Source organism: Aurantimonas endophytica (assembly GCF_014196845.1).
In the GTDB taxonomy this organism is placed as follows: Bacteria; Pseudomonadota; Alphaproteobacteria; order Rhizobiales; family Rhizobiaceae; genus Aurantimonas; species Aurantimonas endophytica.
Window position 1 is genome coordinate 455204 of sequence record NZ_JACIEM010000002.1, and the last position, 57671, is coordinate 512874.

Genomic DNA, 57671 nt, shown 5'->3' on the forward strand with positions numbered 1-57671 from the left:
CCGCGTTGAGTACGGCAGAACCGGCCGCCGTCAGGCGCATGCCGTCATTGGTCCGGGTGAAGAGTGGCAGACCGACATCGTCCTCGAGCTGCTTTATCTGTAGTGTCACGGCGGGCGCGGTGAGGCCGAGCTGGCGGGCGGCGGCGGCAATCGTCCGGTGTCGGACGATGGCTTGGACGGAGCGCAGCTGGCGAAGTGTGAGGTTTCGCATGCCCACCCGTTAGACAAATTTACCGATGCGGTAAAGATATTAAATTTTACTTATGGCTCAGTGCTGTCCAGAGTCCACGTGGATGAACGGGGACGGAGAGCCTCGACATCCCAGGAGGAAACCCATGACATCGTCTCTCGACGCCTATCTCGGATCGCAATGCGATGCCGACCCGACGCGACGGCAGGTCGCAGAGACGATCCGGCAATTGTGCGCCGCTTCCGTCAAGGTCCGCAACACGATTACCAACGGCTCCGCCAGCGAGCATCTCGGCGCGTCCCGCGACGCGATGAATGCCGGCGGTGACGTTCAGAAGGAGCTCGACGTCGTTGCCGACCGGCTGTTCCTGGACGCGGCAAAAGCCGCCGGGATCGCCTATTTCGGCTCGGAAGAGCAGGACGAGGCGATCGTCATCGACAAGCAGGGCGCGCTTGCCCTCGCCATCGACCCGCTCGACGGCTCGTCCAATATCGAAACGAATGTTTCGATCGGAACCATCTTCTCGATCCTGCCGGTCACCGACGCGCATCGCGCCGACCCCAAGTCGGCGTTTCTCCAGCCGGGCTCGCGCCAGCTCGCGGCCGGCTTCTTCATCTATGGGCCGCAGCTGCTGCTGGTCCTGTCGGTGGGCAACGGCACGCACGTCTTCATCTTCTCGTCGAGCTTCGGCGGCTTCGTCGAGCTCATCGCCTCGGTCACGATCCCCGAGCGCGCCAGCGAGTTCGCCATCAACGCTTCCAACTACCGGCACTGGGAGCCGCAGATCCGCTCCTATATCGACGACTGCCTGGCCGGTGCCGAAGGGCCGCGCGAGCGCGACTTCAACATGCGCTGGATCGGCTCGATGGTCGCCGACTGCTATCGCATCCTGGTGCGCGGCGGCGTCTTCCTCTACCCGGGCGACGCGCGCAAGGGCTATGCAAAGGGCCGCCTCCGCCATGTCTACGAGGCGAGCCCGGTGGCCTTCTGCGTCGAGCATGCCGGCGGCGCCGCCACCGATGGCCTGCATCGCATTCTCGATATCGTCCCGGACAGCCTGCATGCGCGCACGCCGCTGGTGTTCGGCGGCAAGCGCGAGGTCGCCCGGGTCGCCCGCTACATGGCCGATCCCGCCGAACTCAGCGAGCGCTCGCCGCTCTTCGGCAAGAGAAGCCTGTTCAGGGCCTGAGACGAACAACATACGCCGGAGCGAAGGGGCGCTCCGGCGCGGGGAGGAACGAAAGAATGTCGGCACGCCATCCGATCATCGCCATCACCGGGTCTTCGGGCGCCGGCACGACGTCCGTGAAGAACATCTTCGACCAGATCTTCCGGCGTGAGCAGGTGCGGGCGGTGTTCATCGAGGGCGACGCCTTCCACCGCTTCGACCGCCAGGCGATGAAGCAGCGGATGGCCGACGAGGAAGCGGGCGGCAACCGCAACTTCTCCCACTTCTCCCCCGAGGCCAACATACTGGAGCGGCTGCAGGAGGTCTTCGAGGAGTATGGGCGCCGCGGCCGGGGCCAGACCCGCCACTACGTGCATGACGACGCCGAGTCCAAGCTCTACGGCACGCCGCCCGGAACATTCTCCGAATGGGCCGCCTTCGAGGACGACAGCGACCTCCTGTTCTACGAGGGGCTGCATGGCTGCGTGAAGACCGATACGGTCGATCTTGCACCGATGGCCGACCTCAAGATCGGCGTCGTGCCGGTCATCAACCTCGAATGGATCCAGAAGATCCATCGCGACAAGGCAACCCGCGGCTACTCGACCGAAGCCGTCATGGACACCATCCTGCGGCGCATGCCGGACTACGTGAAATATATCTGCCCGCAATTTGCGCGCACCAACATCAACTTCCAGCGCGTGCCGATCGTTGATACGTCGGATCCGTTCATCGCGCGCTGGATCCCCACCGCGGACGAATCGATGATCGTCATCCGCTTCGCCAATCCCCGGGGGATCGACTTCCCCTATCTGCTGTCGATGATCAACGGCAGCTTCATGTCTCGCGCCAACTCCATCGTGGCACCGGGCAACAAGCTCGACATTGCCATGCAGCTGATATTGACCCCGTTGATACTGCAGCTGATGGAAAAGAAGCGCCGCGCTTCGTAGCGCGATCAATTCGGAAGGAAGATTTTCATGTCCCAGACCGCCGCCAAGCCCGCGCCCGAGACGACCGACCTCAAGCCCAGCGACATGGCGAACGCCATCCGCGCGCTTTCGATGGACGCCGTCCAGAAGGCCAATTCCGGCCACCCCGGCATGCCGATGGGCATGGCCGACGTCGCGACGGTGCTGTTCAAGTCGTTCCTGCGGGTCGATCCCTCGCAGCCCGAATGGCCCAACCGCGACCGCTTCATCCTGTCGAACGGCCACGGCTCGATGCTGCAATATTCCATCATGCATCTCCTCGGCTTCCCGGAGATGACGATCGAGGAGATCGAGAATTTCCGCCAGTTCGGCAGCCGCACCGCTGGCCATCCCGAATACGGCCACGCCGCCGGCATCGAGGCGACCACCGGCCCGCTCGGCCAGGGCATGACCATGGCGGTCGGCATGGCGCTCGCCGAGCGGATGCTGAACCAGCGCTTCGGTGACGATCTCGTCGACCACTACACGTATGCGATCGTCGGCGACGGCTGCCTGATGGAGGGTATCAGCCACGAAGCGATCGACCTCGCCGGGCATCTGAAGCTGAACAAGCTCATCCTGCTCTGGGACGACAACAACATCACCATCGACGGCGATACCAAGCTGTCGACCTCCACCGACCAGAAGCAGCGCTTCCTTGCCCATGGCTGGAACGTCTACGAGGTTGATGGCCATGATCCGGAAGCGATCGAGACGGTGATTGCCGCCGCCCGCAAGAGCGACAAGCCGGCCTTCGTTGCCTGCAAGACCATCATCGGCTATGGCGCGCCGAACCTGCAGGGCACCGACAAGGTGCACGGCAACGCGCTCGGCGCCGACGAGGTCGCGGCTGCCCGCAAGCACATGGTCTGGACGTCCGAGCCCTTCGTCATCCCCGAGCCGATCACCAAGGCCTGGCATGCCGTGGCGGCCGAAGGCCGCAAGGTCCGCGAAGCCTGGGAGAAGGCCCGCGACGCCTCGCCGAAGAAGGCCGCGTTCGAGAAGCAGTACGCGACGGCCCTGCCGGAGAACCTCGCCAGCCTGATGGCCGAGGCCCGCGCCAAGGTCGTCGCGGACCAGCCATCGGTCGCCACCCGCAAGGCGTCGGAGATGGCGCTCGAAGTGATCAACGGCGCCACCGAGGTGACGATCGGCGGCTCGGCCGACCTGACGCCCTCGAACAACACCAAGACCAAGGGCCTGAAGGACATCACGCCCGACGACTATTCCGGCCGCTACATCCATTACGGCATCCGCGAGCACGGCATGGCGGCGGTGATGAACGGCATGGCGCTGCATGGCGGGTTCATCCCCTACGGCGGCACCTTCATGTGCTTCACCGACTATGCCCGCGGCGCGATCCGCCTGTCGGCGCTGATGGAGACCCGTGTCGTCTACGTCATGACCCACGACTCGATCGGCCTCGGCGAGGATGGTCCGACCCACCAGCCGGTCGAGCACCTGGCGATGCTGCGGGCGACGCCGAACTTGCTGCTGTTCCGGCCGGCCGATGCGGTCGAGACCAACGAGGCCTGGGAGATCGCGCTGACCGAAAAGAAGCATCCCTCGGTGCTGGCGCTGTCGCGCCAGAACGTGCCGACGGTGCGTACCGGCGACACGACCGAGAACCGGTCCCGCAAGGGGGCCTATGTCCTCAAGGAGGCCGACGGAACACGCGACGTGACGATCCTGTCGACGGGAACCGAAGTCTCGATCGCCATGGACGCCGCCCGCAAGCTCGAAGCCGAGGGCAAGAAGGTCGCCGTCGTCTCGATGCCCTGCTGGGAGCTCTTCGAGGCGCAGGACGCGGCCTATCGGCAGAGCGTGCTCGGGACCGCGCCGCGGATCGCCATCGAGGCGGCGGTGCGGCTCGGCTGGGACCGCTGGATCGGCGATAACGGCCGCTTCATCGGCATGACCGGCTTCGGCGCCTCGGCGCCCGCGCCGGAGCTCTACAAACATTTCGGCATCACTGCCGACGCCGTCGTCGCGGCGGCGCACGAACTCGCCGGCTAGGCGCGACACCGTACAGGGAGGACTGCTCACATGGCCAAGATCACGCTGCGACAATTGCTCGACCATGCCGCCGAACACGACTACGGCGTGCCGGCGTTCAACATCAACAACATGGAGCAGGGCCTCGCGATCATGGAGGCGGCCGCTTCGTGCGACGCCCCCGTCATCATGCAGGCTTCACGCGGCGCGCGGTCCTACGCCAAGGACATCATGCTGGAAAAGATGATGGACGCGCTGGTGGAGATGTTTCCGGCGATCCCGGTCTGCATCCACCAGGACCACGGCAATGACGAGCAGACCTGCCTGACGGCGATCCGCCATGGCTTCACCTCGGTGATGATGGACGGATCGCTGGAGGCCGACATGAAGACGCCAGCCTCCTATGAATACAACGTCGCCATCACCGAGCGCGTCACTCGCATGGCGCACTGGGTCGGCGCCTCGGTCGAGGGCGAACTCGGCGTCCTCGGCTCGCTGGAAAGCGGCGAGGGCGAGAAGGAGGACGGCCACGGCTTCGAGGGCAAGCTGTCGGAAGACCAGCTGCTCACCGATCCCGAACAGGCCGTCGACTTCGTTCGGCGCACCAAGGTGGACGCGCTGGCGATCGCCATGGGCACCTCGCACGGCGCCTACAAGTTCACCCGCAAGCCCGATGGCGACATCCTCGCGATGCACGTCATCGAGGCGATCCACCAGAAACTGCCGAACACCCATCTCGTCATGCACGGATCGTCGTCGGTGCCCGAGGACCTCCAGGCGATCATCAACCGCTATGGCGGGAAGATGCGCGAGACCTACGGCGTGCCGGTGGACGAGATCGTCCGCGGCATCAGGCACGGGGTCCGCAAGGTCAATATCGACACCGACTGCCGGATGGCGATGACCGGCCAGTTCCGCAGGGTGGCGATGGAGAAGCCGGAAGAGTTCGATCCGCGCAAGTTCATGGTCCCGGCGATGGAGGCGCTGCGCAAGCTCTGCCTCGATCGCTACGAGCGCTTCGGCTGCGCCGGCAAGGCCTCGAGGATCAAGGTCCTGCCACTCGACGAGATGGCGATCCGCTACGGCAGCGGCGAGCTCGATCCGATCGCGCCGATGCAGGCCGCCGCATAGCAGAAGGCGGTCCGCCGGAAGGGCCGCCGCACACGACAGGTACCGAAGTGACAGCAGACACACGGCGCGGGGGCACCCTCCGCGGCGAAGGGACAGTCTTGTCCTGAATCGGCCGACGCCGGGCGTGGCGCGCGGCTCGCGAACCACCAGAGGAGGAGAACCAGATGGACCAGAAATCCCAGACCGTCACCGGCAAGGACCGCTACAAGTCCGGCGTCATGGAATACCGCAAGATGGGCTATTGGGAGCCCGACTATGAGCCGAAGGACACCGACATCATCGCCTGCTTCCGGATCTCGCCGCAGGACGGCGTCGATCCGATCGAGGCAGCCGCGGCGGTGGCTGGCGAATCCTCCACCGCGACCTGGACGGTGGTCTGGACCGACCGCCTGACGGCGGCGGAGAAATACCGGGCGAAGGCCTACCGCGTCGACAAGGTGCCGAACACGGACGATCAGTATTTCGCCTACATTGCCTACGACCTCGACCTGTTCGAGAACGGCTCGATCGCCAACCTTACCGCCTCGATCATCGGCAACGTCTTCGGCTTCAAGCCGCTGAAGGCGCTGCGGCTGGAGGACATGCGGCTGCCGGTCGCCTACGTGAAGACCTTCCAGGGACCGGCCACCGGCATCGTCGTCGAGCGCGAACGCCTCGACAAGTTCGGCCGGCCGCTGCTCGGCGCCACCGTCAAGCCGAAGCTTGGCCTCTCCGGCCGCAACTACGGCCGCGTCGTCTACGAGGCGCTGAAGGGCGGGCTCGACTTCACCAAGGACGACGAGAACATCAACTCGCAGCCCTTCATGGATTGGCGCGAGCGGTTTCTCTACTGCATGGAGGCGGTGAACAAGGCGCAGGCCGCCACCGGCGAGATCAAGGGCACCTATCTCAACGTCACCGCCGCGACGATGGAGGACATGTACGAGCGCGCCGAGTTCGCCAAGGAACTCGGCTCCACCATCGTCATGATCGATCTCGTCATCGGCTGGACCGCGATGCAGTCGATGGCCAAGTGGGCGCGTCGCAACAACATGATCCTGCACCTGCACCGCGCCGGTCACTCGACCTACACGCGGCAGAAGGCCCATGGCGTGTCGTTCCGGGTCATCGCCAAATGGGCGCGGCTTGCCGGCGTCGACCACATCCACGCCGGCACCGTCGTCGGCAAGCTGGAGGGCGATCCGGCGACCACCAAGGGCTATTACGACATCTGCCGCGACGAGTTCACCCACCAGAAGCTCGAGAACGGCATCTTCTTCGACCAGCCCTGGGCCTCGCTCAACAAGATGATGCCGGTCGCCTCCGGCGGCATCCATGCCGGCCAGATGCACCTGCTGCTAGACCTCCTCGGCGAGGACACGGTGCTGCAGTTCGGCGGCGGCACGATCGGCCATCCGATGGGCATCGCCGCCGGCGCGACGGCCAACCGCGTGGCGCTGGAATGCATGGTGCTCGCCCGCAACGAGGGCCGCGACATCGTTCGCGAGGGACCGGACATCCTCAACGAGGCGGCGCGCACCTGCACCCCGCTGAAGCAGGCGCTGGATACGTGGAAGGACGTCACCTTCAACTACACGTCGACCGACGCTCCCGACTACGCGGTGACGGCGACCGCCGCCTGAGCCGCGTCGGCGAAGCCGGGGCGGGACGCCCTCCCAGTCCTGCCCCGGCGGACATTCAGAGGCGCAGCGACGCAGGCGGCTTCAGGCCCTCGCCCGGCCTCCGCTTCGCTCGGCCACCCTCCCCCGCAAGCGGGAGAGGAAATCTTCGACGTCAGCTAGCCGCGACGAAACAACGATTACAGGAGAGCATCATGCGTATCACCCAGGGCGCCTTCTCGTTCCTGCCCGACCTCACCGACGAGCAGATCACCGCGCAGGTCCAGTACTGCCTCGACAATGGCTGGGCGGTGAACCTCGAATACACCGACGACCCGCACCCGCGGAACACCTACTGGGACATGTGGGGCCACCCGATGTTCGACATCGCCGACGCGGCCGGCGTGATGATGGAACTCGCCAATTGCCGCAAGGCGCACGGCGATCTCTACATCCGCATGTCGGCCTTCGACTCCACCCATGGCTGGGAGTCGGTGAAGCTGTCCTTCATCGTCAACCGGCCGGCCAACGAGCCGGGCTTCCGCCTCCGACGCCAGGAAGCCGGCGGTCGCAACATCCGCTACACCACCGAGCCCTACGCCACCGACAAGCCGGAAGGCGACCGTTACGCGGAGTGAGCGCGGTCGGCTTGTCTCCAACGTCGCCGTCATCCTCGGGCCCCGTCCCGAGGATCCAGAGCGGCGGCTCGGCTCGGGTCTTTGGGCCCGGGCCCGGCGGGGCCCCAGTCGGCGCGGAAGACTGGATCCTCGGGACGGGGCCCGAGGATGACGACGCGCCAGGAGGGTACCGCGCTTCGTAGCGGCGCACCCAGACGGCGAAATCAACGGGAGGTCATCCAATGAGCTATCTCGATCAGGTGGAGCGGGGAGGTAAGCCGGCGAAAGACGCCGAGGCGCCGGTGGCCCGCGATCCGGCAGCGAGCGGGGCGGCACAGGGAGGCGGTGAAGCCACCGGTGCCGAAACGCCCGAAGCCCCCACCACGGTCGACCTGCAGCAGGAATACCGCGACGCCGGGGTCCAGGATGTGCTGGAGGAACTCGACCGCGAACTCGTCGGCCTTGCGCCGGTGAAGAAGCGCATCCGCGAGACCGCGGCGCTGCTCCTCGTCGAGCGGGCGCGCAAGCGGCTTGGTCTCGCTCACGACACGCCGACGCTGCACATGAGCTTCACCGGCAATCCCGGCACCGGCAAGACGACGGTGGCGCTGAAGATGGCCAGCCTGCTGCATCGCCTCGGCTATATCCGCAAGGGCCACCTCGTCTCGGTCACCCGCGACGACCTCGTCGGCCAGTATATCGGCCACACCGCCCCCAAGACCAAGGACATCCTCAAGAAGGCGATGGGCGGCGTGTTGTTCATCGACGAGGCCTATTACCTCTACCGGCCGGAGAACGAGCGTGACTACGGGCAGGAGGCGATCGAGATCCTCTTGCAGGTGATGGAGAACCAGCGCGACGATCTCGTGGTAATCCTCGCCGGCTATGCCGACCGCATGGACAAGTTCTTCGAGTCCAATCCGGGCTTTCGCTCGCGCATCGCCCACCACATTGATTTCCCCGACTACAGCGACGACGAGCTGCTCCGCATCGCGGTCGGCATGCTCGACCGGCAGAACTACCGGTTGAGCCCTGACGCCAAGGAGATGCTCGCGAGCTATATCGAGCACCGCCGCGGGCAGTCGCATTTCGCCAATGCCCGTTCGATCCGCAACGCCCTCGACCGGGCGCGCCTCAGGCAGGCGAACCGGCTGTTCGAACAGGCGGACGGGCCGCTCGATGCGGCGGCGCTGTCGCTGATCGCCGCCGAGGACATTGCGGCCAGCCGCGTCTTCCAGCAGAAGGCGGGCAGCGACCAGCCGGCCGCCGGCGACCACCGCGAGGAGACACCATGACGAGGCCCCTGATCATTGCGCCGTCGATCCTGTCCGCCGACTTCTCGCGCCTCGGCGAGGAAGTCGCGGCGGTCGACGCGGCCGGTGCCGACTGGATCCATCTCGACGTCATGGACGGCCATTACGTGCCGAACATCACCTTCGGCCCGCCGGTGATCAAGGCGATCCGCAAGTCCTCGGCCAAGGTGTTCGACTGCCATCTGATGATCGAGCCGTGCGATCCTTTCCTCGAAGCCTTCGCGGAGGCCGGCTGCGATATCATCACGGTGCATGCCGAGGCGACGAAGCATCTCGACCGCTCGCTCCAGGCGATCCGCGCGCTCGGCAAGAAGGCCGGCGTGTCGCTCAACCCGGCAACGCCGGAAAGCGTCATCGAGTACGTGCTCGACCGGCTCGATCTCGTGCTGCTGATGACGGTCAATCCGGGCTTCGGCGGCCAGGCCTTCATTCCCTCGGTCGTCGAGAAGGTCCGCCGGGTCAAGGCGATGATCGGCGACCGCGACATCCACATCGAGATCGACGGCGGCGTGACGCCGGAGACGGCACCGCTGGTCGTCGAAGCGGGCGCCGACGTGCTCGTCGCCGGCTCCGCCGTCTTCAAGGGCGGCACGCCGGAGCACTACGCATCGAACATGCGCGCCATCCGTGAGGTCGGAACGGAAACGGTATCACGGGTTGCATGATCGGCTGAGCCATCGGTTGCAAATCCTTGCCGAATTGTGTCGGCCATGTGGGAACCAAGGAATACAATCCTCGTTAACCTCCTATCGACACCAGTTTGACGGAGGTACGACTTGGTTCAGAACCTGAAGCCGCGCGCACGCATGCTGGGAGTAACGAACACCATCGCCGAAGTCAGCGAGATTCTCAGTGTCGACATCGTCAAGGGCGAGCTGGTCGTCAGCGACAGCGACGGCGAGCGTCGGACCATTACCGTCCGGGACAGCTTCTTCATGCGGTCCATCCCGCAGCCCGGCAACTTCCTGGTCCGCTATGCCGACGGCCACATCTCGCATTGCAGCCGTCGCCGCGCCGTGATCGCCAACGCCAATATCACCGTGCCGTCGACCCCGGTCCCGACCGCCGCCACCGCCTGAGCCTCGCCGATAACCCGAGGCTTGGCGCTCGCCGGACCTTGCCCCGGCCACCAGCCGCCTCCCGTAGCGATCGCGGCGCTTGATGCGCTGCGCCGAGCGTCCTAGACCTTCGAGGATAGGCGGACGCTTGGGAGGGCGCGCGTGGACTTCTCGCTCACCGACGAACAGCAGCAGATCTTCACGATGGCGCGGGATTTCGCTGTCGAGAAGATGGCGCCGAATGCGGCCCGCTGGGAGGAAGAGAAAGCCCTACCACGCGACGTGCTGGCCGAACTCGCCGATCTGGGCATGGCTGCGATCTGTGTCCGCGACGACTACGGTTCAGGCCTGTCCCGCCTCGACGCGGCGCTGATCTTCGAGGCCCTGTCCTACGGCGATCCCTCCGTTTCGGCCTTCCTGTCGATCCACAACATGGTCGCCTGGCTGGTGGACAGCTACGGCACCGAGGAGCAGCGCGCGAGCTGGCTCCCGAAGCTCGTCTCGATGCAGGCCGTCGGCAGCTACTGCCTCACCGAGCCGGGGTCCGGCTCGGATGCCGCCGCACTTCGCACCACCGCCAAGGCCGACAGCGACGACTACGTGCTCGACGGCACCAAGAGCTTCATCTCCGGCGCCGGCTTTTCCGACCTCTACGTGGTGATTGCCCGCACCGGAGGGACAGGGCCGAAGGGCATCTCCGCGATCCTCGTCGAGAACGGCACGCCGGGCATGAGTTTCGGCGCGCCGGAAAAGAAGATGGGCTGGATCGCCCAGCCCACCGCCGAAGTGCGGTTCGAGGCTTGCCGGGTGCCGCGCTGCAGTCTTCTTGGCGAGGAGGGTAGGGGCTTCACCTACGCGATGGCCGGGCTCGACGGCGGTCGGCTGAACATCGCCGCCTGTGCGCTCGGGGCGGCGCAGGCCTGCCTCGACAAGTCGGTCGCCTACATGAAGGACCGCACCGCCTTCGGCAAAAGCCTCACCGAATTCCAGGCGCTGCAGTTCCGGCTCGCCGACATGGAGACCGAGCTGCAGGCAGCGCGCATCTTCCTGCGACAGGCGGCCTGGAAGCTCGACACCAGGGCGCCGGACGCCACCAAGCACTGCGCCATGGCCAAGCGCTTCGTCACCGATGCGAGCTTCGAGGTCGCCAACATGGCCCTGCAGCTGCATGGCGGCTACGGCTACCTCGCCGACTACGGCATCGAGAAGATCGTCCGCGACCTGCGGGTGCACCAGATCCTCGAAGGCACCAACGAGATCATGCGGGTGATCACGGCGCGCGCGCTGCTGGCGGAGCATTCATGAGCGCTGCAACGGGCGAGGTGCTGATCCGGATCGAGGGCCGGGCCGGGCGCATTACGCTCAACCGGCCGCAGGCGCTCAACGCCCTGACCCATGGCATGGTGGTGGCGATCGAGGCCGCCTTGCGTGCCTGGGCAAGCGATGGTCGTGTCGCACTCGTGGTCATCGATGCGGCTGGCGACCGCGCCTTCTGCGCCGGCGGCGACGTCGCCGGACTCTACAGGCGCGGGCTGGCCGGCGATCTCGATGCGGGCCGGCGCTTCTGGGCCGAGGAATATCGTCTCAACCGGCTGATCCACCATTACCCCAAGCCCTTCGTCGCGCTGATGGACGGCATCGTCATGGGCGGAGGCGTCGGAATGTCCGCCCACGGCAGCCACCGGATCGTCACCGAGCGCTCGATGGTCGCGATGCCCGAATGCGCCGTCGGCCTTGTGCCGGACGTGGGGGTCTCGCTGATCCTCGCCGCGGCGCCGGGGCATCTCGGGGAATATCTTGGCCTCACCGGTTTTCGCATGGGCGCCGCGGACGCGATCCTCGCGGGCTTCGCCGATCTCGCCGTGGCCTCGGACCGGCTGCCGGAACTCGTGGCGCGCCTCGTCGAGATCGGCGATCCGGGCGTGACCGAGATCTACGCGGTGACTCCTGCCGACGCTGGCGTGCTCGCTAGACGACGCGCGGCCATCGACCGCTTCTTCGCTGCGACCGACGCGGCGACGATCGTCGCGGGGCTCGCGGCCGACGGCAGCGACTTCGCCTCCGAGACGCTGGCCGCGATCCGCAAGGGCTCGCCGCTCTCCGTAGCGGCAACGCTGGCGATCATCCGGGCGGTGCGGCAGGACCCGACCATCGAGAACGCGCTCCGCCACGAATACCGTTTCACCTTCCGCAGCCAGGAATATGGCGACCTGCAGGAGGGCATCCGCGCCGCGGTGATCGACAAGGACCGGGCCCCGCAATGGCCGGTTGCACGCATCGAGGACCTGCCGGCGGACAGTCTCGCGGCGATGCTGGCGCCGCTCGGCGTTGCGGAACTCACATTCGAAGACAACGGGGAGGAACAGCCATGAGGATCGGTTTCGTCGGTCTCGGCAACATGGGCGCACCGATGGCCGCCAATCTGGCGAAGGCAGGGCACGCGGTCACGGGCTACGATCCGGCCGGGGTGACGGTGGAGGGCGTCTCAGTCGCCGAGACGATGGAAGGCGCGGTGCGGGGCCAGGCGGCGGTGATCACCATGTTGCCGAACGGCGAAATCGTGCGGGCCGTTCATTCCGACATCGCAAGGCTGGCGGAGCCGGGGACGCTGCTGGTCGACTGCTCCACCGTCGATGTCGACAGCGCCCGCGCTGTCCACGGCATTGCGCATGACATCGGGCTCCTCTCGCTCGATGCCCCGGTTTCCGGCGGCACCGGCGGCGCGGCGGCCGGCACGCTGACCTTCATGGTCGGCGGCAGCGAGGAAGCCTTCGCAAAGGCAAAGCCGCTCTTCGAGATCATGGGCCAGAAGGCGGTTCTCTGCGGCGAAGCGGGCGCCGGCCAGGCCGCGAAGATCTGCAACAACATGATCCTCGGCATCTCGATGATCGGCGTCTGCGAGGCCTTCCATCTCGCTGACAGGCTGGGCCTCGACCGGCAGGCAATGTTCGACGTCGCCTCCACCTCGTCCGGCTCGTGCTGGTCGCTCAACACCTATTGCCCGGCGCCCGGTGTCGGACCGAAGAGCCCGGCCGACAACGGCTACAGGCCGGGCTTTGCCGCCGAATTGATGCTGAAGGATCTGAATTTGTCGCAGGAGGCCGCCGAGGTCGCGGGCGCTGAGACCGAACTCGGCCGCCACGCCCGCGACATCTACGCCCGTTTCGTCGAGGCGGGCGGAAAGGGGCGGGACTTTTCCGCCATTCTGGAGAAGCTGTCGGCGCGGTAGCTCAGCTGCTTAAAGCTTCACCGTCCGCAGCCGCAGCGCATTGCCGATCACCGAGATGGAGGACAGGCTCATCGCGGCCGCTGCCAGCATGGGCGACAGCAGCAGGCCGAACACCGGATAGAGGATGCCCGCGGCGATCGGCACGCCGGCCGTGTTGTAGACGAAGGCGAAGAACAGGTTCTGCCGTATGTTGCGGATCGTCGCCTGCGCCAGCCGGCGGGCGCGGACGATACCGTTCAGGTCACCCTTCACCAGCGTGATCCCGGCACTCTCCACCGCCACGTCGGCGCCGGTGCCCATCGCGATGCCGACATCGGCGGCAGCCAGCGCCGGGGCATCGTTGACACCGTCGCCGGCCACCGCGACCTTGGCGCCGGACGCGCGCAGCTCTTCCACCAGCGCTTGCTTCGCCTCCGGCGACAGCCCTGCCCGTACCTCGTCGATGCCGAGCGTCCGGGCGACCGCCTGCGCAGTTCGCTCGTTGTCGCCGGTGGCCATGACGATGCGCATGCCGCTCTCGTGCAGCGCCCGGATCGCCGCCTCGGTAGTCGGCTTGATCGTGTCGGACACGGCCAGAAGGCCCGCCGCACGGCCGTCGATGGCGACGAACATCACCGTCTTGCCGTCGGTCTCCATCTCGCGGGCAGCGCCATCGAGCGTCGAGCCATCGATGCCTTCCGCTTCCAGCATGGCGCGGTTGCCGAGCACCACCGGGGCACCGCCGACGGTGCCCCGGACGCCCTTGCCGGTGACTGCCTCGAAATCCGCTGCGTCGTGCAGCGTCGCGCCTCGTTCGCGGGCGCCCGCCACGATCGCCTCGGCCAGCGGATGCTCCGAGCCACGTTCGAGGCTGGCGGCTGCCGACAGGAATGCCGGCTCGTCGCCGTCGGTGGCCACCACGTCGGTAAGGCGCGGCCGGCCTTCCGTCAGCGTTCCGGTCTTGTCGATCACCAGCGTGTCGATTCCGGCGAAGCGCTCCAGCGCCTCGGCGTCCTTGATCAGCACGCCCGCCGATGCGCCGCGCCCGGTCGCCGTCATGATCGACATCGGCGTCGCAAGGCCCAGCGCGCAGGGGCAGGCGATGATCAGCACCGAGACGGCGGCGATCAGCGCATGGACCATGGCGGGTGGCGGCCCGACCAGCACCCACATGGCGAAGGCGATGATCGCGACGAGGACGACCGCCGGGACGAAATAGCCGGCGACGCGATCGGCGAGGCCCTGGATCGGCGCGCGCGAGCGCTGCGCCGTCGCCACCATCGCGACGATGCGCGACAGGGTGGTCTCCGCGCCGACGGCCTCCGCCGTCATCACGAAGGAGCCGGTGCGGTTGAGCGTTCCGCCGGTGACCGTATCGCCGACACTCTTCTCGACAGGCACCGGCTCTCCGGTGATCATCGATTCGTCCACCGCCGAACGGCCTTCGGCGACCGTGCCATCAACCGGCACGGCTTCGCCCGGGCGCACTCGCAGTCGGTCGCCACTGGCGACCGTGTCGAGCGGCACGTCCTCCTCGCTGCCGTCGACGCCTAATCGGCGCGCGGTCTTCGGCGCGAGGTCCATCAGCGCGCGGATCGCCGAGCCGGTGCGCTCGCGCGCCTTGAGCTCCAGCACCTGGCCGACGAAGATCAGCGCGACGATCACCGCCGCCGCCTCGAAATAGACCGGCACGACGCCTTCGTGCCCCATGCCGTCCATCGCCATCCCGGTGCGGAACGAGGCGGGGAACAGGCCCGGAAAGAACGTCGCAACGACGCTGTAGCCATAGGCCGCGCCTACGCCGAGCGAGATCAGCGTCCACATATTGGGCGAGCGGTTGACGACCGACGCCCAGCCCCGCTTGAAGAACGGCAGCGCCGCCCACAGCACCACGGGGGTCGCCAGCAGGAACTCGGCATAGACGGCGGTCTGCTCGCCGAGCCATTCGCGGATCGGCAGCCCGACCATCGGCCCCATGGTCAGGATCAGCAGCGGGATGGCGCAGACGGCGCTCACCCAGAGCCGGCGGGTGAAGTCGACCAGCTCCGGATTGGGGCCTTCCTCGCCGGTGGGCACGCCCATCGGCTCCAGCGCCATGCCGCATTTCGGGCAGTCGCCGGGCCCGTCCTGGACGATCTCCGGATGCATCGGGCAGGTGTATTGCGTGCCGGCGGGGGCCGGGGCGGGCGCCGGACGGTCGCCCAGATATTGCTCCGGCGCGGCCTCGAATCGCTCCTGGCAGCCTTCCGAGCAGAAATAGAAACGCTCGCCGTGGTGCTTGGCCATGTGACGGGCGCTGGCCCGGTCGACATCCATGCCGCACACCGGATCCGTCGCGGTGAGATAGTCGTCGGGCGCCGCCGCGAATTTGCCGCGGCAACTCTCGGAGCAGAAGTGGAAGACCCGGCCGTCATGATCGAGACGCGGCTTGCCGGCGGTGGGGTCCACGGTCATCCCGCACACGGGGTCGCGAACCGGCGCGGGCTCCTGCGTACCCGCCCCACAGGCCGAGTGATCGTGCGTCTTCGCCATTGTCATGTCTGCGATCCTTGCGCTCCCCCGGCAGATGGGGCTTCCCGTCACTGGAAGGTCAAGGCCCGTAGATGCGGGGGGAGCTGCCCGGAAATTGACCGGACGCGGCTAATGCCTTCAGATGCGCCAGATCGGGCCGAGAGCCTGCGCATAGTCGGAGGAAGACGATGTCCGGCGAAGACCTCAAGAATTTGCTGGCGAAAGCCTCCCCCGCACGGTCCGGAGACTTCCTCGCCGGCATCGCCGCGGCGAGCCGGCAGGAGCGGGTCAAGGCGCAGCGGCTTCTGGCGGACACGACCCTCGGCGCGATACTGGAATCACCGCTGATCGACCCGGAAGCCGACGACGTCTCGGCGCTGATCCTGCGCCAGCACGATTCCGAGGCGTTCCGACCGATCGCCGGCTGGTCGGTCGGCGAGATGCGCGAGTGGTTGCTGTCGGAGGCGGCGACGCCCCCCGCCATCGCCGCGCTGAAATGGGCGCTGACCCCGGAGATGGTCGCGGCGGTCGCCAAGATCTGCCGCAATCAGGATCTCATCGCGATCGCGCGCAAGCGGCCCGTCGTCACCGCGTTCCGCACGACGGTGGGACTGCCCGGCCGCTTGTCGGTCCGCATCCAGCCCAACCATCCGACCGACGACCCGCGCGGCGTCGCGGCCTCGATCGTCGACGGACTCGCCTTCGGCTGCGGCGACGCGGTGATCGGCATCAACCCGGCGACCGACAGCCCGTCGGCCATGCGCCGCCTGCTCGATCTGATCGAGGAACTGCGCCTGCGGCTCGGCTGCCCGGTGCAGTCCTGCGTCCTTGCCCATGTCACGACGGCGATCGACGCGATGAACCGTGCCGCGCCCGTCGACCTGGTCTTCCAGTCGGTGGCAGGCTCTCAGAAGGCCAACGCCTCCTTCGGCATCTCCATTGCGATGCTCAAGGAAGCACACGAGGCGGCCCGCGGGCTGAAGCGCGGCACGGTCGGCGACAACGTCATGTATTTCGAGACCGGGCAGGGCTCGGCGCTTTCTGCCGACGCCCATCACGGCATCGACCAGCAGACGATGGAGGCGCGGGCCTATGCGGTGGCCCGCGAGTTCGATCCGCTGCTGGTCAACACCGTCGTCGGCTTCATCGGGCCGGAATATCTCTACGACGGCAAGGAGATCATCCGCGCCGGGCTAGAGGACCATTTCTGCGGCAAGCTGCTCGGCGTGCCGATGGGCGTCGACGTCTGCTACACCAACCACGCCGAAGCCGACCAGGACGACATGGACAACCTGCTGACGCTGCTCGCCGTCGCCGGGGTCAATTTCGTCATGGGCGTGCCCGGCTCCGACGACGTCATGCTGAACTACCAGTCGACCTCCTATCACGATGCGGCCTATGTCCGCCGCGCCCTCGGCCTGCGCCCGTCGCCGGAATTCGAGGCGTGGCTTGCGGATGCCGGGATCTTCGACCAAAACGGTTTCCTCAAGCCCTCCGACGGATCGCTGATGCTGGCCGCCAGGGCGCACCTGCTGGAGGCCGCCGAGTGAGCGACGAACTCGAGCCTGGGCAGGGCGCGCCTCATCCGCTGGCACGGCTGCGGCGTCACACCGACGCCCGCATCGCCCTCGGCCGCTTTGGCGCCGGGCTGCCGACCGCGGCGCATCTGGATTTCGCCGAGGCCCACGCTGCGGCCCGCGACGCGGTCCATGCCGAATTCGACGTCGCGGGCGTCGAGGCGGCGCTGGCCGCGTCCGGGCATCCCACGCTCCGCGTCGCCAGCCAGGCGCCGGACCGGACGACCTATCTGCGACGCCCGGATCTAGGGCGGCTGATGGCGCCGGAACCCGCTGCCCTGCTTCGCCAGGCGCCCGGCCCGCACGATCTGGTGCTCATCGTCGCCGACGGCCTGTCGGCCTTCGCCGCCAACAGCTACGGCGCCACTGTCGCCGCCGGCATCCTCGATCGACTACCGGACGACTGGGCCGTCGCGCCGGTCGTTATCGCCAGCCATGCGCGCGTCGCTTTGTCCGACCCCATCGGCGAAGCGCTCGGCGCTCGGATCGCGCTGATGCTGGTCGGCGAGCGGCCGGGCCTGTCGGCGGCCGATAGTCTTGGCGCCTACCTGACCTTCGGTCCGCGGCCCGGGCGCAGCGACGCCGATCGCAACTGCGTCTCCAACATCCGCGATCGCGGCTTCACCCCGGCGGCGGCGGTGGAGAAACTCGTCGATCTGCTCCGGCGGTCGCACGCACTCGGGCTCTCTGGCGTCGGCCTGAAGGACGACGGCGACGACCGGCTCACCGACGCCGCGAAAACGGCAAATCTCCTCCCCGGATGAAGAAGTGCACAGCCATTGTGCGAATGGCGAACTGCCCAGATTGACGCCATAACGATTCGGTGATCGTATCGCTGCGGGAGGCTTCATCGGGGATCTGCTGCCATGCTGTCCGAACGCAAAGCCATTTCGTACCAGACCGCTGATGCGGCCTATTTCGACAAGCGAAGCCTCAAGTAATACGCCGGGGTCTGGTCGCTGTGGGCGCTCGGTGTCGGCGCGGTGATCTCCGGCCACTATTCCGGCTGGAATCTCGGCCTCGCCTCCGGCGGCTGGGGCGGCATGTTCATCGCCACCATCCTCATCGCCATCATGTATCTGGGGCTGACCTTCTCCATCGCCGAGATGTCGCCCGCCCTGCCGCACACCGGCGCCGCCTATTCCTTCGCCCGCACCGCGATGGGCCGCTGGGGCGGCTTCATCACCGGTCTCTGCGAGAACGTCGAATACGTGCTGACGCCGGCGGTGATCGTGTTCTTCATCGGCTCGTATCTCACCGGCATCTTCGAGACGCCAGCCGCCTTCCAGCCGGTCTGGTGGATCGTCGGCTACGTGCTATTCGTCGGCCTCAACGTCGTCGGCGTCGAATTGTCCTTCAAGGTGACCGTCGTCGTTACGCTGATGGCGCTCGCCGTGCTCGTGATCTTCTGGATTTCGGCGATTCCGAATATCGACTTCGCAGCCAACGCCCTCGACATCGCACCCGGCGGCGGCCTGCTGGAGGGCGGCAACGGACCCTTCCTACCATTCGGCCTGACCGGCGCCCTGACCGCGCTGCCCTTTGCGGTCTGGCTGTTCCTCGCCATCGAGCAACTGCCGCTCGCGGCCGAGGAATCGGTCGACCCGAAGCGGGACATGCCGAAGGGGATCCTTCTCGGCATGCTGACGCTGATCGTCTCCGCCTTCATGATCCTCTTCCTCAACCCCTCTCTGCCCGGCGTCGGCTCCTACGAATTGGGCTCCTCGGGCGAACCATTGCTCGCCGGCTTCAGCGCGATCTACGGCAGCGGCATCGCCAAGCTGCTCGCGTTCGTCGCGATCATCGGGCTGATCGCCTCCTTCCACACGATCATCTTCGCGCAAGGCCGGCAGATCTACTCGCTGTCGCGGGCGGGCTACTTTCCGCGGGCGCTGTCCTTGACCCACGACCAACGCAAGACGCCGTATCTCGCCATGGTGGTCGGGGCCTCGGTCGGCCTCTCCATCATGCTGGTGCTGTTCGTCGGTCTCGGCGCCGACGCCGGCTCGGCGATCATCGGCGGGACGCTGCTCAACATGGCGGTGTTCGGCGCCATGTGCTCCTACATCGCCCAGGCGATCTCCTTCATCCTCCTGCGCCGCAACCACGCCGACATCGGCCGACCATATCGCAGCCCCTTCGGCATACCGGGGGCGGTCGCGACGATCGTCATCGCGATGGTCACGCTGGCCTTCCAGCTTTCCGACCCGACCTATCGCGCCGGCGTCATCGGCGTGGCGATCTGGTTCGCTGTCGGCATCGCCTATTTCGCGCTGGTCGGCCGGCACCGCCTGATCCTTTCGCCGGAAGAGGAGTTCGCCATCGAACAGGCCGAGCGCCTGAAGGGCGGGGCTGCGCCCGTCGGGGGCGTCGCCATCTGAGGGAGGCTTCACGAAGGGCGGCGACCAGCGCGCCGCCTTTCCCTCCCGCCGCATCTCACTATCTTGCCCTGCCGCGCGTGCGGCGCTGACCCCGCGTGCTTCAACGACGCGAGGATTGCCGCCATGAAGACGATCAAGCTCGGCCGAACCGGCCTCGACGTGACGCCCATCTGCCTCGGCTGTATGAGCTACGGCGTGCCGGAAGCCGGCACGCATCCCTGGTCGATGCCGGAGGAGGAGAGCCGGCCCTTCATCCGGCGGGCGATCGAGCTCGGCATCAATTTCTTCGATACCGCCAACGCCTATTCGGCTGGCACCAGCGAGGAGATCGTCGGCAGGGCGCTGAAGGATTTCGGCCGGCGCGACGAACTGGTCATCGCCACCAAGGTGTTCAACCGCATGCATGACGGGCCGAACGGGGCAGGCCTGTCGCGCAAGGCGATCATGAGCGAGATCAACAACAGCCTGAAGCGGCTCGGCACCGACTATGTCGACCTCTACCAGATCCACCGCTGGGACTACGGCACGCCGATCGAGGAGACGCTCGAGGCGCTGCACGACGTGGTGAAGGCGGGCAAGGCCCGCTATATCGGCGCGTCCTCGATGTATGCCTGGCAGTTCGCCAAGGCCCTGCACCTGTCCGACAGGCACGGCTGGGCCCGCTTCGTGACCATGCAGAACCACCTCAACCTGCTCTATCGCGAGGAAGAGCGCGAGATGCTGCCGCTCTGCCGTGACGAGGGGATTGCGGTGATCCCGTGGTCGCCGCTGGCGCGCGGTCGGCTGACCCGGCCGTGGGGCGAGGCGACCAACCGCACGGAGACCGACGAGGTCGGCAAGGCGCTCTACAAGGCGCATGAAGAGGCCGACAAGGGCGTGATCGAGGCAGTCGGCGAGATCGCCGCTTCGCGCGGGGTGCCGCGCGCCCAGGTGGCGCTCGCCTGGGTGCGGCAGAAGCCCGGCGTCACCGCGCCCATCGTCGGCGCAACCAGGATGCAGCATCTCGACGATGCCGTGGCCGCACTCGGGGTCGAGCTGACCGGGGAGGAAATCGCAGCGCTGGAAGCGCCCTATCTCCCGCGCCCGGTAGCCGGTTTTCGCTGAGCTCGCCCCGGTATCGGGCCGGCCGCAATGAAGCGTGCGTGATTGACGGCAAACCAGCATGGTGCCTAGCGTCGCTCCGGCTCACCCGCCATGGGTGAAGAGGCGAGGCGAGTGACGATGGCCGACAATCCCAACGACCCCGATCCGACGCTTCTGCCGGTGGACGATGCGGCGCTGGCCGCCCGTCGGGAGGCGCTGGCGAGGCGAATCGCCGAGCAGCGCAAGCGGCTTCCGGAGAACCGCGAGGCGCCTGATCGGTCCCAGGGAATGCAGGGCATCGCGCAGGGATTGAAGATAGCCAGCGAATTTGTCGCGGGCATCCTGGTCGGCACGGCGATCGGCTATCTGATCGACACGCTGGCCGGCACCTCGCCGTTCGGGCTCATCATCTTCCTGATGATCGGCTTCGCCGCAGGCGTCCTCAACGTCATCCGCGGGGCCTCCGCCAAAGGTCCGGCAGGAGGAATGCCGGGAGACGGGACCGGCAAGCCGGATTGAGCGCCTGCAGCAAAGTCTGCCGCGGGGTGTTGCGAAGCGGAGTTCGGGACGCTATTGGGCATGGCGGCCCTCGCCGGGTAGCGAATGTGACGAAGGACCACTGAGTTTGGCGACCAACCCGACCGATCCGATCCACCAGTTCGTGATTTCCAGCATCGTTCCGATCGAGATCGGCGGGCTCGATTTCTCGTTCACCAATTCCGCCCTGTTCATGGTGGTCACGGTCGCGCTGACGACGGCGCTGCTCTATTACTCGACCCGCGGCCGCGGCCTGGTGCCGAACCGCATGCAGTCGGTCACCGAGCTCTCCTATGAATTCATAGCGAACATGCTGCGCGATGCCGCCGGCTCCGGGGGGATGCGCTTCTTTCCCTTCGTGTTCTCGCTGTTCATGTTCATCCTGGTCGCCAACCTGCTCGGGATGGTGCCGTACTTCTTCACCGTGACCAGCCACCTGATCGTCACCTTCGCGCTTTCCCTCCTGGTGATCGGCGTCGTGGTGGTCTACGGGCTCAAGAAGAACGGCCTCGGCTTCTTCAAGCTGTTCGTGCCTTCCGGCGTACCGGCGATCCTCGTCCCGCTGGTGGTGATCATCGAGCTGGTGTCGTTCCTGTCCCGGCCGGTTTCGCTCTCGGTTCGTCTCTTCGCCAACATGCTGGCGGGCCACATCACGCTGAAAGTGTTCTCCGGCTTCATCGTGTCGATGACGGCCATGGGCGCCCTCGGCATCGGCGGTGCCATCCTGCCGCTCTTCATGACCGTCGCTCTGACGGCTCTCGAATTCCTGGTCGCCGCGTTGCAAGCCTACGTCTTCGCGGTCCTGACCTGCATGTATCTCAACGACGCGATCCATCCAGGCCACTAAGACGTCTCCAGGATAACCCAGGGGCGGCCGTCCAGCCGCCACATCAGCCGCAATCGAAATTTCAAAGGAGTTTGACATGGACGCGGAAGCAGCAAGATACATCGGTGCCGGCCTCGCATGCTTCGGCATGGCTGGAACCGCCCTCGGTCTCGGCAACATGTTCGCCGCCTACCTCTCGGGCGCACTGCGCAACCCGTCGGCCGCGGACGGCCAGTTCGGCCGCCTGATCTTCGGCTTCGCCGTCACGGAAGCGCTCGGCATCTTCTCGCTGCTGATCGCGCTTCTGCTGCTCTTCGCCGTCTGATCCAAGCAGCCACTGAAGACGAACCGGCCGGCGGCAGTTCCTGTCGCCGGTCCGTTTGCCGGAGCCCTCGATGTTCGTAAGCCAAGCCTTCGCGCAGACCGAATCGCCGGATGCCGTCGTCGTTCCGCCCGTAGATCCGGCGGCGCCGGTCACTGGCGAGGTCGTGCATGTCGAGGAAGGTCACGAGGGCGGCTTCCCGCCGTTCGAGACCGAATATTTCCCCTCGCAGCTGCTCTGGCTGGCGATCACTTTCGGCATTTTCTATCTCGTCCTGAAGAAGGTGATCCTGCCGCGGATCGCCGGAATCCTCGAAAACCGCCGCGATCGCATCGCCCTCGACCTCGAGGCTGCCGATCGCATGCGCGCCGACGCCGACGAGGCGCAGGCCGCCTACGAGCAGGAACTGACCGAAGCCCGCGACCGGGCTCACAAGATTGCGCTCGAAGCCAAGGAATCGGCCCGCGCCGATGCCGAGAGCGAGCGCAAGCGCATCGACGGCGAACTGGACGGCAAGCTCGGCGCCGCACAGGTCCGGATCGACGACATCAAGCGCGAGGCGCTGAAGGATGTTGGGGCCATCGCGGAGGACGCGACCGACGCGATCCTGCGTGAAGTCGCGCGCATCGATGCCCCGCGCGCGGAAATCGCTGGCGCGGTCAACGCGGTTCGGAGCTGACACGGCCATGATGGACAATTCATTCTGGGCCTTTGTCGGCCTCATCCTGTTCTTCGTCATCATCTGGTACGTCCGCGCGCCGCAGAAGGTCGGTAAGACCCTCGACGACCGCGCGGTGCGAATCCGCCAGGAGATCGAGGAAGCGCGCGAGCTGAAGGAAGAGGCCAAGCAGCAGCTGGCCGAATACCAGCGTCGCCGGCGCGAGGCCGAGGTCGAGGCACAGGACATTCTCGCCGCGGCCAAGCGCGAGGCAGCCCTGATGCTCGAGGATGCGCAGCGGCGCAACGAGGAATACATCACCCGGCGCACCGCCATGGCGGAGGCGAAGATCGCTCAGGCCGAGACCGATGCCATCGCCGAAGTCCGCGCCTCTGCGGTCGATCTCGCCGTCGAGGCTGCGGCGAAGATCCTCGCGGATCGCCAGGCGGCCGAGGGTGGCCGGTTCATCAACGAATCGATCGCCGCGGTCCGCAAGAACCTCAACTAAGGCGTCGGGCAGCGGTCGCTGCGTTCCGTTCCACCGCTGATTGAGGGCCGCCCAGAGGCGGCCCTTTTGCTTTGGGGGGCAGGTAAAGCAGGCGGTGGGCTATTGTGGCTGGCTTTTGCGAGCCGCCGCCTCGCCGGGACGTCTCGGCCGTTCTACTCGGCCGCGTCGAGCAGGTCCGGCCGAAGCGGCCTGAAGCTCATGCGATGCAGCGGCGTCGGCCCGAGCCGGGCGATGGCCGAGAGGTGCTCCGCCGTCGCGTAGCCGACATGGCGGGAGAAGCCGTACCCGGCATAGGTCGGGCAGGCGCGGTGCATCATCCGGTCGCGCGTGACCTTGGCGACGATCGACGCGGCTGCGATCGACAGGCTCAGCGCGTCCCCGCCGATGACCGCAGTCCCGGGGCAGCGCAGGCGCGGCGGAACGTCCCGCCCGTCGATCAAAACGTGGCATGGCGGGTCGCCGAGCGCGTGCAGCGCTCGCCGCATTGCCAGAAGTGTCGCGCCGCGAATGTTCAGGACATCGATCTCGCGGGCGCTGGCCGACGCGATGCCCACCCAGGCGCTCGCGACGATCTCGCCGAACAGCCGCTCGCGCTCGGCCCGCTCGAGCTTCTTGGAATCATCGAGGCCCTGCGGCAGCCGCGAGGGATCGAGGATGACCGCTGCCGCCACCACGGGGCCGGCGAGCGGGCCGCGACCGGCCTCGTCGATGCCGGCGACGCAGCGGGCACCGGAGCCCAGCAGCCGGTCCTCGCGCGTGAAGTCGGGCCCGACCGCCCTGGCGGCCTGTCCCTTGGAAGGAGCGGGAGAATCGGATGAACGGCGAGCCATGTTGCGGCAAGACTCGCGCATTCTCCGATTCTCCACAAGCCTCGCCGACCACGGGGTGAGGGATCGACGAGCCCTGGCCGGACCAGGGGTGGCGGTCCGGCCGAGACGTGGGGGCGAAGGCCCGGCCTAAAGCAGCGCCAGCTGCACGCCGGTTCCCCGCGGCGGCGTGAACAGATCGCAGCGCAGCTTGGTGCGCTCCTCGTTGAGGCCGAGGCGTCGCGCCGTCATCTCGAAGCGCCGCCGGATCTGGAAGGCGTAGGGTCCGGTGCCGCGCATCCGCTTGCCCCACTCGGCGTCGTAGTCCTTGCCGTCGCGCATCGAGCGCAGCAGCGACAGCACGTGCCGGTAGCGGTTGGGGTAGTGGCGCAGGAGCCATTCCTTGAACAGCGGCGACACTTCCAGCGGCAGGCGCAGCAGCACGTAGCCGATTTCCCGCGCGCCGGCCGACTGGGCCGAATCGAGAACCCTCTCGATCTCCGAATCAGTCAGCCCGGGAATGATCGGCGCCATCATCACCATGGCCGGAATGCCGGCCTCGGTGAGCGCCTTGACCGCCTCAAGGCGCTTGCCGGGCGTGGCAGCGCGCGGCTCCATCGTGCGCGCGAGGCTGCGGTCGAGCGTCGTCACCGACAGTGCCACCTTGGCGAGCCCCTTGGCCGCCATGCGCGACAGGATGTCGATGTCGCGCGTCACCAGCGCCGACTTCGTGACGATGCCGACGGGATGGTTCGCCGCCTCCAGCACCTCCAGGACCTCGCGCATGATCCGCCAGGTCTTCTCCACCGGCTGATACGGGTCGGTATTGGTGCCGATGGCGATCGAGCGGACCTCGTAGCCGGGCTTGGAGAGCTCGCGCTCCAGGAGCTCCGCCGCGTTCGGCTTGGCGAACAGCTTCGATTCGAAGTCGAGCCCGGGCGACATGCCCATATAGGCATGGGTCGGCCGGGCGAAGCAGTAGACGCAGCCATGCTCGCAGCCCCGGTAGGGGTTGATAGAGCGGTCGAACGAGATGTCCGGCGAGCTGTTGCGGGTGATGATCGTCTTCGGCGATTCGACCTGCACTTCGGTCTTGAACGGCGGCAGTTCCTCGAGACTCTTCCAGCCGTCGTCGAATGCAACGCGCGCGAACGGCTCGTAGCGCCCGCTCGGATTGATCCCGGCGCCACGGCCGCGCCGCCGCATCCGGTCGACCCTGAGGCCCGACCCGTCGATCAACTGGTTGGCGATCTCGACGCCGTTCGCCGAAGCGAACGCCGCGCGGTCCGCGTGGCTGACGTCCTGCATGGCCTGATCCTTCCGGTCCGAACCTCGGTGGACTGTGAACAAATACCTAATACCCAAGGGAGAACAATACAAGAACAAAATGGTTGCTGGCCAGGAATGCGGCGCTCGGCTATCGAGGGCGATGCTCACTGTGCTGATGGAATGCGGGGCGGACGATCAGGGCGTGGCGGCGACGCTGGCGACGCTGGTTCCCGGCGCCGTCGAGGGCGTTGTCCGCGAGGTAGTGCTGGTCGACCGGGAGATGTCGCCGGATAGCCGCAAGGTCGCCGACCACGCCGGCTGCCGCATCGTCGCGGCCGGGGATCTGCGTCAGGCGGTGGCGGCGGCGCGGGGCGAGTGGCTGCTACTGCTGGAGCCAGGTGCGCGGCTGCAGCCCGGCTGGATCGAGGCGGTGATCGAGCACGCTGACGCGGTCGCCCGCGGCAATGCCCGCAACCCGGCGGCGCGCTTCTCGCGGTCGCGGGCGGATCGCCCGAGCCTCTTCGGTCGGCTGCGCCAGTCGCGCAGTGCCCTCGTCGAAGGTTTTTTGATGCCGAAGCAGCAGGCCGTTGGACGCGCCCAAGCGGCTTCCAGCCTGGAAGCCATGGCCAAGGGCGTCGCGGTCGTCACGCTGCCGGCAGACATCCGCCCCGCCCCGCGTCAGCGCCGACGGAGCTGACCTCCCATCAAATCAGGTCGAACGGCCGCCCCGCCGAAGGTGCTCGTCGAGCCGCGGCATGATCTCGACGAAGTTGCAGGGCTTGTGCCGGTAGTCGAGCTGCGGCTCGAGGATGTGGTCCCACCCGTCGCGGCAGGCGCCGGGCGAACCCGGCAGGGCGAAGACGAAGGTCGCGTTGATCACGCCGCCGGTCGCCCGCGACTGGATCGTCGAGACGCCGATCTTGTCGTAGGAGATCCGGTGGAAGACCGTCGAGAAGCCCTCCATGCGCTTTTCGAACAGCGGCTCGAGCGCTTCCGGCGTCACGTCGCGGCCGGTGAAGCCCGTCCCGCCGGTGGTGATCACCACGTCCACATCGGTGCGGCTGCACCAATCCTGCACGACAGCCTGGATCGCGTCGACGTCGTCGGTGACGATCTGCCGGTCGGCGAGGCGGTGGCCATTGGCGGTGAGGCGCTCGACCAGCACCGCGCCCGAGCGGTCTTCTTCCAGGCTCCGGGTGTCGGAGACGGTCAGGATGGCGATCGCCAGGGGAATGAAGGCGCGTTCGTCGCTCATGCGGCAGTCAGCTCCGTGTCGGCAGGGTCCGAGACCCACCATGAGGGATAGGCTGCCTTGAGGCCACGCCCGGCCCGACGCAGCGATGAACGATCGGCGAACAGGCCGAACACCGTCGCGCCGGACCCTGACATACGGGCGAACAGGGCGCCCGTGGCGCGCAGTTCGGCCGTCACCCGGTCGATCCCCGGGGCGATCGTGATGGCGGGCGCGGCGAGGTCGTTGCGGGTCTCGCCAAGCCATTCCGCCAGCCCTACGGCATTCCGGAACCCTTCCGGCGGCAAAGGCGGCAGCTTCGGATTGTTCCGGCTGGCCAGGGCCCGGAATACCGCCGGCGTCGCCACCGCCACGCCGGGATTGACCAGGAGGATCGGCAGGTCCGGCAACGGCGCCAGCGCCTCGACATGCTCGCCAATGCCCGAGACGAGGGCAGGGCGGCCCGCCAGGCACATCGGCACGTCCGCACCGAGTGTTACTGCCTCTGCCGCGATCACGGCGCGTGCGGCCGGGCAGGCGTCCACAATGATACGAAGCAGTGCCGCCGCGTCCGCCGAGCCGCCGCCAATTCCCGCCGCCACGGGCAGGCGCTTGTCGAGACGGATAGCGAGCGGCGGCAGTGTCAGGCCCAGTGCGGCAATCCGATCCCGGGCGAAGGCGGTGGCCTGCAGGAGGATATTCCCGGCGCCGCCCGGTACAGAGGCGGCGAACCGGCCTTCGACGACTAGTGTGTCCGCGTCACCGCCCGGAGTCACCGACACCCGGTCGGCGACCCCCGCGACGAACGTCACGAGGCTCTCGATGAGATGATAGCCGTCGGGCCGCTGGCCGACGACATGCAGCGCAAGATTGACCTTGGCGGGCGCGTCGTCGGCCGCGTCGCGGATGGCAGCGGGAGTCAAGGCTCGCGCCGGAAGTCAGTCGGCCTCGGTGCCTGACTCCGGCGGCGTCGCGTTGGCGCGTGGGCCGCTGGGCGCCGACGCATCCTCCGCCGGCTCGGCCTGGCCGTCCGCCGAGCCGCCCTCGTCTGTCTCGGGCTGCAGGCCCTTTTCCAGCTTCACCTTGATGGCCTCGACCACGTTCGGCTCCGGTGCCGGTTCGCCGTTCAGTGCCCGCTCCCACTGGAACTCGGCCTCGCGCTTGCGCCCGACATGCCAGTAGGCGTCACCGAGATGGTCGTTGATCGTCGGATCCATCGGCGTGATCAGGACGGCGCGTTCCAGCTCGTCGACCGCTTCCTCGTACCGTCCGAGCCGGTAATAGGCCCAGCCGAGCGAGTCGATGATGTACCCGTCGTTCGGGCGCAGCGTCACCGCCTTCTTGATCATGTCCAGCCCCTCTTCGAGGTTCCGGTTCATGTCGACCCAGGAATAGCCGAGATAGTTCAGCACCGCCGGCTGGTTCGGCGAAAGCTCCAGGGACTTGCGGAAATCCGGTTCGGCCTTGTCCCACTGCTTCAGCCGCTCATGGGCGATGCCGCGCTGGTAATAGAGGTTCCAGCCGGCCGAATCCTCCGCTTCCGCCAGCCGCACCGCCTGGTCCAGCGCTTCGGCGGCGCCGGCATAGTCCTTGTCGGCGGCCAGCACGTCGGCGAGCGCCGTGTGCGCCTGGACGTCATCGGGATAATCCCGCACCGCGCGACGCAGATGCTCCTTGGCCTCGTCCTTGCGTTCGGCATACCAGAGGTCGAGTCCGATCTGCAGATCGGCGGTGCGCCGATAGGCCGAGCTCTCCGGGATTTCGCGATAATAGGAGATGGCGAGGTCGAGCCGCTCGGAGCGCTCGGCGATGCCCGCCAGAGCGGTGAGGAGCGCCGGGCTGCGGGGCTCGATCGCCCGTGCGAGCTGGAAATACAGCAGCGCCACCTGCTGGCCGTCGCCGCGATTGATCGCCTGGCCGAGGATGTACAGCGTCTCCGCCGCGCCGTCCTGGACGTCGGCGACCGCCGGCTCGATCATCTCGCCCTTCTCGATGCGCTGGCGCAGATGCAGCAGCGGATCGTAGCTGCCGACGAGTTCCAGTCCCTTGTCGACGGCTGCCAGCGCCGCATCGCTGTTGTTCGCGCGCATCTCCAGTCGGGCAAGCGCTTCGGCGGCCGCGAGATAGGCGTCGGGGGAGGTGCGGGCGAGTTCCTGATCGTCGACCACCTGGCCATAGGACCGCCGAGCGACGTCGACCCGCCCCGCCACCTCGGCGAGCAGCCCCTTCTCGTAGGCATTGAAGATCGCATACCACGGTGCGGAATCGAGCCCGTCGATGCGCGAGAGGGCGGAATCGACACGGCCGGCGCCAAGTTCCGCCCAGGCGGTCAGATGACCCAGCAGCAGTGCGTCGAGATCGCTCGGATTGACGATGTCGAGTTCGGCGATCGCCTTGTCGTAGTCACCCTTGCGGAGCGCATCGACGCCCAGCGTGATGCGGGCGACCTTGCTGGCTTCGGGGGTATCCCGGAGCTTCGCGGCGAGATCGATCCCCTCCTCGAACCGGCCATTGGCGAAGAACGCGAACATCGCGTCCTGCTGCAGCAGGTCGGAATCGGGGTCGATTGCCAGCGCCTGGCGGTAGAAATCGCTTGCCGCCTCGAGATCGCCCTCGAGTTGCGCCGCCTTGGCGGCCAGATAGGCGCCGGAAAGCGACTGCGCCTGGATGCCGATCGTCGCAGTGGCTGGCGGCTCGCTGGTGGACCCGGCGGCGAGGGCGCTGAGCGGGCTGCCTGCCAGGAGCAGGGCCGTCGTCAACAGAGAGAGAAGGCGCGTTGTCTGCACGTGAGATCCTCTTCCGGGCGGGCTTCGGCCGCGGGCCGCGCTCGACCCTCCGCCAAGTCGTTCCGGCTGGCCGGACGATTCGCCGAGGTGAGGTCAAGCCGCCCCATAATGCAAGGGCATCGCCTTGTTGCGCCGAGAGATTGTCGGGAATGCGACTGGCGTCGCACCCCGCGCGCTACACGATCAGTTGACCCGATCGATGCAGAACTCAACGACGCTCAGCAGCGCGTCGCGGCTCGGCGTCCGTGGCAGGTTGGAGGCGGCCGCATAGGCAGCCTCGCCGTGGCTGCGGGCCCGGGTGATGGTGGCATCGAGGGCGCCGTGCCGGTGCATCAGCGACTTGGCGCGTGCCAGCGCTTCGTCGCCGTTGCGCCCGTGCTCCATCGCCTCGCGCCAGAACGCCTTCTCTTCCTCATTCCCGGCCTGGTAGGCGAGGATGACCGGCAGCGTGATCTTGCCCTCGCGGAAATCGTCGCCGGTATTCTTGCCGAGGTCGGCGGAAGAGCCGCCATAATCAAGCACGTCGTCGACCAGCTGGAAAGCGAGGCCCAGGCTGCGGCCGTAATTGCGCATCGCCAGTCGCTCGGCCTCGCCGGCGCCGGCGATCACCGGGCCAACCTCGGCTGCGGCAGCGAATAGGGCCGCCGTCTTGGCATCGACCACCGCCATGTAGTCGGCCTCGCTGGTGGTCATTCGCTTGGCGGCCGATAGCTGCCAGACTTCGCCTTCGGCGATCACCGCCGAGGCGCTCGAAAGAATGTGGAGGGCTGCCAGCGAGCCGACTTCGACCATCATCTTGAACGCCTGGCCGAGCAGGAAATCGCCGACCAGCACGCTCGCCTGGTTGCCCCAGATGGTCCGGGCGGTCTTCTTGCCGCGCCTGAGATCGCTTTCGTCGACGACGTCGTCGTGAAGCAGCGTCGCCGTGTGCATGAACTCGACGCTGGCGGCCAGCTTCACATGGGCATCGCCCGTGTAGCCATGGGCCAGGGCAGAGGCGATGGTCAGCATCGGCCGCAGGCGTTTGCCGCCCGACGAAATCAGGTGCTCCGCGATTTCGGGAATCAGCTCGACGTTCGATCCGGCCATTGCCAGGATCAACTCGTTGACGCGCGCCATGTCGGGGCCGCTCACGGCAAGCAGCGGTTCGATCGAGGCGCGGGTATCGATCCGCCCGACGGGGATGGCCAAGCTCACCATGTTACTCCGATGGTTTCCTCGACGGCCGCAGCTCACACTGCCACGTCGCGAGGCTAAGATGGCGTAATTATCGCCGATAGAAAGGCCGCCGGCTTGCACCGCCCGAGGGCGAACTGCGCGGCGCGACTTGCCATCCGGGCATGAGTGCCTCCACCTAGGGCGCCACAAGCGACTGTCCGGCCCGTCGCCCGACGGCTCTCCGGCTCCTCGCCTCGAAATGGTGCCCAACATGCAGGAACTGATGCGCTCCAATGACGCGGTTCTCCTATCCTTCGTCGACGCTTTGCTCAAGGACGCGCAGATCCCGCATTTCGTCGCGGACGTCCATATGAGCATTCTCGATGGCTCGATCGGGGTCTTGCCGCGGCGCGTTCTGGTCGATCCGGACCGGCTGGACCAGGCGCGCCGCCTGCTGCGCGACGCCGAGCTCGGCCATGAACTCTCCTGACGCTCCGTCTGTCACCGCTGCGGCAGGCGCACTCGAAACCCGGTGCGACGCCTTTTATGGCGGCCGCTTCGCCCTGCTGCAGCCAGTCGGCAGCGGCTACCGATCCGGGCTCGACGCGTTGCTGCTGGCCGCGACCGTGCCGGCGGGAACGGAAGGGCCGCTCGCCGACATCGGCGCCGGCGCCGGCGCGGTCGGGATGGCCGCCGCCTGCCGCTGTGATGGCGTGACCGTCACCTTGGTCGAGAAGAACCCGATCATGGCGGCGCTGGCGCGCGACAGCGTGGCGTTGCCGGCAAATGCGCATCTTGCGCCGCGTCTGACGGTCATCGAGGCCGACATCCTGGCCACTCGCCCGGCGCGCGAGGCGGCGGGGCTGGCGGACGGTGCCTTCGAGGTCGTGCTGACCAACCCGCCCTTCTACCCCGACGGCCACCGCCGTTCGCCCGACCCGATGCGGGCCGACGCGTTGAGCGAGGACGGCGAGGCGTTTCTGCCAAGGTGGGTCAAAGGCTGCGCGGCGCTGCTGGCAGGCGGCGGGCGGTTCGCGACGGTATTGCCGGCTGCCGCGCTGCCGGCCGTGCTCGGCGCCTGCGAAGGCCGGCTCGGAGCCATCCACGTCCTGCCCATCCATGCCCGCCAGGAGGCCCCGGCGGTGCGGCTCTTGGTCTCCGGCCGCAAGGGATCGCGCGCGCCGTTCGCCTTGCTGCCAGGGCGGTTCCTGCACGAGCCGGACGGGCAACTGAGCGCCTTCGGCCACGCCGTCGGCGCCGGCCAGGTGCATCTTTTCGTCGGTTTCTGAAGCTCAGCCACGCGGTTTCGCGAACGTCGCGCCGGTCTCGTCCGTTGCGCCGCGGCCGTTCGCGCTTACATCCGAAACCTGATCATCCAGCAGCAAAGGCTTCCCGTGGCCAATTTCCTGACGCGATACCTGCCCCGCCGCTTCCGTTCCGACGCCATCACCATTCCCGTGGTGCGCCTGTCCGGCGCGATCATGGCCAGCGGCAGCCTGCTGCGGCCGGCGCTGTCGCTCGCCACCGCCGCGCCGCTGCTGGAAAAGGCATTCGCGCACAAGCGCGCCCCGGCCGTCGCCATCGTCGTCAACTCGCCCGGCGGCTCCCCGGTTCAGTCGCGGCTGATCTACCAGCGCATTCGCGACCTCGCCCGCGAGAAGGACAAGCGCGTCCTGGTTTTCGTCGAGGACGTCGCGGCCTCCGGCGGCTACATGATCGCCTGTGCCGGCGACGAGATCATCGCCGATCCGTCGTCGATCGTCGGATCGATCGGCGTCGTCTCGGGCTCGTTCGGCTTCGTCGAGGCGTTGCGCAAGCTCGGCATCGAGCGCCGCGTCCATACGGCCGGCACCAACAAGGCGACGCTCGACCCGTTCCAGCCGGAGCGGCCCGAGGACATCGAGCATCTGAAGGCCCTGCAGCGCGAAGTCCACGAGACCTTCATCGAGCTGGTCAGGGAAAGTCGCGGCACGCGGCTGGTCGAAGGCGACGACCTGTTCTCCGGCCTGTTCTGGTCCGGCAAGCGCGGGATGGAGCTTGGCCTGGTCGACCGGCTCGGTGATCTCCGGGGCGTCCTGCGCGAGCGCTACGGCAAGACCGCCAAGCCTGTCCTCATCCAGGGCAGCCGCAGTCTCTTCGGACGCAAGACGTCCGGTATTCGCGCAGAAACGCAAGGCGGCGGCATGGCGGCGATCGGTGCCGGCATCACCAGCGAGTTCATTGGCAGCGCAGAAGAGCGTATGCTCTGGGCGCGCTTCGGCCTCTGAAGCCGGAACCTCAAGGGCGCGCGTCCGAACCTTGCCGAGGCGCGCGCCGCCACGCATATTCGTGGTACACTCGAACGATGGTCGAACTCATGCCGCAGTTTCTTCTTCTCGGCCTTGTCGGCGCGGCCGCCTGGTACGGCTACAAGCAGATGACCCGGGATGCGCAGCGTCTGGCCGAGCGCAGCAAGCGCTCGGAAGACGAGATGCGCACGGGTGCGCAGGGCACGCTCGTGCGCGGCGAGGACGGTGTCTACCGGATCAAGAAGGACTGAGGCCTGGGCAACGCCGGGCTTCGCCGATCTCCCATCTGCCTGTTGAACGGCCGCTGCGGCGTTTTGCGCGTAGCCGACTGGCAAGTCTCCGAGGGCACGACGGAACGATGGGTGCCTCCGACCGGTTGGGTCAGGACATCCCAATCTCGGCCACCCGGAGACTCCCCATGAAAGCCATCACCTGGCACGGCAAGCACGACATGCGTTGCGATACCGTCCCCGACCCGGTCATCGAGGACGGGCGTGACGCCATCATCAAGGTTTCCGCCTGCGCCATCTGTGGCTCGGACCTGCACTTCTACGATGGCTTCATGCCCGGCATGAAATCAGGCGATATCGTCGGCCATGAATTCATGGGCGAGGTCATGGAGGTCGGTCGCGACAACAAGAAGCTGAAGATCGGCGACCGGGTCGTCGTGCCCTTCACCATCGTCTGCGGCGACTGCGAGCAGTGCAAGCGGAGCAACTTCTCCGTTTGCGAGCGGTCGAACCGCAACGCCGAGATGGCCGCCAAGATGTTCGGCCACTCGGGTGCCGGCCTCTATGGCTACACCCATCTGACCGGCGGCTATTCAGGCGGCCAGGCGGAATATGTCCGGGTCCCCTACGCCGATGTCGGCCCCGTCATCATCCCGAACGGCATGAGCGACGAGGAAGTGCTGTTCCTCGGTGACATCCTCCCGACCGGGTGGCAGGCCGCGGCGAACTGCGACATCGAGCCCACCGACACCGTCGCCATCTGGGGCGCCGGCCCGGTGGGGCTTTTCGCCATGCAGAGCGCCATGATCATGGGCGCCAAGCAGGTCGTGGTGATCGACGAAGTGCCGGAGCGGCTCGCCATGGCTGCGGCCAAGGGCGCGATCACCATCAATTTCCAGGAGGAAAGTGTCGTCGAGCGCCTGAACGAGCTGACCGGCGGCAAGGGCCCGGAGAAGTGCATCGACTCCGTCGGCATGGAAGCCCATTCCGGCTACGAGGCGGAGCATCTCTATGACCGCGTCAAGCAGGCGGTGATGGCCGAGACCGACCGGCCGCACGTGCTGCGCGAGATGATCTATGTCTGCCGTCCTGCCGGCATCATCTCCGTTCCCGGCGTCTATGGCGGGATAGTCGACAAGATCCCGTTCGGCGCCGCGATGAACAAGGGGCTGACCTTCCGCATGGGCCAGACCCACGTCAACAAATGGGCCGACGACCTTTTGATCCGGATCCAGGAGGGCCAGTTCGACATGACCTCGATGATCACCCATCGCGGCACGCTCGAGGATGCGCCGGCCCTCTACAAGACGTTCCGCGACAAGGCCGACGGCTGCGTCAAGGTCGTCCTGAAGCCCTGATCGTTCCGGTGCCGGGCGGCGCGTTGTCGCCCGGCACCGCCTCGGTGGGCTGCGCCGCTTGACCGGCCGGCTCCGGACATGGCACCTCCGCCAGCTATTGGCGGCCGCGCGCCCCGCTCTCCGGAAAGCCCGTTACCCATGTCAGACACTCCCCCGCACATGGACCCGCGCCGCTCCTTCCAGGCGCTGATCCTGACCCTGCACCGCTACTGGGCCGACTATGGCTGCGTGGTGCTGCAGCCCTACGACATGGAAGTCGGCGCCGGCACGTTCCATCCCGCTACGACGCTGCGCGCGCTGGGGCCAAAGCCCTGGAACGCCGCCTATGTCCAGCCGTCGCGGCGGCCGAAGGACGGACGCTATGGCGAGAACCCCAACCGCCTGCAGCATTATTACCAGTACCAGGTGATCTTGAAGCCGAACCCGTCGAACCTGCAGGAGCTCTATCTCGGCTCGCTGGAAGCGATCGGCATCGACCTCCTGCTGCACGACATCCGCTTCGTGGAAGACGACTGGGAGAGCCCGACGCTGGGCGCCTGGGGCCTCGGCTGGGAGTGCTGGTGCGACGGCATGGAAGTTTCGCAGTTTACCTACTTCCAGCAGGTCTGCGGCATCGAATGCGCGCCGGTGGCGGGCGAGTTGACCTACGGGCTCGAGCGCCTGGCGATGTATGTCCAGAACGTCGACAACGTCTACGACCTCAACTTCAACGGCCGTGACGGCGACGAGAAGGTCACGTATGGCGACGTCTTCCTGCAGGCCGAGCAGGAATATTCCCGCTTTAATTTCGAGGTCGCCGACACCGCGACGCTGCTGCGCCATTTCGAGGACGCCGAGAAGGAGTGCCAGGCGGTGCTGGCCTTCGGCACGCCGACGGGCGCGGGCGACCTGCACCGCTGCGTCTTCCCCGCCTACGACCAGTGCATCAAGGCGAGCCACGTCTTCAACCTGCTCGACGCGCGCGGCGTCATCTCGGTGACCGAGCGCCAGAGCTACATCCTGCGGGTGCGCAACCTCGCCAAGGCCTGCGGCGAGGCGTTCCTGTTGACCGAGGCGGGCGGGGCCAGGGCGATTTCCGCCGCCGCCTGAGCTATCTGGCGCCGCTGCCGTACCAATTTCGGCCATCCCCTTTATATCGCCGGTAAGGGACAGATCAGGCGCGCCGTCACGAGGTGGCGCGCCGCGGTGAAGGAACGACCGGATGCAGTGGCGCGGGCGCAGGCAATCCAGCAATATCGAGGACAGGCGCGGCTCCGGCGGCGGCATGCGCGGCGGTGGCGGCATGCGCCTGCCGATCAGGGCTGGCGGCGGCGGCTCGATCCTGATCATCATCGTGGCGCTGGTCCTGTGGATCGGTTTCGGCATCAACCCGCTGACGCTGCTCGGCATGGATTCCGGCGGCACCGGAACGCAGACGACGCAGAGCGGGCCGGGCGTCGCCGGCACGTCCGACACGACGGATGATTTCGTCGCCACGGTCCTGGCCGATACCGAGGATGTCTGGGGTCGCCGCTTCCAGGCGGCCGGCGAGACCTATCCGGCGCCGACGCTGGTTCTGTTCAATGGCCAGGTGAATTCGGCCTGCGGCTTTGCCGGTGCGGCCACCGGGCCGTTCTACTGCCCGTCCGACCAGCGGCTCTATATCGACCTCACCTTCTTCGACCAGCTGCGCAACCAGCTGAACGCGCCGGGCGATTTCGCCCAAGCTTATGTCGTCGCGCATGAGGTCGGCCACCACATCCAGAACGTCACCGGCATCCTGCCGGAGTTCAACCAGGCCCGGCAGTCGATGAGCGAGGCGGACGCCAACGCCATGTCGGTGCGGGTCGAGCTGCAGGCGGATTGCTATGCCGGGATCTGGGCGCACGACACCGACCGGGCCGGCTATATCGAGGATGGCGACATCGACGAGGCGATGAACGCCGCCGAGCAGATCGGCGACGACACGCTGCAGAAGCGCAGCCAGGGGACGGTCGTGCCGGACAGCTTCACCCACGGCACGTCCGAGCAGCGCCAGACCTGGTTCCGCCGCGGCTACGAGAGCGGCGACATGGCGTCCTGCGACGCGATCAACGCCGACATCTGACGCGCATCGGGGCGGGTCGCAGCCATGGCGATGACCCGCCTCGAGGCGAAGGCGATTCGCGCTCGGCGCGCTATCGCCGCGCAGACCACCGCGCTGGAGGAGCACCTCTGGCGCGGCATCCGCGCCATCCCGGGCGAGGGCGGCCATTTCCACCGCCAGGTCGTGATCGGACCGTATCTCGCGGACTTCGTCTCGCACCGCCTTCGCCTCGTCATCGAGGTCGACGGCGCCCAGCATGCGCGTCCCGAACAGCAGGTGAAGGACGCGGGGCGCGACCGCTGGCTCGCCGATCGCGGCTATGACGTCCTGCGCTTCGCCAACAGCGCGGTCCGCGCCGATGCCGCCGCGGTGCTCGAAATCATCCGGGCGGCCGTCGATGCGCGGCGGCATCTGCCGCCGGGCGCCGAACCCGCAAGGCGGGAGATCGCCGGCAAAAGGCGCCCGCGCCCGAAACCAGGAACGTCCTGAAGCGTATCGTTTTGCGTAAGGGCGCCGTCAACGAAGCTGCCGCGACGGCCGATCCGACGGCGGTTGATCGGCGGCCGGAACTGGGCTTCGATCGCATCATAGGGACAAAGCTGCCAGGGAGGGAGGCGTGCCGGCCATCGGTCGCTCGGTGATGATTGTCGGCAGCCCCGGCGCCGGCAAGTCGACGCTGGCGCGCCGGATCGGCGCCGCGCACGGGCTGCGCGTCGTCCACATGGACCAGCTCTACTGGACGGCAGGCTGGCGCAGGCGGGAGACGCGGCGCCAGATCGCGCTGGTCGAGGACGCCGTCGCCGAGCCGGGCTGGGTCTTCGACGGCAACAATACCGCGACCATGCATATCAGGACCGAAAAGGCCGACACGCTGATCTGGCTGGATCTACCGCGCTGGCTGTGCGTCTTTCGCATCCTCCGCCGGATCGCTGGAGGCCATGGGAAGGTGCGACCCGACATGGCGGCGGGCTGCCCCGAGCGCTTCGATACCGACTTCCTGAAATGGGCCTGGACGTTTCCGCAACATTCCGGCCCGGGACTGGCGCGCCTCTACGCGGCGTTCCCGCGGCAGAAGTTCCGACTGACGTCGCCGCGGGAGGTCGCCGCGTTTCTGGCGGAGCTGGAGCGACGATGACCCGGTGACGGCTTGCAATCGCCGTTGAGCCATGGTGCAAGGCCCCGACATTTCCTGCGATTGCGAAACGCCTATGCCCGACCTCCTGCTCGAACTCCGCTCCGAGGAGATCCCGGCCCGCATGCAGCGAAAGGCGGCGGGCGACCTGAAGGCGCTCGTCACGAACGCGCTGGTCGAGGCGGGGCTGACCTACGAGGGCGCCCGCGAGTACTGGACGCCGCGGCGCCTGACGCTGGACGTCCGCAGTGTCGACGCCCGTTCGAAGGACGTCGTCGAGGAGCGCAAGGGCCCGCGCACCGATGCCCCGGAAAAGGCCATCGAGGGCTTCCTGCGGGGCGCCGGCCTTGCCTCGATCGACGAGGCAGTGGTCCGCACCGATCCGAAGAGGGGCGATTTCTACGTCGCAGCGATCGCCAGGCCCGGCCGACCGGCCGAGGAAATCCTCGCCGACATCCTGCCCGGGATCATCCGCAACTTCCCCTGGCCGAAATCCATGCGCTGGGGCCCCGCCTCGCGCGAGCCGGGCTCGCTGCGCTGGGTGCGCCCGCTGCAGTCGATCCTCTGCACCTTCGGTCCGGAGACCGAGGAGCCGGTCGTCGTCGATATCGAGGTGCAGGGCATCCGCGCCGGCAACGTCACCAGCGGCCATCGTTTCCATGCGCCGGCGGAGTTCCGGGTTCGCCGCTTCGCCGACTACGCCGACAGCCTGGAGAAGGCCTCCGTGGTGCTCGACGCCGAGCGCCGCAAGGACATGATCCGCCACGACGCGGAGAACCTCGCCTTCGCTCTCGGTCTCGAAGTCGTGCCCGACGAGGCGCTGCTCGAGGAGGTCGCGGGCCTCGTTGAATGGCCGGTCACGCTGATGGGCGAATTCGACGAGGCGTTCTTGGCGATCCCGCCGGAGGTCATCCAGCAGACCATCAAGACCAACCAGAAGTGCTTCGTCACCAGACGGACCGGGGCAGGGACGCTGTCGAGCCGCTTCGTTCTCGTGGCCAACATCGCCGCCACCGACGGCGGAGCGGAGATCGCCCGCGGCAACGGCAAGGTCGTGCGGGCGCGCCTCTCCGACGCGCTGTATTTCTGGAAGACCGACCAGGCCGATCTGCCGGACCTGGACGCGCTGCGTCCCGCGGCGGAGAAATTCGGGCTGGACCTCACCCGGCCGCTCGACCAGCGCATGGCCAAGCTCGACGCGCTGGGCGTCACCTTCCATGCCAAGCTCGGCACGCAGGGCGAGCGCGTCGCCCGCATCGCAGCGCTGGCCGAGACGATTGCCGCGACCGTCTATCCCGAGGGCCCGACGCTGGCCGGCGAGAGTGTCTCCGGCGCGGAACTCAAGTCACTCGTGCGCCGCGCCGCACTGCTCGCCAAGGCCGACCTCACCACCGAGGCGGTCGGCGAGTTCCCGGAGCTGCAGGGCCTGATGGGCCGCTATTACGCCGGCCTGCAGGGCGAGCATCCCTCCGTCCAGGCGGCGATCGAGGACCACTACAAGCCGCTCGGGCCGACCGACACCGTGCCGACCGACCCGGTGGCGATTTCAGTCGCGCTGGCCGACAAGCTCGACATGCTCGTCGGCTTCTGGGCGATCGACGAGAAGCCCACCGGCTCGAAGGACCCGTACGCGCTGCGCCGCGCGGCGCTGGGCGTGATCCGGCTGGTGCTGGATAATCGGCTGGTGCTGCCGCTGGGTGCGCTGATGCCTGCCGGCGACCTCCTGTCCTTCTTCCACGACCGCCTGAAGGGCCAGCTCCGCGAATCCGGTGCTCGCCACGACCTCGTCGACGCCGTTCTCTCCAGCGCGCAGGACAATGCCGCTCCGATCTCACCCCTTGTGGGGGAGATGCCCGGCAGGGCAGAGGGGGGTCCTGTCCCGCAGGCCGTCCAGCCTTATGACGTCACCCGAGGACAGACGGCCGCACCCCCCTCTGGGCTGCCGCCCATCTCCCCCACAAGGGGGGAGATCAGCCAGTCTCCGAACGACGACCTCCTCGACATCACCCGTCGGGTGACGGCGCTCGGCGCCTTCCTTGATAGCGACGACGGGGCGAACCTCCTCGCCGGCACCCGCCGCGCCGCGAACATCCTCGCCGCCGAAGAGAAGAAGGGCACTTCCATCGCCGACTCCGTCTCGCTCGATCTCCTGACCGAGCACGAGGAAAAGGTCCTGGCCGGCGCCATCGATCGCGCCGAGATCGAGCTCGACGAGGCGCTCGCGATCGGCAATTACGCGCACGCCATGGCGGCACTCGCCCGCTTGCGCATTCCCGTCGACGCCTTCTTCGACAAGGTGCTGGTCAACGCCGAAGACGCGGCCGTGCGGGCCAACCGCCTGGCACTGCTGACCCGCATCCGCGCCGCCACCCGCCGCATGGCGGATTTTTCGCGCATCGCGGGGTGAGCGGGGCGTAGGGTGGAAGCGCGGACGTCTTCATCACCACCGCGCGTCATCCCCAGGCTTGCCCCCGGCGACCTATTCCTCTGCTCAGAAACTGCCGGCGCGGGGCAGAAAGAGCGGTGCTGCCCGTCCCGAGGATCCAGTGGCGTCCACGGCGGTGCGTGGCTCTCGAAGAACCGGCCGTCATCGGTGGGGCTAGCCAATTGGCATAGGCCTTGGGCACTCCTGCCACGACCCCGTGCGGGCGGTCACCCTCCATTCCCGACGACCGCTCCCGATGCCGAAAAGCCACTCATCGCCGCCGCATTAACCTTATCTTCACCAAAGCTGTGCGAAATCGCCCGATTGTGTCAAATTCTACGCAATCCGAATGCCCTGCCGAAATATTTGGCAGCGACTGTAACATTTTGTGATTGAAGCGCCCGGAACCTGCCTGATTTCGGTGTGAAACGTAAGGGCATAGCCGCTTGGGGCAGTTGGAGCTTCGGCTCTGGGGACCGCCGCCCGGCATGCATGATGACTGCGAGCGACTTCGAGGGGAAACCACCGAATGACGACACTGAGCGCCGCTCTGGCGGCCGCCCTGAATCTCGCCTGTGCCATCGCTGCCGGCACGGTCCTTCTGGCGACACCGGCCGCGGCCGCGTGGAACGCTCCCTGGAAGTCCGAGGACAAGGCCCTCGTCATCGACGCCTACGAATTCAATCCGATCAACTGGCAGGAAATGACCGCCGACAAGCGGATCGCCGGCTTCATCAACAAGGCTTCCGACGGCCTGCCGCCCGAGTGGAACTGCGGCAAGGTCGACAACGACGCCTACAAGCTCTGCAAGAACCGGTGGTGGAAATATTCCGTCACCAAGGAACTCTACATGACCCGCCGCGAGATCGCGAAGATGCGGGGCCTGCTCTGGGGCGCCTATCATCTGGCCCGCCCCGGCAATCCGCGCGCGCAGGCGGACCATTTCATCGATTTCGCCGAGCCGGCCGAGGATGACCTGATCGCCCTCGATATCGAGGACATTTCCGACGAGTGGATGAGCCTCTCGGACGCCGAGATTTTCGCCGACCAGGTCAAGATCCGCACCGGCCGCTACCCGGTCCTCTACACCAACGGCAACACCGCCGAGCACATTTCCAAGAACAAGGCCGAATACCCGCTGCTGTCGCGCCTGCCGCTCTGGTACGCCCGCTACCGCGAGGACATCACCGGCAAGTTCCCCGAGGAGACGTGGCCGAGCTACGCGCTGTGGCAGTTCTCCTCGATGCACAACTGCAATACCCGCAGCTGTCCTTACCGGGTGCAGGGCGCCAAGACCGACATCGACGTCAACGTCGCCTCGATGGACGTTCCTTCCCTGCGCAAGGCCTGGCCGTTCGACGAGCTGATCGAGACCCAGCCCGCTGACGAAGATCCGGCGATGCTGATCGCCTCGGTCGACGAGAAGACCAAGGCGGAAGTTGCCCGCGTTACCGAGCCGAAGGGGCCGCATTTGCCGGAGCCGGCGCGTCGGGTGCCCGAGGCGCCCCTGCCCGGCACGCTCGCGGCCGCCTATGCCCCAGCCGCGCACCATGTCGGCCTCGACCCGCTGAAGATGCTGGCGGATGTCGCCCGCCAGGAACAGCAGGGCGGCGCCGCCGGGGCCGTTTCCGTTGCTGCCAGCGCCCCGCAGGCCGTTGAAGGCACCGCCACGCTTTCGCAGGAAACCGCCCGCAAGCTGCAGGCGCATATCGGCACGCTGCGCTCGGCGATCGCCGTTGCCGCGGAAGAGGTCGACCGGCTGTTCATCGGCCGCGCCGATGCCGCCACCATGCCGGATGGCGCCGTGCCGGACGAGGAAGCAGCGCTCAGCTCCGATGCGAAGCGCTCGCGCTTCGTCGAAGTGGTCAAGGCCGCCACGGCTGCCCGACAGGCCGGCGCTCTGCCCATGCCTGCCCGCGTCCTTTCGCAGTTCGGGGGCGACACGTCGTCTCGCGGCCCACGCGTCGTCACCGGTTCGGGCCGCTACGCCGAGCTGGCGCTGCCTGACCAGCGCATCCTCGGCGCCTTCGCAGCCACCCGCTAGAACGACAGGGAAGGCGGCAGAGCCGCTTTCCGCTTTCCTTCCGCCGCGGCTTCTGCAATCTCCCTCGCGTGCAGACCGATCTCATCCCCGTCACGGCGGCCGACGCCGAGCCACGCGCCTTGGCCCTGCTGGAGGCCGGCGAAGCCATCGCGCTGCCGACCGAGACGGTTTACGGGCTGGCCGCCGACGCTACCAACGGGACGGCCGTCGCGGCGATCTTCGAGGCCAAGGGGCGGCCACGCTTCAATCCGCTGATCTGCCATGTCCCGGGTCTCGCAATGGCGCGACGCCTCGCCGAGGTCGGGCCCGTCGCCGAACGGCTGGCCGAAGCCTTCTGGCCCGGCCCTCTGACGCTCGTCCTGCCGCTGCGCTCTGACTCGCCCGTGCATCCGTTGGCAACGGCTGGCCTTTCGACGGTGGCCATTCGCGCGCCAAAGGGCGTCGTCGCGCGCCTCGCCGAAGCGCTCGGGCGTCCGCTGGCGGCGCCCAGTGCCAACCCGTCCGGGCGCGTCAGTCCGACCAGCGCGGAGCAGGTGCTGCGGGGGCTCGACGGCCGCATTCCGCTGATCCTCGATGGCGGGCCGTCTTCAGTCGGCGTCGAGTCCACCATCGTCCGCCCCGAACCGGACCGGTTGGTGCTGCTGCGCGCCGGCGGCATCGACCGGGCGGCGCTTGCCGCCGCGACGGGGTTGCCCATCGTCGATCCGGCGCCGGACGCGGCCTTGTCCGCACCCGGCCAGATGGCCTCGCATTATGCGCCAGCAGGCCGCGTCCGCCTCGATGCGACGAGCGTCGAGCCGGGGGAATACCTGATTGCCTTCGGCCCAGCCCAAATTCCGGGCGAGCCGGCCGCCGCCCGGATCGTCAATCTGAGCCCTTCCGGTGATCTGGTGGAGGCGGCGAGCAACCTGTTCGCGGCACTCGCCTCCTTTGACGCGCCGGATATCGAGCGGATTGCCGTCGCGCCGATCCCGCACACCGGCCTGGGGGAGGCGATCAATGACCGGCTCCGCCGCGCCGCTGCACCGCGACCGGAGGTCTCGGCGTCCGGACGATAGGCGTTTTGCCTCGACACCCGCCCCGCCGCCGCCTATCTGGCGGACCCATGGACACGATCGATACGCCGCTTCCCGCCGACCTCCTCGCCCGCTTTGCCGCCATCGTCGGCGAACGCAATGCGCTGACCGACCCCGACCTCGTCGAGCCCTATCTGCACGAGCCGCGCGACCTCTTTCGCGGGCGCACCGGGCTGGTGCTGCGGCCGGGCGGCACCGAGGAGGTCGCGGCGATCATGCGCCTCGCCAGCGAGACCCGCACGGCGATCGTGCCGCAGGGCGGCAATACCGGCCTCGTCGGCGGCCAATCACCGCGCTCGCCGCGCGAGATCGTCGTGTCGCTGTCGCGGATGGACAAGGTGCGGGCGGTCGACCCGGTGGGCCGCACGCTGACCGTCGAGGCCGGCATGGTCCTGAAGCGTGTCCAGGAGGCGGCGGACGCGGCTGGGCTGTTCTTCCCGCTGTCGCTCGGTTCGGAGGGAAGCTGCCAGATCGGCGGCAACCTCTCCTCCAATGCCGGCGGCACCGGCGTGCTGGCCTACGGCAATTCCCGCGACCTCTGCCTCGGAGTCGAGGCGGTGCTGGCGTCGGGCGAAATCTTCCATGGCCTCCGCCGCCTGAAGAAGGACAATCGCGGCTACGATCTGCGCCATCTCTTCATCGGCGGGGAGGGCACGCTCGGCATCATCACCGCCGCCGTCCTGAAGCTGTTCCCGAAGCCCGCCGGCCGCGAGGTCGCCTATGTGGGCCTCGCATCGCCGGAAGCGGCGCTGCAGCTGCTGCGCCATGCCGAGCGCCTCGCCGGGCCGCAGCTGTCGGCCTTCGAGCTGATGCCGCGCATCGGCATGGAATTCACCCTTCGCCACACGCAGGGCGCGCGCGACCCGCTGCAGACGCCGCATCCCTGGTACGTCCTGATCGAGATCAGCTCCAGCCGCTCGGCCGAGGATGCGCGCGACACGCTCGAGGCGGTGCTGACCGAGGGCTTCGAGGCGGGGATCGTCGACGATGCCGTGCCGGCGAAGTCGCTGGCGGAGGCCGATGCCTTCTGGGCGATGCGCGAGGAACTGAGCTGGGCACAGAAGCCGGAGGGCGGCTCGATCAAGCACGACGTCGCCGTGCCGGTGGCGCTGGTGCCGGATTTCCTGGCGAAGGCCGATCGCGCCGTGGCGGAGGCGATGCCCGGGGCACGCGTGGTGGCCTTCGGCCATCTCGGCGACGGCAACATCCACTACAACATTTCCCAGCCCGTCGGTGCCGACACCGCCGCCTTCCTGGCGCGCTGGCACGAGATGAACGTCATCGTCCACGGCATCGTCGCGTCGATGGACGGCACCTTCTCCGCCGAGCACGGGATCGGCCAGCTGAAGCGCGAGGAGCTCGCCGCAAGCAAGCAGGGACCCGAGATCGAGCTGATGCGGCGCATCAAGGCGGCCTTCGATCCTGACGATATCTTAAACCCCGGCAAGCTGGTTTAGACTTGATTCAAGTTTTATCCTTGCTAACCTTCTTGCGGGTCATGAAGACTTAACTGACTTTCTTAGCGGGGCCGCAAGACGCCACAGCTACTGTCTCCATAAGCAAGGCCGGGATCACATCGGCCGCAGGGAGAGCCATCGGCTCTCAGGAGAGACAGAGGCGTCAACATGAATACCGCTCCGTTCGATGCAGCAGTGAGGCCCGTCTGGGCGACGCTTCCGGTCCGGCTCGACCCGGCCGCCTGCGATCGTCGCCAGACGGTCGAGATCGTCGAGGATGGCGAAGTCGTCGTCTGCCGCGTCGACAGGCGCGGCGCGGTGATCCGCCGCAAGCTCGGCGGCTCCGGCCTGCCGGTCTCGATCGCGCTGCCGGCCCGCGCCTTCCGCGGCGTGGCGGCCCGCGCCATGGAGACGGCTGAAGGGGAGGTGACGGTGACGCTCGAACTTCACCATGACGATCCGCGCTGCACCGTGCCGCTGCTGGTCGCCAGCGACCTCTACGACGTCGCCGCCGACTGGCGCGGCTGGTCCGAACTGTTCGGCCTGCCGATGCTGATGGTCGAGGCCGACGGCTCGATCTGCGCGCTCGAGGATACGCTCCGCGCCATCAAGGCGGCCCAGCCGGCCCCGCGTCGCCGCTCGGCCAACCGGCAGCGCCGGCCGCGCTTCCTGGCGCGCCGCAAGCCGGGCGGTCTCGGCATGCGCATGGTCGTCGCCGGCGAGGAAATCATCGCCCGCAGCTGACCGGAACGGCTGGCGCCTCGCGTCAGCCGCCCGTCACCGGGAACGACAGGGACCAGAGGGCCGAGAAGATCAGGCCAAAGAACACGATCCAGCCGAACAGCGTGTTCGACTTGAACAGTTTCAGGCACTGGTCCGGATCGTCGATGTCGAGAGTGCGGATCTGCCAGCCCATCTGCGCGGCACCGATCGCAAGGCCTGCATAGGCCGGCCAGGCCGGACCACCGCCGATACCGTGGCCGGTCATCACGAAGGCGGCGAGAAACAGTCCGATCGTCGCAGCGTAGAGCAGCACCAGCGCCGGCTTCGTGCGGCTCCCGAACAGGCGCGCCGTCGAACGCACGCCCACCAGCGCGTCGTCTTCCTTGTCCTGATGCGCGTAGATCGTGTCGTAGCCGATCGTCCACAGGATGCATCCGGCATAGAGGAGCAGCGCTGCGGGCGCGAGTTCCCCCCAGTAGCCCGCCCATCCCATCAGCGCGCCCCATGAAAAGGCAAAGCCCAGCCCCAGCTGCGGCCAGTCGGTGAAGCGCTTGAGGAACGGGTAGATCGCGACGACGCCGAGCGAGGCGATCCCGAGCAGCACCGAGAAGACGTTGAACTGGATCAGCACCAGGAAGCCGACCAGCGCCTGGGCGACGAGGAACATCTTCGCTTGCGACCGCGACACCCGGCCGGACGGCAGGGGACGCGAGCGGGTCCGCGCCACCATGTCGTCGATCTTCTGGTCGACCAGATCGTTGTAGGTGCAGCCGGCGCCGCGCATGGCGATGGCACCGACGAGGAACAGGAAGAGTTGCCAGAGGCTCGGCAGGCCGAGATGCACCGAACTCGGTGCGACCGCCTGCGGCGCCAGCGCCGCCGCCCACCAGCACGGCCACAGCAGCAGCTGCCAGCCGATCGGGCGGTCCCAGCGGGCGAGCTGCGCATAGGGCCAGGCGCCGCGGGGCAGGGTCCGATAGACCCAATTGTCCGATGGCGCGTCTGCAACGCGGTCGGAGCGGTCGGCGAGGCCGGTCTTGAGATTCGACATGGCGAGAGAGTGATTGCACAAGAGCCGCAGTCAAGGCTTTTTGCCGAATTTCGCTGGTTCCGGCGCGACCGGGCGCCTTGACCTTGCCGGCATCGCGACGGTAACCGCCTGCAGCCGGTCCACCTGCCGGCGGTGCGTCGAATCGGAGAACACATGGCGATCAACGTGCTGCTGATCGGCTCGGGCGGCCGCGAACATGCGCTGGCGTGGAAGCTCGCGCAGTCGCCGGAACTGGGAACGCTGCATGCGGCACCGGGCAATCCGGGTATCGCGGAGCACGCCAGCCTCGTTTCCCTCGATATCGCCGACCATGCCGCCGTCGCCGCGTTCTGCCACGATCACGACGTGGGGCTGGTGGTCGTCGGGCCGGAAGCGCCGCTGGTGGCAGGGCTGGCCGATGCGCTGGCCGAGGCCGGCGTGCCGGTGTTCGGGCCATCCGCCGCCGCGGCGCAGCTGGAGGGCTCGAAGGGCTTCACCAAGGATCTCTGTGCCCGCCACGACATCCCCACCGCCCGCTACAAGCGCTTCACCGACGCTTCGAGCGCCCGGGACTATGTCGAGGCGGGCGGCGTTCCGGTGGTCATCAAGGCTGACGGGCTCGCCGCCGGCAAGGGCGTCACCGTCGCGATGACCCGCGACGAGGCGCTGAAGGCGGTCGACGCCTGCTTTGCCGGCGAGTTCGGCGCGGCCGGCGCCGAACTGGTGGTCGAGGCATTTCTCGAAGGGGAGGAGGCGAGCCTCTTCTGCATCTGCGACGGCGAGCGGGCGGTTTTCTTCGGCACGGCGCAGGATCACAAGCGCGCCTTCGACCGCGACCGCGGCCCGAATACCGGCGGCATGGGCGCCTATTCGCCGGCGTTGCCGATGACCGAGGCGGTGACTGCCCGCGTCATGCGCGAAATCATCGAGCCGACGCTCGCCGGCATGAAGGAAGCCGGCACGCCCTTCCGCGGCGTGCTCTATGCCGGGCTGATGCTGACCGAGGAAGGCCCGCAGCTGATCGAATACAATGTCCGCTTCGGCGATCCGGAATGCCAGGTGCTGATGCCGCGGCTGAAGAGCGACATTCTGCCGATCCTGCTGGCCTCGGCACAAGGCGATCTCTCCGGCATCGTGCCGGAATGGTCGAACGAGCGGGCGCTGACCGTCGTCATGGCGACGGACGGTTATCCGGGAACGTATGTCACCGGCACCGAGATCCGCAGCCTGCCGTCCCCGACCGACGACGCGCTGATCTTCCACGCCGGCACCGCCGTCCGCGACGGCCAGCTCGTTGCCGTCGGCGGCCGCGTGCTGAACGTGACGGCGACTGGCAGTAGCGTCCGCGAGGCGGCGCGCCGCGCCTACGACCTTCTGGAAAAGGTCGAGTGGGACGAAGGGTTCTGGCGCTCCGACATCGGCCATCGCGCCATCATGACCGAGCCGAACTGAGCCGCGCCGACACCGCTACGTCGACTTCACCGTCGATTTTCGCCGGGCCTCCTCTGACGTTTACGTAAGAGATGCGTTACAAGGGTGGGAAACCGCCTGCGGAGCCATACATCGTCATGGAGCAGGCCGCGAACGGGAGAGCGAAGTCATGTCATTCCGCCGGGAGAAGCTGACGCAGCCGATCTACCGCTGGGCCAAGCGGGCGATGCCGCCGATCTCCGACACCGAGCAGAAGGCGATCGACGCCGGCACGGTCTGGTGGGACGGCGAGCTGTTCACCGGCAACCCCGACTGGGCCAAGCTCCTCGCCATGCCGCCGGCGCGGCTGTCGCCGGACGAGCAGGCCTTCATGGACGGGCCGGTCAACGAGCTCTGCGCGATGATCGACGAGTGGAAGATGGTCTGGGAGGACCGCGACCTTCCGCCGGAAGTCTGGACCTTCCTGAGAGAGAAGAAGTTCTTCGGGATGGTGATCCCCAAGGAATATGGCGGGCTCGGCTTCTCCAACACCGCCCATTCCGAGGTGGTGCGCAAGGTTTCCTCCTGCTCGGTCGTGGCGGGCGTGACGGTCATGGTGCCGAACTCGCTCGGACCCGGCGAACTCATGCTGCATTTCGGCACGCAGGCGCAGCGCGACCATTGGCTGCCGCGCCTCGCCGACGGCCGCGAGATCCCCTGTTTCGGCCTGACGTCCGCGGAAGCCGGCTCCGACGCCGCGGCGATGACCGACAGCGGCATCGTCGAATATGGCGAGCACGAGGGCGAACGCGTCCTCGGCATCCGGCTGAACTTCAGCAAGCGCTACATCACGCTCGGCCCCGTCGCGACGGTGATGGGCCTCGCCTTCAAGATGTTCGATCCGGAAAACCATCTCGGCAAGGGTACGGAACTCGGCATCACCGTGGCACTGCTGCCGACGGCGACGCCCGGCGTCAGCCATGGCGACCGTCACATCCCGCAGTTCACCTTCTTCCAGAACGGCCCGCTCTACGGGAAGGACGTGTTCATCCCGCTGGACTGGGTTCTCGGCGGTCCGGATCGGGTCGGCGAAGGCTGGACGATGCTGATGACGGCGCTCGCCGCCGGTCGCGGCATCTCGCTGCCGTCGCAGTCGGCCGCCTCCGCGGCCATCTGCGCCCGCACCACCGGCGCCTATGCGCGGGTGCGCACCCAGTTCAACGTGCCGATCGGCATGTTCGAGGGCATCCAGCAGCCGCTCGCCGACATCGCCGCGAATGCCTACCAGATCGACGCGGCGCGGCGGCTGACCGTCGCGGCCCTCGACGAGGGGCATCGCCCCTCGGTGATCTCGGCGATCATGAAGGCGCACGCCACGTACCGGATGCGCGAGTCGATCGAGCGGTCGATGGACATCCATGGCGGCAAGGCGATCATCGACGGCCCGAACAACTATCTCGGCCAGCAGTACAAGTCGGTGCCCATCGGCATCACCGTCGAGGGCGCCAACATCCTCACCCGAAACCTCATGATCTTCGGCCAGGGTGCGATCCGTGCGCACCCCTACATGCTGAAGGAACTGCTGGCGCTTTCCGACAAGGACGAGGCGCGCGGGCTCAAGGACTTCGATACGCATTTCTGGGCCCATGTCGGACACGCGTTGAAGAATGCCGGCCGCACCTTCGTGCGCGGCTGGACCGGGGGCCTTGCCGCCCCGGCGCCGAAGGGTGCTGCCTTCACCAGCCACTGGCGCCAGCTGTCACGCTATTCATCGGCCTTCGCCCTCATCGCCGACCTTTCGCTGCTGACGCTCGGCGGGGCGCTGAAGCGCAAGGAGATGATCTCGGCGCGCCTCGGCGACATCCTGTCCGAACTCTACCTCCTCGGCGCGACCCTGAAGCGCTTCGAGGTCGAGGGCCGGCCGGAGGCCGACAAGCCGCTGGTCGAGTTCATCATGCAGAAGGGCTACAACCGCATGGGGCTCGCCTTCAACGGCGTTCTCGACAATCTGCCCTCGCGCTGGGCCGCCGTGCTGACGCGGGCGCTCGCCTTCCCGCTCGGCGTTCCCTACCAGGAGCCGGCGGACGAGCTGACCAGCGAGGTTGCGGCGATCCTCATGCGTCCGTCGTCGCAACGCGATCGGCTGACGCCTGACATCTATCTCGGCGAAGGCCGCGCCGAGCACCCGGTCAAGGATCTGGAACTCGCCTTCGAGCTCGTTTCCGCCGTGGCGCCGATCGAGAAACGGATGCGCGAGGCCAAGCAGCGCGATCCGGTTCGGGCGCGCGACGAGGGGCTGATCACCGAGGCCGAATTCACGCAGCTGGCTGAGGCCAAGGCGGCGGTCGACAAGGTCGTCGCCGTCGATTCCTTCCCGATGCACGACGTGTCGCCCATCGCCGGCCAGCATGATCGCCGGAAGGGCGATGCTTCCGGCGAGCGGCGCGAGGCGGCCGAATAATGGCCCGCGCGGTCTATCTCGTCGACGGCGCCCGTACGCCCTTTATCAAGGCGCGCGGCCGGCCGGGACCGTTCACCCCGGTCGACCTCGCGGTACAGTGCGGCCGCCCGCTGCTGATGCGTCAGGCCTTCGAGCCGCAGGCGATCGATCTCGTCATCCTCGGCTGCGTCAACGTCGTCGCCGACGAGATGAACCCGGCGCGGGTCGCCGGCCTGCGGCTTGGCCTGCCGGACGAGACGCCGGCCTTCACCGTGCAGATCAATTGCGGCTCGGGCATGCAGTCGATCGACACCGCCTTCCGCTACATCGAGGGCGGTACCGCCGACATCGTGCTCGCCGGCGGCACCGATGCGCTGAGCCATTCGCCGCTGGTGCTGCGGCGCGGCGCCGTCGACTGGTTCGCGGAGCTGAACGGGGCCCGTTCGACCGGCGACCGGCTAAAGGCCTTCGCCGGGCTGAAGCCGGACTTCCTCAAGCCGCTGATCGGTCTCGAACGCGGCCTGACCGACCCCATCACCAATCTGAACATGGGTCAGACCGCCGAGCTGCTGGCGCATTATTTCGCCATCTCCCGGCAGGAAGCCGACGAATACGCCGCCGAGAGTCACAACCGGCTCGACCGCGCGACCAACGAGGGCTGGCTGAAGGACGAGATGCTGCCGGCCTTCGGGCGCGACGGCGATGTCCACGAGCGCGACGACGGCGTCCGACCCGGTTCGAGCGCCGCGGGCCTCGCCAAGCTGAAGCCGGTCTTCGAGAAGCCCTACGGCAAGGTGACGGCGGGCAATTCCTCGCAGATCACCGACGGGGCCTCCTGGGTGGTGCTGGCCTCAGAGGAAGCGGTGGCTAAGCATGGCATGAAGCCGCTGGCGCGCATCGTCGATTCCGAATGGGGCGCGCTCGATCCCTCGATCATGGGCCTCGGCCCGGTCGTCGCCTCCGCGCCGATCCTGAAGCGCCAGAACATGGGCGTCTCCGACGTCGATCTCTGGGAGCTGAACGAGGCTTTCGCCGCACAGGTCCTCGCCTGCCTCCGGGCCTTCGAGACGGAGAAGATCGCCAACGACGTGCTCGGCCTCGACGGGCGCGGCGGCGCCATCGATCGCGCCCGGCTGAATGTCGATGGCGGGGCGATCTCGCTCGGCCATCCGGTCGGCACCAGCGGCACCCGCATCACGCTCCATCTCGCCAATGCGATGCGCAGGCTGGGCCACAAGCGCGGCATCGCCACCGAATGCATCGGCGGCGGCCAGGGCGGGGCGATGCTGCTGGAGGCGGCATGACGCTCTGACCTCCCGTCCGGCGAGTGATCGCCGGCAGCACACGGACCCGACCCCGGAACCGACAGTTTGACGAGAAGACGAGAACAAGCCCATGAGCCGAATGCTCGCCGCCCTTTCCGACCAGTCGCTCGAACTCGGCCCCGCACGCGCGGCTGAACCAGAGGGAAACTGGCGCTGCGCGACGGATGCGGATCACGTCACCTGGCTCGTCCTCGACCGCCCCGGCAAGTCGGTCAACACGATCGACCGCAGCGTCATCGAGGAACTCGCCGGTCACGTTGAACGGATCGCGGAGCAGCGGCCCCCGGCCTTGGTCATCCGCTCGGCCAAGCCCTCCGGCTTCGCGGCCGGCGCCGACATCCAGCAATTCGCCGGCGCCTCGACCGCCGAAATCAGCGCCATGCTGGAAGAAGCGCATCGGGTTCTCGACAGGCTGTCGCAACTGCCGATGCGGACGATCGCGGTCATCCACGGCCACTGCCTCGGCGCCGGACTGGAACTGGCGCTCGCCTGCGACCGGCGCCTCGCCGTGCCGGAATCCAGCCTCGGATTTCCGGAAGTGATGCTCGGCCTGCATCCGGGGCTCGGCGGGACCTACCGCGCCACCGCGACCGCCGATCCGCTCGAAGCCATGACGATGATGCTGACCGGCAAGCCGGCAACCGCGAAGAAGGCCAAGGCCATCGGCCTCGTCGACGCCGTGGTCGAGGAGCGGCATGTGCGCGCCGCGGTGCAGGCGGCGATCCGCGGCGAGCTCGAGCCGGCCGGCGGCAGCTTCAAGGCCCAGGCCTTCTCGCTCCGCCCGGCGCGTGCCCTGATGGCCAGCCAGATGCGGCGCAAGGCGGCCGACAAGGCGCCGAAGGCGCATTATCCGGCGCCCTATCGCCTGATCGATCTCTGGGAAGAGCACGGCGGCAACGCCAAGGCGATGCAGGCCGCCGAGATCAGGAGCTTCGCCGAGCTGATCGAGACCGAAACGGCGCAGAACCTCGTCCGCGTGTTCTTCCTGCGCGAGGCGATGAAGGGCCTGAAACAGGGCTCGTCCGCGATCAGCCGCGTCCACGTGGTCGGCGCTGGCGCGATGGGCGGCGACATCGCCGCATGGGCAGCGCGCGAAGGCTTCCACGTCACCCTGGGCGATGTCGCCAACGAGCCGATCGGCCGCGCCATGAAGGCCGCGACGAAGATGCTGACAGCGACCCTGAAGGACCCGCTGAAGATCCGCGACGCGCTCGATCGGCTGACACCGGACCCGCGCGGCCTCGGCATCCGCCATGCCGATCTCGTCATCGAGGCCGCGCCGGAACGCCTCGAGCTGAAGCGCGGCATCTTCGCCGCCATCGAGCCGCAGCTGAAAACGGGCGCGCTGCTGGCGACCAACACCTCGGCGCTGCCGTTGGAGGATCTGGCCGAGGGTCTCGCCGATCCGTCGCGCCTCGTCGGGCTGCATTTCTTCAACCCGGTCTCGCGCATGCAACTCGTCGAGATCGTCCGGCACGACCGGATCAGCGCCGAGACCCTGCGCCGGGCGACGGCCTTCGCGGTGGAACTCTCGCGCCTGCCCGCGCCCGTCGGCTCGGCCCCCGGCTTCCTCGTCAACCGGGCGCTGACGCCGTACATGGCCGAGGCGCTGATCATGGTCGATGAGGGCATCCCGAAAGAGCGCATCGACCGCGTCGCCGAGGATTTCGGCATGCCGATGGGGCCCGTGGAACTCGCCGACCAGGTCGGGCTCGACATCGCGCTCGAGGTTTCCGCGTCGCTGCGCCAGCGCCTCGCCGTGCCGTTCCCGGACAGTCCGGCTTGGCTGGAGAAGCTGGTCGCGGAGAAGAAGCTTGGTCGCAAGACGGGGAGCGGGCTTTACGACTACGATGCCGACGGCAAGCCGAAGAAGCAGCGGGTGGAAGCGTCACCGCAGGACGCCACGAGCGATGCGGACCTGCTCGACCGGCTGATCCTGCCGATGCTGAACGCCGTCGTCGCATGCCTCAGGGAAGGCGTCGTGGAGCGCGAGGACATTGCCGACGGCGCGATGATCTTCGGCACCGGCTTCGCGCCGTTCCGCGGCGGGCCGATCCACTACGCGCGTCATCGCGGAACAGACGAGATCACGGCGAAGTTGCGGATGCTGGCCGAAAAGCACGGCCCGCGCTTTACCCCGGACGCCGGCTGGGACCGCCTGAAGGGCTGACCCGGTCGGGCCGGGGAGTGACGCTTCAGAGCGTCGTGCAGACATAGTCCTGCGTGCCGAGCCCGGTGCCGCCCAGCGTGACCCGGTCGCCCGGCCGCAGGAAGCGCGGCGGATCGTAGGAGAGGCCGACACCGCCGGGTGTCCCGGTCATGATCACGTCGCCGGGCTCCAGCCGCATGAAGCGCGAGATATAGGAGATGAGATAGGGCACCTTGAAGATCATCTGCCTCGTATGGCCGGTCTGCTGGCGCTCGCCGTTGACGTCCAGCCAGAGCTCGATGTCGTCGTGGTTGATGGCCGAGGGCGGGACGAGCCACGGCCCGAGCGGCGCGAAGGTGTCGTGCGACTTGCCTTTCGTCCACTGGCCGCCGCGCTGCAGCTGGAAGCTCCGCTCGGTGAGGTCGTTGGCCAGCGTGAAGCCGGCGACATGGCGGAGCGCTTCCTCGACCCGGACGTATTTCGCCACCCGGCCGATAACCACGGCGAGCTCGACTCCCCAGTCGACGCGGTTCGCCATGCGGGGGATCTCGATCGGGTCGTTCGGGCCGGAAGCCGCGGTGGCAGCTTTCAGGAACAACGTCGGCTCGGGATTGATCTTGAACCCAGCGAGCTCGGCGCTGTCGTTGTAGTTCGGACCGATGCCGACGATCTTGCCGATCCGCCGCACCGGCATGCACAGGCGCACGTTTTCGGCAACGAGGGGAAGCGCGGACGGATCGAGACGGGCCAGTACCGCCAGCTGTTCGGGATCGAGCGAACTGCCTTCGAAGGAGGTCAGGTGATGGCTCAGATCGCGGATGCGGCCGTCACTGTCGATGCATCCGGGACGCTCGACGCCCCGGTCCCCGAACCGCACAAACCGCATGAATGCTACTCCCTGTCCCTGCCACGCAAATGGCGCCGGAGGTCGTTCGGTTCCTTGCGATAGATTGACGATTACGTAAGATGTCTACCGATCGAAGCTGGCCGAGTCAGGCGCTGGCGCGCACGATAAATCTTGGGAGGATTCGCCAATGTACAAGGCCCCGATCACCGATATCGCCTTCGCGCTGGAGAAGGTCGCCGGCCTCGGCCCTGCCATGGAACAGGGGCTGCTGGGCGAACTGACGCCGGACCTGCTGCACGCCGTTCTGGAGGAGGCGGGCCGCTTTGCCGGCGAGCGCGTCGCGCCGCTGGCCATGACTGGCGACCGGGAGGGTGCCGCGGTCCTGGACGGCGTCGTCACCACGCCGAAAGGCTGGCGCGAACTCTACGCCGACTGGAGCGCCAGCGGCTGGAATGCGCTGACCGGATCGGAGGTATTCGGCGGCCAGGGCCTGCCCACGGCGCTCTCCGCTGCCGTCTTCGAAATGTGGAACTCCGCCTCGATGGGCTTTGCGATCGGCCCGACGCTCACCGTCGGCGCGGTCGAAGCGCTCGAAGCCCACGGTTCGCCGGAACTGCAGGACCGCTATCTGCCCAAACTCGTCTCCGGCGAGTGGATGGGGACGATGAACCTCACCGAGCCGCAGGCCGGCTCCGACCTGTCGGCGCTGAAGGCTCGGGCGGAGCGGGCCGCGGACGGCACCTACCGGATCTTCGGCACCAAGATCTACATCACCTATGGCGAGCAGGATTTCACCGACAACATCGTGCATCTGGTGCTGGCACGCCTGCCGGATGCGCCGGCCGGCGTAAAGGGCATCTCGCTCTTCCTGGTGCCGAAGTTCCTGCCCGAGGCGGACGGCTCCCTCGGCCGGCGCAACGACGTGTTCTGCTCCGCGCTGGAGCACAAGCTCGGCATCCACGGCTCGCCGACCTGCACGATGATCTACGGTGACGGCTTCGTCGCGGGCGAGGAGGCCGGCGCAGTCGGCTGGCTGATCGGCGAGGAAAATCGCGGCCTCGCCTGCATGTTCACGATGATGAACAATGCCCGCCTGCTCGTCGGCATCCAGGGCGTCGGCGTTGCCGAGGCGGCGTTCCAGCAGGCGCTGTCCTATGCCGGCGAGCGCCGGCAGGGCCGCGCCACCCGCCTCGTTCCGGATGCCGGGACGCCCGGGCAGATGAGCCCGATCGTCGAGCATCCCGATGTCGCGCGCATGCTTTTGACGATGAAGGCGCTGACCGGTGCGGCGCGCGCCATATGCTATGCCTGCGGCCACGCCACCGACATGGCCCGGGCGCTCGGCGACGACCCCACCGCGGCAAAGGCCTGGAAGGAGCGGGCCAATCTCCTGACGCCCGTCGCCAAGGCCTTCTCCACCGACATCGGCGTCGAGGTAGCTTCGCTAGGCATCCAGGTGCATGGCGGCATGGGCTATGTCGAGGAGACCGGCGCCGCGCGGCTTCTGCGCGATGCGCGGATCGCGCCGATCTACGAGGGCACCAACGGCATCCAGGCGATCGACCTCGTCATGCGCAAGCTTGGCCAGTCGGGCGGTGCCGCGATCGAGGCCTATCTGGCCGAACTGACGCAGACGGCCGATGCCGTCGCGGCCCGGAACGAGCCGGATTTCGGCGCCACCGGCGCAGCCCTGGCGGCATCGCTGGGGGATATTCGCGAGGCGGCGGCCTTCATGACCCGCTGCGTGGCGGAAGGCGACACCGATATGGCGCTTGCCGGTGCAACCTCCTTTCTTCGCCTGTTCGGCCTTGTCGCTGGCGGCGTCTACCTCGCCAAGGGCGCGCTCGCTGAACCGATGCAACCGGAACGCGTGGCGCTGGCACGTTTCATGGCGGAAAACCTACTGACGGAAACTGCAGGGCTCGCCCGCCGGGTGGTCGCGGGCGCCGCCAGCCTGAACGCGGCGCGGTCCCTTCTCGAAATGGATGCACGATGAGCGATCTGATCGAAACCGGCGTCGAGGCCGGCGTCCTCACCGTCCGGATGAACCGGCCCGACAAGAAGAACGCCATCACGCAGGCCATGTACCGGACGATGGCCGACGCGATCACCGGTGCGGGCCAGGACGATGCGATCGCCGCGGTGCTGATCTGCGGCGCGCCCGGCACCTTTACCGCCGGCAACGACATCAAGGACTTCATGTCGGTCGCCATGAGCGGGACGCCGCCACGCGACGCCTACGATTTCCTCATCGCGATCGCGACGTCGCAGAAGCCGCTGGTGGCTGCCGTCGACGGCATCGCCATCGGCATCGGCACGACCATCCTGATGCACTGCGATCTCGCCTACGCCTCGCCCGCCTCGATCTTCCGCACACCCTTCCTCGACCTCGGCGTCACGCCGGAGGCTGGTTCCAGCCTGATCGCCCCGAGGATCATGGGCGATCAGCGCGCCTTCGCGCTCCTGGCGCTGGGGGATACCTTCGATGCCGAGGCGGCCCGGCAGGCCGGCCTGGTCTACGCGGTGGTCGAGGACGCCGAGGCGGCCGCTTTGGACGCAGCCCGACGGCTGGCGAAGAAGCCGCCGGAGGCGCTGCGTATCGCCCGCGAACTGCTGCGCGGCGACCAGGCGGAAATCGTGAAACGCATAGACCGCGAGATCGGCCATTTCACCGAGCGCCTGTCGTCAAAGGAGGCCAAGGCCGCCTTCATGGCGTTCATGTCCCGGTAGGGACGGTCAGGCGCTGGTCGGATTCCGCCTCCGGCCGGGG

Annotated in this window: 51 protein-coding genes and 1 pseudogene (1 of these 52 cut by a window edge); 42 read left to right on the forward strand and 10 right to left on the reverse strand. The window is 67.6% G+C overall.

The window, feature by feature from the left end:
- Positions 1-211: the 5' end (the start) of a LysR family transcriptional regulator gene (locus GGR03_RS09790; RefSeq protein ID WP_183207461.1), read on the reverse strand. Its footprint begins 776 nt before the window's first position; only the first 211 of its 987 coding nucleotides appear in the window; the start codon lies at positions 209-211; the stop codon falls past the left edge of the window.
- A 124-nt stretch (positions 212-335) separates the two neighbouring features.
- Between GGR03_RS09790 and GGR03_RS09795 the strand changes: the two genes are divergently transcribed.
- From GGR03_RS09795 to mmsB, 12 genes are all read left to right on the forward strand, one after another.
- On the forward strand, positions 336-1379 hold the full coding sequence (locus GGR03_RS09795) for a class 1 fructose-bisphosphatase (protein ID WP_183207462.1): 1044 nt from the start codon (positions 336-338) through the stop codon (positions 1377-1379).
- 56 nt (positions 1380-1435) lie between these two features.
- Positions 1436-2311, forward strand: coding sequence for a phosphoribulokinase (locus GGR03_RS09800; protein WP_183207463.1), 876 nt, complete (start codon positions 1436-1438; stop codon positions 2309-2311).
- A 27-nt stretch (positions 2312-2338) separates the two neighbouring features.
- Complete coding sequence (gene tkt, locus GGR03_RS09805) at positions 2339-4345, forward strand: transketolase (protein WP_183207465.1); 2007 nt, start codon at positions 2339-2341, stop codon at positions 4343-4345.
- A gap of 30 nt (positions 4346-4375) precedes the next feature.
- A complete protein-coding gene (fba, locus tag GGR03_RS09810; RefSeq protein WP_183207467.1) occupies positions 4376-5455 on the forward strand; it encodes a class II fructose-bisphosphate aldolase in 1080 nt (359 codons plus the stop codon).
- A gap of 164 nt (positions 5456-5619) precedes the next feature.
- The gene (locus GGR03_RS09815) at positions 5620-7077 is read left to right on the forward strand and encodes a form I ribulose bisphosphate carboxylase large subunit (RefSeq protein WP_163042781.1); all 1458 of its coding nucleotides are present in this window, start codon (positions 5620-5622) and stop codon (positions 7075-7077) included.
- A 191-nt stretch (positions 7078-7268) separates the two neighbouring features.
- Positions 7269-7691 (forward strand): ribulose bisphosphate carboxylase small subunit, encoded by a 423-nt coding sequence (locus tag GGR03_RS09820; protein WP_183207469.1) that lies wholly within the window; start codon positions 7269-7271, stop codon positions 7689-7691.
- A gap of 221 nt (positions 7692-7912) precedes the next feature.
- Positions 7913-8965, forward strand: a complete 1053-nt coding sequence (cbbX, locus tag GGR03_RS09825; RefSeq protein WP_183207472.1) for a CbbX protein — start codon at positions 7913-7915, stop codon at positions 8963-8965.
- Positions 8962-9648 (forward strand): ribulose-phosphate 3-epimerase, encoded by a 687-nt coding sequence (gene rpe, locus GGR03_RS09830; RefSeq protein WP_183207474.1) that lies wholly within the window; start codon positions 8962-8964, stop codon positions 9646-9648. Before cbbX ends, rpe begins: the two co-directional genes overlap by 4 nt.
- Positions 9649-9759: 111 nt before the next feature.
- Positions 9760-10062, forward strand: a complete 303-nt coding sequence (locus tag GGR03_RS09835) for a hypothetical protein (protein WP_183207476.1) — start codon at positions 9760-9762, stop codon at positions 10060-10062.
- A gap of 141 nt (positions 10063-10203) precedes the next feature.
- Positions 10204-11346, forward strand: coding sequence for an acyl-CoA dehydrogenase family protein (locus tag GGR03_RS09840; protein WP_183207478.1), 1143 nt, complete (start codon positions 10204-10206; stop codon positions 11344-11346).
- Positions 11343-12413 (forward strand): enoyl-CoA hydratase/isomerase family protein, encoded by a 1071-nt coding sequence (locus GGR03_RS09845; RefSeq protein WP_183207480.1) that lies wholly within the window; start codon positions 11343-11345, stop codon positions 12411-12413. Before GGR03_RS09840 ends, GGR03_RS09845 begins: the two co-directional genes overlap by 4 nt.
- Positions 12410-13270: a 3-hydroxyisobutyrate dehydrogenase gene (gene mmsB / locus GGR03_RS09850; protein WP_183207482.1), complete on the forward strand. Its 861-nt coding sequence runs from the start codon at positions 12410-12412 to the stop codon at positions 13268-13270. The genes GGR03_RS09845 and mmsB overlap by 4 nt, the downstream gene beginning before the upstream one ends.
- Positions 13271-13279: 9 nt before the next feature.
- Here the strand turns inward: mmsB and GGR03_RS09855 are convergent, their stop codons facing one another.
- A complete protein-coding gene (locus GGR03_RS09855) occupies positions 13280-15787 on the reverse strand; it encodes a heavy metal translocating P-type ATPase (protein WP_183207485.1) in 2508 nt (835 codons plus the stop codon).
- A gap of 161 nt (positions 15788-15948) precedes the next feature.
- Between GGR03_RS09855 and GGR03_RS09860 the strand changes: the two genes are divergently transcribed.
- The 9 genes and pseudogenes from GGR03_RS09860 to GGR03_RS09900 all read left to right on the forward strand — a co-directional run bounded on the left by GGR03_RS09860 (position 15949) and on the right by GGR03_RS09900 (position 23652).
- Positions 15949-17310: an ethanolamine ammonia-lyase subunit EutB gene (locus tag GGR03_RS09860; RefSeq protein WP_183207487.1), complete on the forward strand. Its 1362-nt coding sequence runs from the start codon at positions 15949-15951 to the stop codon at positions 17308-17310.
- Entirely contained in the window at positions 17307-18101 is a 795-nt protein-coding gene (gene eutC, locus GGR03_RS09865; protein ID WP_183207489.1) for an ethanolamine ammonia-lyase subunit EutC, read from the forward strand. Before GGR03_RS09860 ends, eutC begins: the two co-directional genes overlap by 4 nt.
- A 102-nt stretch (positions 18102-18203) precedes the next feature.
- Positions 18204-19718, forward strand: a pseudogene (locus GGR03_RS09870) (amino acid permease).
- Positions 19719-19841: 123 nt separating this feature from the next.
- Entirely contained in the window at positions 19842-20822 is a 981-nt protein-coding gene (locus GGR03_RS09875; protein WP_183207491.1) for an aldo/keto reductase, read from the forward strand.
- Between the two features lie 117 nt (positions 20823-20939).
- Positions 20940-21320, forward strand: coding sequence for an AtpZ/AtpI family protein (locus GGR03_RS09880; protein WP_183207493.1), 381 nt, complete (start codon positions 20940-20942; stop codon positions 21318-21320).
- Positions 21321-21420: 100 nt separating this feature from the next.
- Positions 21421-22185 (forward strand): F0F1 ATP synthase subunit A, encoded by a 765-nt coding sequence (locus GGR03_RS09885; protein ID WP_418885019.1) that lies wholly within the window; start codon positions 21421-21423, stop codon positions 22183-22185.
- Positions 22186-22261: 76 nt separating this feature from the next.
- Complete coding sequence (locus GGR03_RS09890) at positions 22262-22489, forward strand: F0F1 ATP synthase subunit C (RefSeq protein ID WP_163042766.1); 228 nt, start codon at positions 22262-22264, stop codon at positions 22487-22489.
- Between the two features lie 70 nt (positions 22490-22559).
- Entirely contained in the window at positions 22560-23165 is a 606-nt protein-coding gene (locus tag GGR03_RS09895; RefSeq protein WP_183207498.1) for a F0F1 ATP synthase subunit B, read from the forward strand.
- Between the two features lie 10 nt (positions 23166-23175).
- Complete coding sequence (locus GGR03_RS09900; RefSeq protein WP_183208001.1) at positions 23176-23652, forward strand: F0F1 ATP synthase subunit B; 477 nt, start codon at positions 23176-23178, stop codon at positions 23650-23652.
- A gap of 152 nt (positions 23653-23804) precedes the next feature.
- Here the strand turns inward: GGR03_RS09900 and GGR03_RS09905 are convergent, their stop codons facing one another.
- Both GGR03_RS09905 and GGR03_RS09910 read right to left on the reverse strand, forming a co-directional pair.
- On the reverse strand, positions 23805-24503 hold the full coding sequence (locus tag GGR03_RS09905) for a ribonuclease HII (protein WP_246367789.1): 699 nt from the start codon (positions 24501-24503) through the stop codon (positions 23805-23807).
- Positions 24504-24608: 105 nt separating this feature from the next.
- On the reverse strand, positions 24609-25766 hold the full coding sequence (locus GGR03_RS09910) for a PA0069 family radical SAM protein (RefSeq protein ID WP_183207500.1): 1158 nt from the start codon (positions 25764-25766) through the stop codon (positions 24609-24611).
- A gap of 121 nt (positions 25767-25887) precedes the next feature.
- Here GGR03_RS09910 and GGR03_RS09915 point away from each other — a divergent pair, with 121 nt between their 5' ends.
- Positions 25888-26424 (forward strand): glycosyltransferase family protein, encoded by a 537-nt coding sequence (locus tag GGR03_RS09915; protein ID WP_183207502.1) that lies wholly within the window; start codon positions 25888-25890, stop codon positions 26422-26424.
- A 12-nt stretch (positions 26425-26436) separates the two neighbouring features.
- Here the strand turns inward: GGR03_RS09915 and moaB are convergent, their stop codons facing one another.
- From moaB to GGR03_RS09935, 4 genes are all read right to left on the reverse strand, one after another.
- Complete coding sequence (moaB, locus tag GGR03_RS09920; protein WP_183207504.1) at positions 26437-26982, reverse strand: molybdenum cofactor biosynthesis protein B; 546 nt, start codon at positions 26980-26982, stop codon at positions 26437-26439.
- Complete coding sequence (locus GGR03_RS09925) at positions 26979-27881, reverse strand: 4-(cytidine 5'-diphospho)-2-C-methyl-D-erythritol kinase (protein ID WP_183207506.1); 903 nt, start codon at positions 27879-27881, stop codon at positions 26979-26981. The genes moaB and GGR03_RS09925 overlap by 4 nt, the downstream gene beginning before the upstream one ends.
- A gap of 15 nt (positions 27882-27896) precedes the next feature.
- Positions 27897-29744: a tetratricopeptide repeat protein gene (locus tag GGR03_RS09930; protein ID WP_183207508.1), complete on the reverse strand. Its 1848-nt coding sequence runs from the start codon at positions 29742-29744 to the stop codon at positions 27897-27899.
- A 183-nt stretch (positions 29745-29927) separates the two neighbouring features.
- Positions 29928-30944, reverse strand: coding sequence for a polyprenyl synthetase family protein (locus GGR03_RS09935; RefSeq protein WP_183207510.1), 1017 nt, complete (start codon positions 30942-30944; stop codon positions 29928-29930).
- Between the two features lie 229 nt (positions 30945-31173).
- Between GGR03_RS09935 and GGR03_RS09940 the strand changes: the two genes are divergently transcribed.
- The 14 genes from GGR03_RS09940 to GGR03_RS10005 all read left to right on the forward strand — a co-directional run bounded on the left by GGR03_RS09940 (position 31174) and on the right by GGR03_RS10005 (position 45721).
- Positions 31174-31392 (forward strand): putative signal transducing protein, encoded by a 219-nt coding sequence (locus GGR03_RS09940; RefSeq protein WP_163042758.1) that lies wholly within the window; start codon positions 31174-31176, stop codon positions 31390-31392.
- Positions 31379-32191 (forward strand): tRNA1(Val) (adenine(37)-N6)-methyltransferase, encoded by an 813-nt coding sequence (locus tag GGR03_RS09945; RefSeq protein ID WP_183207512.1) that lies wholly within the window; start codon positions 31379-31381, stop codon positions 32189-32191. Before GGR03_RS09940 ends, GGR03_RS09945 begins: the two co-directional genes overlap by 14 nt.
- Before the next feature lie 105 nt (positions 32192-32296).
- A complete protein-coding gene (locus tag GGR03_RS09950) occupies positions 32297-33169 on the forward strand; it encodes a S49 family peptidase (RefSeq protein ID WP_183207514.1) in 873 nt (290 codons plus the stop codon).
- 89 nt (positions 33170-33258) lie between these two features.
- Entirely contained in the window at positions 33259-33441 is a 183-nt protein-coding gene (locus GGR03_RS09955; protein WP_246367791.1) for a hypothetical protein, read from the forward strand.
- Positions 33442-33608: 167 nt separating this feature from the next.
- Positions 33609-34778: a zinc-dependent alcohol dehydrogenase gene (locus tag GGR03_RS09960; protein ID WP_183207518.1), complete on the forward strand. Its 1170-nt coding sequence runs from the start codon at positions 33609-33611 to the stop codon at positions 34776-34778.
- 138 nt (positions 34779-34916) lie between these two features.
- The gene (locus GGR03_RS09965) at positions 34917-35867 is read left to right on the forward strand and encodes a glycine--tRNA ligase subunit alpha (protein ID WP_183207519.1); all 951 of its coding nucleotides are present in this window, start codon (positions 34917-34919) and stop codon (positions 35865-35867) included.
- A gap of 112 nt (positions 35868-35979) precedes the next feature.
- Positions 35980-36864, forward strand: a complete 885-nt coding sequence (gene ypfJ, locus GGR03_RS09970) for a KPN_02809 family neutral zinc metallopeptidase (protein ID WP_183207520.1) — start codon at positions 35980-35982, stop codon at positions 36862-36864.
- Between the two features lie 24 nt (positions 36865-36888).
- A complete protein-coding gene (locus GGR03_RS09975; RefSeq protein WP_183207521.1) occupies positions 36889-37332 on the forward strand; it encodes an endonuclease domain-containing protein in 444 nt (147 codons plus the stop codon).
- 127 nt (positions 37333-37459) lie between these two features.
- Positions 37460-37978 carry a P-loop NTPase family protein gene (locus GGR03_RS09980; protein WP_183207522.1) on the forward strand — a complete coding sequence of 173 codons (519 nt, stop codon included), beginning with the start codon at positions 37460-37462 and terminating at the stop codon, positions 37976-37978.
- A 73-nt stretch (positions 37979-38051) separates the two neighbouring features.
- Complete coding sequence (gene glyS, locus GGR03_RS09985) at positions 38052-40382, forward strand: glycine--tRNA ligase subunit beta (RefSeq protein ID WP_183207523.1); 2331 nt, start codon at positions 38052-38054, stop codon at positions 40380-40382.
- 547 nt (positions 40383-40929) lie between these two features.
- The gene (locus tag GGR03_RS09990; RefSeq protein WP_183207524.1) at positions 40930-42444 is read left to right on the forward strand and encodes a glycoside hydrolase family 25 protein; all 1515 of its coding nucleotides are present in this window, start codon (positions 40930-40932) and stop codon (positions 42442-42444) included.
- Positions 42445-42512: 68 nt separating this feature from the next.
- A complete protein-coding gene (locus tag GGR03_RS09995; RefSeq protein WP_183207526.1) occupies positions 42513-43502 on the forward strand; it encodes an L-threonylcarbamoyladenylate synthase in 990 nt (329 codons plus the stop codon).
- Positions 43503-43549: 47 nt separating this feature from the next.
- Entirely contained in the window at positions 43550-44977 is a 1428-nt protein-coding gene (locus GGR03_RS10000; protein WP_183207529.1) for an FAD-binding oxidoreductase, read from the forward strand.
- A 168-nt stretch (positions 44978-45145) separates the two neighbouring features.
- Positions 45146-45721 (forward strand): DUF6101 family protein, encoded by a 576-nt coding sequence (locus GGR03_RS10005; RefSeq protein WP_183207531.1) that lies wholly within the window; start codon positions 45146-45148, stop codon positions 45719-45721.
- 22 nt (positions 45722-45743) lie between these two features.
- Here the strand turns inward: GGR03_RS10005 and ubiA are convergent, their stop codons facing one another.
- Positions 45744-46751 (reverse strand): 4-hydroxybenzoate octaprenyltransferase, encoded by a 1008-nt coding sequence (ubiA, locus tag GGR03_RS10010; protein ID WP_183207533.1) that lies wholly within the window; start codon positions 46749-46751, stop codon positions 45744-45746.
- Between the two features lie 159 nt (positions 46752-46910).
- Between ubiA and purD the strand changes: the two genes are divergently transcribed.
- From purD to GGR03_RS10030, 4 genes are all read left to right on the forward strand, one after another.
- The gene (gene purD, locus GGR03_RS10015) at positions 46911-48182 is read left to right on the forward strand and encodes a phosphoribosylamine--glycine ligase (RefSeq protein WP_183208005.1); all 1272 of its coding nucleotides are present in this window, start codon (positions 46911-46913) and stop codon (positions 48180-48182) included.
- A gap of 148 nt (positions 48183-48330) precedes the next feature.
- A complete protein-coding gene (locus GGR03_RS10020) occupies positions 48331-50601 on the forward strand; it encodes an acyl-CoA dehydrogenase (protein ID WP_183207535.1) in 2271 nt (756 codons plus the stop codon).
- Entirely contained in the window at positions 50601-51884 is a 1284-nt protein-coding gene (locus tag GGR03_RS10025) for an acetyl-CoA C-acetyltransferase (protein ID WP_183207537.1), read from the forward strand. The genes GGR03_RS10020 and GGR03_RS10025 overlap by 1 nt, the downstream gene beginning before the upstream one ends.
- A gap of 91 nt (positions 51885-51975) precedes the next feature.
- A complete protein-coding gene (locus tag GGR03_RS10030; protein ID WP_183207539.1) occupies positions 51976-54075 on the forward strand; it encodes a 3-hydroxyacyl-CoA dehydrogenase NAD-binding domain-containing protein in 2100 nt (699 codons plus the stop codon).
- 25 nt (positions 54076-54100) lie between these two features.
- Here GGR03_RS10030 and GGR03_RS10035 read toward each other — a convergent pair whose 3' ends face one another.
- Complete coding sequence (locus tag GGR03_RS10035; RefSeq protein ID WP_183207541.1) at positions 54101-54940, reverse strand: fumarylacetoacetate hydrolase family protein; 840 nt, start codon at positions 54938-54940, stop codon at positions 54101-54103.
- 148 nt (positions 54941-55088) lie between these two features.
- Here GGR03_RS10035 and GGR03_RS10040 point away from each other — a divergent pair, with 148 nt between their 5' ends.
- Together GGR03_RS10040 and GGR03_RS10045 are read left to right on the forward strand one after the other, a co-directional pair.
- The gene (locus tag GGR03_RS10040) at positions 55089-56897 is read left to right on the forward strand and encodes an acyl-CoA dehydrogenase family protein (protein ID WP_183207543.1); all 1809 of its coding nucleotides are present in this window, start codon (positions 55089-55091) and stop codon (positions 56895-56897) included.
- The gene (locus tag GGR03_RS10045) at positions 56894-57631 is read left to right on the forward strand and encodes a crotonase/enoyl-CoA hydratase family protein (RefSeq protein ID WP_183207545.1); all 738 of its coding nucleotides are present in this window, start codon (positions 56894-56896) and stop codon (positions 57629-57631) included. Before GGR03_RS10040 ends, GGR03_RS10045 begins: the two co-directional genes overlap by 4 nt.
- Positions 57632-57671: the final 40 nt, after the last annotated feature.

What these genes read in the sequence shown, in the direction of transcription:
- mmsB (WP_183207482.1), top strand. Translation starts at nt 12,410, where the DNA reads ATGAGGATCGGTTTCGTCGGTCTCGGCAACATGGGCGCACCGATGGCC.
- GGR03_RS10030 (WP_183207539.1), top strand. Translation starts at nt 51,976, where the DNA reads ATGAGCCGAATGCTCGCCGCCCTTTCCGACCAGTCGCTCGAACTCGGC.
- GGR03_RS09910 (WP_183207500.1), bottom strand. Translation starts at nt 25,766, where the DNA reads ATGCAGGACGTCAGCCACGCGGACCGCGCGGCGTTCGCTTCGGCGAAC.
- GGR03_RS10025 (WP_183207537.1), top strand. Translation starts at nt 50,601, where the DNA reads ATGGCCCGCGCGGTCTATCTCGTCGACGGCGCCCGTACGCCCTTTATC.
- GGR03_RS09900 (WP_183208001.1), top strand. Translation starts at nt 23,176, where the DNA reads ATGGACAATTCATTCTGGGCCTTTGTCGGCCTCATCCTGTTCTTCGTC.
- GGR03_RS09845 (WP_183207480.1), top strand. Translation starts at nt 11,343, where the DNA reads ATGAGCGCTGCAACGGGCGAGGTGCTGATCCGGATCGAGGGCCGGGCC.
- GGR03_RS09965 (WP_183207519.1), top strand. Translation starts at nt 34,917, where the DNA reads ATGTCAGACACTCCCCCGCACATGGACCCGCGCCGCTCCTTCCAGGCG.
- GGR03_RS10040 (WP_183207543.1), top strand. Translation starts at nt 55,089, where the DNA reads ATGTACAAGGCCCCGATCACCGATATCGCCTTCGCGCTGGAGAAGGTC.
- GGR03_RS10005 (WP_183207531.1), top strand. Translation starts at nt 45,146, where the DNA reads ATGAATACCGCTCCGTTCGATGCAGCAGTGAGGCCCGTCTGGGCGACG.
- GGR03_RS09915 (WP_183207502.1), top strand. Translation starts at nt 25,888, where the DNA reads ATGCTCACTGTGCTGATGGAATGCGGGGCGGACGATCAGGGCGTGGCG.
- GGR03_RS10020 (WP_183207535.1), top strand. Translation starts at nt 48,331, where the DNA reads ATGTCATTCCGCCGGGAGAAGCTGACGCAGCCGATCTACCGCTGGGCC.
- GGR03_RS09905 (WP_246367789.1), bottom strand. Translation starts at nt 24,503, where the DNA reads ATGCGCGAGTCTTGCCGCAACATGGCTCGCCGTTCATCCGATTCTCCC.
- GGR03_RS09895 (WP_183207498.1), top strand. Translation starts at nt 22,560, where the DNA reads ATGTTCGTAAGCCAAGCCTTCGCGCAGACCGAATCGCCGGATGCCGTC.
- glyS (WP_183207523.1), top strand. Translation starts at nt 38,052, where the DNA reads ATGCCCGACCTCCTGCTCGAACTCCGCTCCGAGGAGATCCCGGCCCGC.
- GGR03_RS09940 (WP_163042758.1), top strand. Translation starts at nt 31,174, where the DNA reads ATGCAGGAACTGATGCGCTCCAATGACGCGGTTCTCCTATCCTTCGTC.
- GGR03_RS09815 (WP_163042781.1), top strand. Translation starts at nt 5,620, where the DNA reads ATGGACCAGAAATCCCAGACCGTCACCGGCAAGGACCGCTACAAGTCC.
- GGR03_RS09990 (WP_183207524.1), top strand. Translation starts at nt 40,930, where the DNA reads ATGACGACACTGAGCGCCGCTCTGGCGGCCGCCCTGAATCTCGCCTGT.
- GGR03_RS09820 (WP_183207469.1), top strand. Translation starts at nt 7,269, where the DNA reads ATGCGTATCACCCAGGGCGCCTTCTCGTTCCTGCCCGACCTCACCGAC.
- GGR03_RS09945 (WP_183207512.1), top strand. Translation starts at nt 31,379, where the DNA reads ATGAACTCTCCTGACGCTCCGTCTGTCACCGCTGCGGCAGGCGCACTC.
- GGR03_RS09800 (WP_183207463.1), top strand. Translation starts at nt 1,436, where the DNA reads ATGTCGGCACGCCATCCGATCATCGCCATCACCGGGTCTTCGGGCGCC.
- moaB (WP_183207504.1), bottom strand. Translation starts at nt 26,982, where the DNA reads ATGAGCGACGAACGCGCCTTCATTCCCCTGGCGATCGCCATCCTGACC.
- GGR03_RS10000 (WP_183207529.1), top strand. Translation starts at nt 43,550, where the DNA reads ATGGACACGATCGATACGCCGCTTCCCGCCGACCTCCTCGCCCGCTTT.
- GGR03_RS09875 (WP_183207491.1), top strand. Translation starts at nt 19,842, where the DNA reads ATGAAGACGATCAAGCTCGGCCGAACCGGCCTCGACGTGACGCCCATC.
- GGR03_RS09955 (WP_246367791.1), top strand. Translation starts at nt 33,259, where the DNA reads ATGCCGCAGTTTCTTCTTCTCGGCCTTGTCGGCGCGGCCGCCTGGTAC.
- rpe (WP_183207474.1), top strand. Translation starts at nt 8,962, where the DNA reads ATGACGAGGCCCCTGATCATTGCGCCGTCGATCCTGTCCGCCGACTTC.
- GGR03_RS09890 (WP_163042766.1), top strand. Translation starts at nt 22,262, where the DNA reads ATGGACGCGGAAGCAGCAAGATACATCGGTGCCGGCCTCGCATGCTTC.
- tkt (WP_183207465.1), top strand. Translation starts at nt 2,339, where the DNA reads ATGTCCCAGACCGCCGCCAAGCCCGCGCCCGAGACGACCGACCTCAAG.
- GGR03_RS09795 (WP_183207462.1), top strand. Translation starts at nt 336, where the DNA reads ATGACATCGTCTCTCGACGCCTATCTCGGATCGCAATGCGATGCCGAC.
- GGR03_RS09975 (WP_183207521.1), top strand. Translation starts at nt 36,889, where the DNA reads ATGGCGATGACCCGCCTCGAGGCGAAGGCGATTCGCGCTCGGCGCGCT.
- fba (WP_183207467.1), top strand. Translation starts at nt 4,376, where the DNA reads ATGGCCAAGATCACGCTGCGACAATTGCTCGACCATGCCGCCGAACAC.
- cbbX (WP_183207472.1), top strand. Translation starts at nt 7,913, where the DNA reads ATGAGCTATCTCGATCAGGTGGAGCGGGGAGGTAAGCCGGCGAAAGAC.
- ypfJ (WP_183207520.1), top strand. Translation starts at nt 35,980, where the DNA reads ATGCAGTGGCGCGGGCGCAGGCAATCCAGCAATATCGAGGACAGGCGC.
- ubiA (WP_183207533.1), bottom strand. Translation starts at nt 46,751, where the DNA reads ATGTCGAATCTCAAGACCGGCCTCGCCGACCGCTCCGACCGCGTTGCA.
- GGR03_RS09880 (WP_183207493.1), top strand. Translation starts at nt 20,940, where the DNA reads ATGGCCGACAATCCCAACGACCCCGATCCGACGCTTCTGCCGGTGGAC.
- GGR03_RS09960 (WP_183207518.1), top strand. Translation starts at nt 33,609, where the DNA reads ATGAAAGCCATCACCTGGCACGGCAAGCACGACATGCGTTGCGATACC.
- GGR03_RS10045 (WP_183207545.1), top strand. Translation starts at nt 56,894, where the DNA reads ATGAGCGATCTGATCGAAACCGGCGTCGAGGCCGGCGTCCTCACCGTC.
- GGR03_RS09860 (WP_183207487.1), top strand. Translation starts at nt 15,949, where the DNA reads ATGTCCGGCGAAGACCTCAAGAATTTGCTGGCGAAAGCCTCCCCCGCA.
- GGR03_RS10035 (WP_183207541.1), bottom strand. Translation starts at nt 54,940, where the DNA reads ATGCGGTTTGTGCGGTTCGGGGACCGGGGCGTCGAGCGTCCCGGATGC.
- GGR03_RS09935 (WP_183207510.1), bottom strand. Translation starts at nt 30,944, where the DNA reads ATGGTGAGCTTGGCCATCCCCGTCGGGCGGATCGATACCCGCGCCTCG.
- GGR03_RS09855 (WP_183207485.1), bottom strand. Translation starts at nt 15,787, where the DNA reads ATGACAATGGCGAAGACGCACGATCACTCGGCCTGTGGGGCGGGTACG.